A 44,428-nucleotide genomic window follows, 5' to 3' on the forward strand; every position below is an offset into this window, starting at 1 on the left:
GTTGCACCAGACGCCGCGGGTGTGCTGGTTGAAGCCCATGGTCCAGAACGAAACCACTTTCGTCTTCGGATCGGCATAGAGCTCGGCCAGCGCCTCCAGCCGGTTCAGCGGCACGCCGGACATCTCGGCGGCCTTCTCCAGCGTGTAGTCGGAGACGAACTTGGCATAATCGTCGAAGCTGATGTCGGTGGCATCGTTGGCCTTAGCGGCACCCGTCGCCTTCTTCTGCAGCGGATGCTCCGGGCGCAGGCCGTAGCCGATGTCGGTCTGGCCCTTCTTGAACACCGTATGCGCCTGGACGAACTCCTTGTTGACGCGGCCGGTCTTGATGATGTGGTTGGCGATCGCGTTGAGGAGATAGAGATCGGTCTGCGGCTTGAACACCATGCCGATGTCGGCGAGGTCGAACGAGCGGTGCTCGAAGGTCGAGAGCACGGCGACCTTGACATGCGGCGCCGACAGCCGCCGATCGGTGACGCGGCTCCACAGGATCGGATGCATCTCCGCCATGTTGGAGCCCCACAGCACGAACGCGTCGGTGGCCTCGATGTCGTCGTAGCAGCCGGGCGGCTCGTCGATGCCGAAGGTGCGCATCATGCCGGCGACGGCCGAGGCCATGCAGTGCCGCGCATTGGGATCGATGTTATTGGAGCGGAAGCCGGCCTTGAACAGTTTCGAGGCCGCATAGCCTTCCCAGATCGTCCACTGTCCGGAGCCGAACATGCCGACGCCGGAAGGCCCGCGCTTCTTCAGCGCGTCCTTGTACTTCGCAGCCATGACGTCGAAGGCTTCGTCCCAGGAGACGGGGGTGAACTCGCCGTTCTTGTCGTACTTGCCGTTCGTCTTGCGCAGCATCGGATGCGTCAGGCGGTCATGGCCGTACATGATCTTCGAGAGGAAGTAGCCCTTGACGCAGTTCAGGCCGCGATTGACCTCGGCCTTGATGTCGCCATGGGTGGCGACGACGCGGTTGTCCTTGGTCGCGACCATCACGCTGCAGCCGGTGCCGCAGAAGCGGCAGGCGGCCTTGTCCCATTTCAACTCGGAGGCTTCGCGCTCGGTGACGAGGTTTGCGGCGAGCGAGGCGCTCGGCATGCCGGCGGCGGCCGCGGCAATCGCGGCGGCCTCCAGCTTCAGCATCTGGCGGCGATCGATCTTCATGTCGGTCATTGGAGTCTCGTGTGATTAGCCGGCGTCGATGGCGTGGAAGACGAGGCAGGCGGAGTGCACGTGCGGCAGCAGTCCGATCCGGTTCATGGTGGCGCCGAGCGCGCCGGCATCGGGCGCATCGACGACGACGATCAGCTTGCCGCGTTCGTCGCGGCCGTGGATCTCGCAGCCGGACAGCGCGAGGATGTCGGCTTCGACGCGATCGAGCTGCTCGGGGCGGGTCTGCACGATGATGCTGGCGATCTCGCCCTTGGCCGGCGCGACGACGGGATCGGCGGTGAGGACACGGCCGGTGATCAGCGCGCGGCGGTCGAGGGAGGTGCGGTGGGAGAGCATGGGCGTGGTCGTTCCAATCAATGCGCAGCAGGCGGGCCGGGCGGCCCGACCATCATCTGGTAGACCCACACCGTGAGCCCGTAGGAGCCGACGGTGGCGACCGCGAGCGCGGGCATCAGCACGGCGGTGAGAAACAGGAAGGCAAAAATTTCCATGCGTCTGCGACGCGCATGCGCGTTCGCATCGCTGCCAACGAGCGACATGAGAGAATTCTCTGCTAGGGGAGGTTCAGGAGGGATTGCGGCATCCGGGCCGCGCCTAATCCTATGTTTAAGAAAGCTCCCGGAACCGGCGTTGACCTGGATCAAGCGGGCGGAACCTCGCGCACACCGGCGCACCGCCAGAGCGGAGTCGCGCCGGTCCCACCGAGATCTTGGTTGATGGGCCGTGAAGACGCGTGATCGCATCTTTGCTTGCGAGAAATTCTCGCTGCTTTGCGTGGGGGCCTCGATACGATCATCCCCTCTGGTCGTGAGCCGAGAGGACCGGCATCACTATTTTCCAGGGGTGCTCGACACGCGTTTCGCCCGCCACCATCATCCTGTGCATCGCATCAACGTGGATGCACAAGGGTGATCGGAGAGGGCAATGAAGCGGCGCGATTTTCTGAAACTGTCATTGGCATCGGCTGCGGTGATGGCCTCAGCGGCGCCGCTGCGCGCCGAGGACAAGCCGAAGGAGATCCGGATCGGCACCCAGAAGGGCGGCTTCTTCCCGGCGGTGAAGGCGCGCCGCACCATCGAGGATACGTTCAAGCCTGTCGGCATCGACATCGTCTGGGTCGACTTCCAGTTCGGCCCGCCGCTGCTGGAGGCCATCAATGTCGGCAGCGTCGATTTCGGCTATGTCGGCGACGCGCCGCCGATCTTCGCGCAGGCCGCCAGTGCCAAGATCCGCTACGCGGCGGCCGTCAAGCAGAACGGCAGCAGCCAGGCGATCATCGTGCCCAAGGACTCGCCGATCAAGTCGCTCGTCGATCTCAAGGGCAAGCGCGTCGCCTTCGGCAAGGGCTCGAGCGCGCACAATCTCCTGGTCGCCGCGCTGGAGAAGGCGGGCCTGTCCTGGACCGACATCACGCCGGCGCCGCTCGCGCCCGCCGATGCCACCGCCGCCTTCGTCAAGGGCTCGGTCGACGCCTGGTCGATCTGGGATCCGTATCTCGCGCTCGCCGAGCTCAAGGAGAATGCGCGGGTGATCGCGTGGGACAAAGACGTGCACAAGCCGAACTCGTTCTACATCGTCGGCTCCGACTTCGTCGAAAAGTACCCGGCCGTGGTGGCCAGGCTGAACGCCGCCTTCGCCGCAGAAGGCGTGTGGGCCAACAGCCATCACGAGGAGGTCGCCAAGGCCCAGGCCGAGGCCACCGGCGTCGATCTTGAGGCGGTCAAGCGCTTCGTCGACCGCTCGGTCTATAGCGTCGTGCCGATCGACGACGAGGTCATCAAGAGCCAGCAGGCCGTCGCCGACCGCTTCGCCCGGGTTGGGCTCATCCCGAAACAAGTCAACGTCGCCGACATCGTCTGGAAGTGGACGCCGTCCACCTGACGCTCGCCTGCGACACGATCCGAAAGAGAACGACATGAGCAATGCTTCGAAGCCCAATGTGCTGTGGTTCCTGCCGACCCATGGCGACGGCCGCTATCTCGGCACCTCGCAAGGCGGCCGCGAGGTCAACTTCAACTATCTGCGCCAGGTCGCGCAGGCCGCCGACCAGCTCGGCTATTTCGGCGTGCTGATCCCGACGGGGCGCAGCTGCGAGGATTCCTGGATCGTGGCGTCGGCCGTGGCGCCTTTCACCGAGAAGCTGCGCTATCTCGTGGCGGTGCGTCCGGGTCTGCAATCGCCGGCCGTGGCCGCGCGCATGACCGCGACGCTCGACCGTGTCACCAACGGACGCCTGCTGGTCAACGTCGTCACCGGCGGCGATCCGGTCGAAAACAAGGGCGACGGCGTCTTCCTGTCGCATGAGGAGCGCTACGAGGTCACCCGCGAGTTTCTCACCGTCTACAACGCGCTGCTCGAAGGCGAAGCCGTCAACTTCGCCGGCAAGCACATCAAGGTCGAGGATGGCCGGCTGCTGTTCCCACCGGTACAGTCGCCACGCCCGCCGCTGTTCTTCGGTGGCTCGTCGGATGCCGGCATCGACGTCGCCGTCGATACGGTCGAGAAGTATCTTACCTGGGGCGAGCCGCCGGCAGATGTCGCGGCGAAGATCGCCAAGGTGAGAGCCGTCGCCGACAGCCGTGGCCGCAAGCTGTCGTTCGGCATCCGCCTGCACGTGATCGTGCGCGAGACCAACGCGGAGGCGTGGGCCGCCGCCGACGACCTCATCAAGCACGTCACCGACGACACCATCGCCTCGGCACAGAAGATTTTTGCGCGGATGGATTCGGTCGGCCAGCAGCGGATGTCGCAGCTCCACGGCGGCCGCCGCGACAAGCTCGAGATCAGCCCCAATTTGTGGGCCGGCGTCGGGCTGGTCCGCGGTGGCGCCGGCACGGCGCTGGTCGGTGATCCCGACACGGTCGCGGCGCGCATCCGCGAGTATCAGGATATCGGCATCGATACCTTCATCCTGTCCGGCTACCCGCACCTCGAAGAAGCCTACCGCTTCGCCGAGCTGGTGTTTCCCAAGCTTGGGCTGAACGTGTCGGAGCAGGCCGGCAACGTGACTAGACTGCGCACCAACACCGGCCCATTCGGTGAGACGATCGCCAACGAGCATCGTCCGTTGCAGAGAGCCTCGCAGTCATGAGCCTGATCGAAAGCCTTCCCAAGGTCCGCAAACTCGCGGTGCCGCGCGCGGATGCGCTGATCCCCTGGCTGGTGCCCCTCGCGATCATCCTGATCTGGCAGGCGGCCTCGGTCGCCGGTCTCGTGTCGCCGCGGGTGCTGCCCGCGCCGACCGACGTCGCGCGCGCCGGGTGGAAGCTGCTGTGGTCGGGTGAGCTCGGCCGTAACATCTGGGTCAGCTTCTGGCGCGCGTCCATCGGCTTCTTGATTGGTGGCGGCATCGGCTTCGCCTTCGGGCTCGCCAATGGCCTGTCGCAGCTGTCGGCGAAGCTGACGGACACCACGCTGCAGATGGTGCGCAACGTGCCACATCTGGCGCTGATCCCGCTGGTCATCCTGTGGTTCGGCATCGACGAGAGCGCAAAACTGTTCCTGGTGGCCCTCGGCGTGTTCTTCCCCGTCTACCTCAACACGCTGCACGGGATTCGCACCGTCGATCCGCAACTCATTGAAATGGGCCGCGTCTACGGCATGACCGACAGCGAGCTGTTTCGCCGCGTGATCTTCCCCGGCGCGTTGCCGTCGATCTTCGTCGGTCTGCGCTTCGCGCTCGGCATCATGTGGCTCACCTTGATTGTCGCCGAGACGATCGCGGCCTCTTCGGGCCTCGGCTACATGGCGATGCAGGCGCGCGAGTTCATGCAGATCGACGTCGTCGTGCTCTCCATCCTGATCTACGCCCTGCTGGGCAAGGTCGCCGACAGCGCTTCGCGGGTGCTGGAACGGATGACGCTGTCCTGGCATCCGGCCTTCAGCAAACATTGAGGTTCGTAAATGCAGCAAGCGCTCCGAATTCCCGCGTCCGGCGCCGAGGCGATCGACGGCACTGACGTGATCGGGCAGGCTGAGGCCTTCCGCCGCGCGAGGAAGCCAGGCGTGACCCTGGCCAAACCCGAGACGCGCGGCCTGCCGCTGGTGATCCGCGACCTTCGCAAGGCGTTCGGCGACAACGAGGTGCTGCGCGGCATCGATCTCGAGATTCCGGCCGGTCAGTTCGTGGCGATCGTCGGTCAGAGTGGCTGCGGCAAGAGCACGCTGCTCCGCCTGATCGCAGGTCTGGACAAGCCGACGTCGGGCAGCATCAGCTTCGGTGAAGCCGCGGCGCGGCCCGAGGACGTCCGCGTCATGTTCCAGGAACCGCGGCTGCTGCCGTGGGCGCGGGTGCTCGGCAATGTCGAGGTCGGCCTCGGCCGCGAGCGCAAGGCCGCCGGCGCGCATGAGCGCGCCCGGCGGGCGCTGGAGGAAGTGGGTCTCGCCGACAAGCGCGACCAATGGCCGGCGGTGCTGTCCGGCGGCCAGAAGCAGCGCGTCGCGCTGGCGCGCGCGCTCGTCAGCGGTCCGCGCCTGCTGGCGTTCGACGAGCCGCTCGGCGCCCTCGATGCGTTGACGCGGATCGCGATGCAGCGGCTGCTGGAGCGGGTCTGGGCCGATCAAACCTTCACCGCAATCCTGGTCACCCATGACGTGGCGGAAGCCGTGGCCCTGGCCGACCGGGTTCTGGTCATCGAGAATGGCCGGATCGCCGAGGACATCAGGGTCGATCTGCCGCGCCCGCGCCAGCGCGGCTCTGCGGAGCTTGCGGCGCTGGAAGGCTCGATCCTGGGCCAGTTGCTCGGACCGGGCACGACGGGTTAGGAGATAATATCGCAATGAACTCCATCGTCCGCCTCATGCCCGACGTCACCGCGCTTCAGCCCGATTTCCGCTCCGCGATGCGCCAACTGGTCGGGGGCGTGAGCGTGATCACCGTGGGGCGGGGCGATGAGGTCACCGGCATGACGGTGAGTTCGCTGTCATCGCTCTCGATCGAGCCGGCGTCCGTGATCGTGAGCCTCAATCGGAACGCCTCGTCCTGGCCGATCCTGCAGCGGGAGCGTGTTTTCGGCGCCAATCTGCTCGCCGCGGACCAGATCGGCGTGGCCGAACGGTTCTCGGGTAAAGGCGGCCTCAGAGGCGCCGAGCGGTTCGCCGGCGCCGAGTGGCGCAAGCACGTGACCGGCGTGCCGCTCCTGGTCGGGGCGCTCGCCGCGCTGGACTGCGAGGTCGAGGAGATCATCGAGCGGCATTCCCATGGCATCGTGATCGGCCGCGTGGTGCATGTCGAGGTGGCGCCGCAAGCGGCAGCCCTGGCGTATTGGCATGGCGGCTATGTGCACGTCGACCGCGACGCGGACATCGCCCGACTTGCCCCCCTCGGCGGGGCCGATCCGCAGGACGTGCCGTAGGGGGTGAGCGGCGGCTGGTCGCAGGGTGGCGTCCCGAAGCCGAACCCCGTAAAAGCACCGCGGCCTTGTGGCGGTGTTTGCGGCGGAGCTGATGAAACGGATCGGAACCTGGGCGCTCTACGTGATCGGCACCGTCGCGATCCTGTATCTCGCGCTCTATGCCTATGCCGTGCTGACGCAACGCGAGTTCACGCCCGGCGATCCCATTCACATCTTCCGCAATCCCGAGGCGCCGAACTATTCGTGAGGTGGTGCCCCGGCGACGACGCGCCGGCGTGTTCTCGCGAACCCACGGATCCGGGGACTGCTGACAGTCCTGTAGCTGCATCCAATCGTCGGTCAGAAACTGCACGCGGCAGCGGCGCCACACTTTGATGCGCCCGCCGTCCGGCGACGTCTCGGCATTGGACAACGAGAGGGTGGGCGGCCGCCAGCGATAGCTGCGTTCATTGTCCCAGCCGTCGCAGCCCTCCCTGCCACAGGCGATCGTTCGCGAGATCAGCTTGCCCTTGCCTGCGAAGCACCAGCTCCGGGCGCCCCATTCCTGACCCGACGACGGATTGACGAGCGGCGCGTGCGACGTCTGCTCCCAGCAGCCGGACAGCACGCCGCGCGTTGCGGCATCAGCCGGCGAAACGGCAAGCGGCGCGCCGAGGGCCAGCGCGCCGCCGAGAACGATCCGGATGGGCAGATTATACGGCGCTCGGCATACGCGGCGTGTCGCCGGAGCCTGGCGGCGGGATCGGCACGCCGCCGTCGGCATATTCGTTGAGCTTGTTGCGCAACGTGCGGATCGAGATGCCCAAGATATTGGCCGCATGTGTCCGGTTGCCCAGGCAGTGCTTCAGGGTCTCCAGGATCAGGTCACGTTCGACATCGGCGACCGTGCGGCCGACCAAAGCGCGTGTGACCTGTTCCGCGGCCATCGTAGCATGCGCGACGGCAGGCTGGGTCTTGCCGATGTCGAGACGGGTGCCGTCCGGCGTGAGGATGGCATCCGGCCCGATCTCGTCGCCCTGCGCCATCAGCACCGCGCGATGCATCGTGTTCTCCAGCTCGCGCACGTTCCCCGGCCAGCGATTGGTGGTGAGGATGCGCTTGGCGTCCGCCGAGATCGGCCGCAGCGGCACGGCATTGGCCTCGGAGTATTTTCGCGCGAAATGCTGCGCCAGCTCGAGAATGTCGGCGGGGCGCTCGCGCAGCGGCGGGATCTTCAGGTTGACGACGTTGAGGCGGAACAGCAGGTCCTCGCGGAACGTGCCCTCGCGAACGGCGTCGGCAAGGTTGCGGTTGGAGGTCGCGATGATGCGGATATCGACCGGCACCGGGCGGGTGCCGCCAACGCGGTCGATCACGCGCTCCTGAATGGCGCGCAGCAGCTTGGACTGCAGCCGCACGTCCATTTCCGAGATTTCGTCGAGCAGCAGGGTGCCGCCATTGGCCTCCTCGAACTTGCCGATGCGGCGGGCGACCGCGCCGGTGAAGGCGCCTTTCTCGTGGCCGAACAGCTCGGATTCCAGCAGATGCTCGGGGATCGCGGCGCAGTTGATCGAGATGAAGGGACGCTTGGCGCGGGCCGAGCGGGTGTGGACGTAGCGCGCCAGCACCTCCTTGCCGGTGCCGGACTCGCCGGTGATCATCACCGAGGCGTCGGAGCCGGCGATCTGCTGGGCAAGCTTGATCACCTTCGCCATCGCCTCGTCGCGATAGACGAGGTCGCGTGAATCGTTGGCGACGGCGGCGAGCACCGCCGCGATCAGCTCGGGATCCGGCGGCAGCGGAATGTATTCCTTGGCGCCGGCATGGATGGCGGCGACCGCGGCGCGTGCATCGCTGGTGATGCCGCAGGCGACGATCGGCACGTGGATGTGCTCGGCGTCGAGCCGCATCACCAGGTCGCGGATGTCGAGCGCGACGTCGACCAGCAGCAGGTCGGCGCCCTTGCCGCCGCGCAGCACGCGCATCGCCTGCTCATTGTCCTCGGCATGGGTGACGGTGGCGCCGTTCTCCATGGCGATCTTGGTGGCCGTCGTCAACTGGCCCTTCAGCGTTCCGACGATGAGAAGCCGCATGTTGGTCTCCTATTCGGTCGCGCCGCTCTCGATCGGCACGCAGGTCATGCCTGTCAGTTGCGGTCGGACTTGATGATTTCGGTCATCGTCACGCCGAGCTTGTCTTCGACCAGAACCACCTCGCCGCGTGCCACGAGCCGGTTGTTGACGTAGATGTCGATCGCCTCGCCGACCTTGCGGTCGAGCTCGAGCACAGTGCCGGGCCCGAGCTTCAGGAGCTCGCCAACATCCATCTTCGAGCGGCCGAGCACGGCCGAGACCTGAACCGGGACGTCGAACACCGCCTCGAGGTCGGCCGCGATGCGCGCGGCATGCTCTTCTTCGTTGTAGCCGACGTCTCCGCCCAACGGAGGCGCGTCCGCGGAATTGAGGTCGGGAAGCGGGATCTCGTTGTCGCTCATGACTTAAACTCCTTCGGCCGCCGCAGCGGCCTAGTTCTTCCTGGACGCCATGTAGCGTCCGACCAGCTCGTTGATCTTGGCGTCGATCGCAGCGCGCTCCAGCACCACGCCGCCATCGGCCCATTCGATGCGGCAGTCGCCGGTCGCGATCTCCGGCTCGGCGAGGATCACGAGGCGCCCCTCGAAGCCGCTCTGCTTGGCGAGCTTCTCGATCTTCTCGCGGGCGAGCTCGTACAGCGTCTCGTTGATGCGCAGCACGAGGTGCGGCGTGGCGACCAGATGCGCGAAGCAGTCGTGCACGAGGCCGATGATCTCGCCGAGCGGCTCCGCCTCGATCAGCGCCGCGCACAGCTTGCGAGCGACGGCGACCGCGACATCGACGGCCTCGGTTTCCATCCGCTGCTCGATGCCTTCGAAGCGGGCGGAGATGCCCTGCAACTGGATGTTGATCTGTTCCAGCGCCGACGCGACGCGGCGGTCGGCTTCGACCTTGGCTTCGCGCTGCGCCGCCTCATAGCCGTTGCGGTAGGCGGCGGCTTCGGCGGCCGCGACCTTCTGTGCGATCTCGGCGGACGTGGCCGCACGCTCCCGCGTCGTCTTCTCCGGTGCGGCGAAGTCGGTATCGAACAGGAATTTCGCGGGCTGAGCCATCAATACACCAGTTCGTCGTCGGCGCGGTTCTTGCTGAGCATGATCTCGCCCTTGGCGGCGAGATCCTTGGCGAGATTGACGAGCAGGGCCTGCGCCTCGTCGACGTCGCGCAGCCGCACCGGTCCCATGGCGGCCATGTCGTCCTGCAGCATCTTGGCGGCGCGCGACGACATGTTGCCGAAGAAGAAGTTGCGGACCTCCTCGTTGGCGCTCTTGAGCGCCACGCCGAGCTTGTCCTTGTCGACATTGCGCAGCAGCGTCTGCGCCGAGGCGGAATCGAGCTTGATCAGATCGTCGAAGGTGAACATCAGCGCCTTGATGCGCTCGGCTGACTCCCGGTTATCTTCCTCCAGCGAGGTGATGAAGCGGGTCTCGGTCTGGCGGTCGAAATTGTTGAAGATCTCGGCCATGACCTCGTGGGCGTCGCGGCGGCGGGTCTGCGACAGGTTTGACATGAATTCGGTGCGCAAGGTCTGCTCCACCCGCTCGATGACCTCCTTCTGCACCGCTTCCATGCGCAGCATGCGGCCGATCACGTCGAGCGCCATGTCCTCGGGCAGGATCGCGAGCACGCGCGCGGCATGCTCCGGCTTCAGCTTGGACAGCACGACCGCGATGGTCTGCGGATATTCGTTCTTGAGGTAGTTGGCGAGCACCTCTTCCTGGACGTTGGAGAGCTTCTCCCACATGTTGCGGCCGGCGGGGCCGCGGATCTCGTCCATGATGCCGTTGACGCGCTCCGGCGGCAGATATTGCTGCAGCAGCCGCTCGGTGGCGTCGAAATTGCCCATCAGCGCGCCGGAAGCAGACATGCGCGAGACGAATTCGAGCATCAGGTCCTCGACGACGTCGGCTTCGATGGTTCCCAGCGTCGACATCGCGAGCGACAGTTCACGCACCTCGTCGTCATCGAGCTGCTGCCAGATCTTGCCGCCATACTGCTCGCCGAGCGCGAGCATCATCACGGCAGCACGCCGCGGGCCGCTCAAGGGCTCGGTCTTCGGGCGCTGCGCCTGGCGGCTCGCCAGCGTCGCGATCACCGTGGAAATGTCGTTGTTGTTGGCGTTGGCGTTCTGGGTCTGCGGCAGCGACATGGCGTCTACGTTCTTTTCAGTTCAGGCGGTTCACGTCGGTCGGATCAGTTCTGCTGCGGCTCGGCGAGCCACTGGCGGATGATGGCGGCGGCTTCGCCCGGGTTGCGGTCGGCCAGCTCGCCCACCCGGTGGACGGACTGGGCGTGGACCTGGCCCTGGACCTGGGCGACGTCGATCAGGCTGGCGGTCTGCTGGGCGTGAGCGGCTGCCTGGACGGTTTCGTCGGTGAGCGCCGGCAGGCCGCCGCCCAGGGCGGCGACCTCTTCGGTGGCAATGATCTTCTTCACCAGCGGCCGCACCACCATGAACACGACGACAATGCCGAGCAGCATCATCACCGCGAGCTCGATGACGTACATGACGTCATCCTTGGTGAAGTGGAGCATGCCGAGAAAGCCGGTGGGCTCGTTGATCTGCGGCACCGTGGGAGCGTCGGCGAATTTCAGGTTGACCACCTCGACCTGGTCGCCGCGCTTCTGGTCGAAGCCGATTGCGGAGCGGACCAGCGCGGCGATGCGGTCGAGCTCGTCCTTGCTGCGCTCCTGATAGACCAGCTCGCCCTTTTCGTTCTTGGAGTAGGCGCCGTCGACCAGCACCGCGACCGAGATGCGGTTGACCCGTCCTGCCTCGGTGACCTCCGTCTTGGTGGTCCGGGAGATCTCGTAATTGTTGGTCTCTTCGGTCTTCTTGCTCTGGTCCCGCGGCTGCTGCGGCGGCTGGTTCTGCTGGTTGCCCGGCAGCTCGTTGTTGACCGTAACCTGGCCGTTGCTCTCGTTGGTCGCCGACTGCTCCTCGCGGGTCTGGCTCGAGCGCAGCACGCGGCCTTCCGGATCGTAGCGGTCGGAGGTCTGAGTGATGCGGTTGAAGTCGAAGTCGGCGGAGAGCTGGACGCGGGCGCGGCCCGCACCGACGACCGAAGAGACGATGTCCTCGATCTGCTTGCGCATCCGCTTCTCGAAGGCGTTGCGGCGCTCGTCGCCGACCTGCTGGTCGATGTCGGTCTGGGTGCCGTCGGCGAGCAGCTGTCCGGCCTCGTCGACGATCGACACCCGCTGCGGCTTCAGGCCGTTGACGGCGGACGCGACGAGGTGGCGGATGGCGCGGATCTGCGCCGGCTCGAGGGTGCCGCGCACGCGCACGACGATCGAGGCGGACGGCTCCGGGGTCTCGCGCGAGAACAGCGGCCGCTCCGGCAGGACGAGATGGACGCGTGCCGCCTGGACGCGGTCGATGGCGCGGATGGTGCGGGCGAGCTCGCCCTCGAGCGCGCGGAGATGGTTGATGTTCTGGACGAAGCTCGTGGTGCCCAGCGCGTCCGACTTGTCGAAGATCTCGTAGCCGACGCCACCGCCCTTGGGCAGGCCGCCCTCGGCGAGCTTCATGCGCAGCCGGGTGACCTTGTCCTTCGGCACCAGGATCACGCTGCCTTCGTTGCGGATCTCGAAGGCGATGCCCTGCCGCTCCAGATCCTTGATGATGCTGGAGGAGTCTTCCATGGTCAGGTCGGTGAAGAGGGTGGTCATCTGCGGCGCCGTCACGCGCATGATGACGAAACCGAAGAAGCCGATCAGAGCAGCGGTGACTGCGATCATGGCGGTGAGCCGCGCGGCGCCCAAACCCTTCAGGAAGTCCAAGAGACCTTGCAAGCAACTGCCCCATAGTTCGGCATTTCGACGGGTGGCTGCTGAAAGGTGATTTGAGCTTCGCGGGCCTTTACGGCCGGTTGCATAGATCGCGAAATTCAATCCTTAACCTTCACCAACACCCGCATTCCAGGTGGCGATCCGATGTCAGCCGCTGCCCCCGCCATTCGCGGGACGGGTTGCGGAGGTTGAAACGAACCACTGGGCAATTATTGCCTATGGGAAGGTTTCGATATGGTTAACGGTGGTTAAAGGGTCCTAACAAAGTGTAGACATGCAAAAAATCGGCTTGGCAGGGCCAAGCCGATTTTCGAAGAAGTCCAGTCGCGTCGGTAGCGATCTATTGGCGATATTGCTGAATTCGGGTGGTGCGCAGGCCGGCCAGACCGTGCTGGTCGATCGAGAACTGCCACGACAGGAATTCGTCGACGGTCAGGGTGTAGCGGCTGCACGCTTCCTCGAGGGATAGCAAGCCGCCGCGAACGGCGGCAACGACTTCCGCCTTCCGGCGAATGACCCACCTCTTGGTGCCTGGGGCAGGCAAATCCGCGATGGTGAGCGGGCTGCCGTCAGGCCCGATGACGTATTTCACCCTCGGGCGATGGGGTTCTGTCATGGCGTACTCACAAACTCTTAACCACTGAACTCACGGTAAGACCCTACGCCGCCTCGCTTAAAATTTGCCTAAGCCAAGGGCGCGAATCCGGCGCTGTGCGCGAACGCCGCCACTTCCGGTGGCGAGACGCCCCGGGAGCGGAATCGTGGTAAATGATTGGTTAAGAATTTCCGGCGCTTACGCTGACATGTCGCCGCGGCAGCAGAGCTTGATGTTCAAGCTCTGCTGCAGGCGCATCCGCGGTCTCAGGAGCCGGTTGCGGGCCTTGTTGCGGGCCTTGGGGGCTAGCCGACGATCTGCCGGATCTGATTGACCGTGTAGGTCTGGCCGCCGATCGTCAGCAATGGCGGCTGCTGGGTCAGGTCGACCGAGGACACCGCGCCCTGGACCTGGGTCTTGATCGCAACCGGATTGCCGTTGGTGGCGTCGGTCGCCACCGTCGTGATCTTGTACTGTCCATCCGGCCATTGCGTGCCGTCATTGCCCTGACCATTCCAGCTGTAGGTCTGGTTGTCACCAGCGTTGGCCGTATATTTGCCGGTGAAGACGGTCTGCCCGGCCTTGTTGATGATGTTGACCGTCAGATTGCAGTTCTTGGGGATGGTGAGGCCCCAGCTCGCCTTTCCACTGGACAGGCTGGTGGTGTCGCCGGCGACGACCGCGGTCTTGCCGACGAAGGCCAGCGCCTGGGTCGCCTGTGCCGTCTGCTGCATCGTGAGCAGCGATGCGAGCTGATCGTTGGTCTTGAGCTGCTGCTCGACGCCGGCGAACTGCACGAGCTGCTGGGTGAACTGATTGGTGTCCAGCGGATCCAGCGGATTCTGGTTCTGCAGCTGCGTCGTCAGCAGCGTCAGGAAGGTCTGGAAGTTGCCTGCAATCGTCGAGCCCGCGCTCGAGCCGAGGTTGCTGTTTCCGGATGACGAATTGGTGTTGGTCGTGCCCGAGACTGGCGGGCTTGACGTGATTGCGTCGCCGATTGCCATGGAAGCCTCCTGTTAAACCCTGATATCCACGCCGCCTTGCGCGCCGAACATCCGTCCATAGGACCGGCCGGCGAGCTGGACCGGGACGTTTTCGTCCTCGGTCACGATCAGGCGTTGTGCGTTGCCATTCTGTTGATAATCGCCGCCGTTCTGGCCGGACGAGTTCTGGTCGCGGAGCGAGAACTGCAATCCGCTGTTGTTGCTCTTGAGGCCGGCGTCCTGCAGCGCCTGCTGCAGCTGCGGCGCCGTCTGCTGCAGCATCGCCAGCGTCTCCGGCTTCTCGACCCGCAGATGCGAGGTCACCTGGCCGTTGCGGTCGACGTCGATCCGGACGTCGATGCGGCCGAGCTCGGCCGGATCCAGCCTGATCTCGAAGCGGCTTTTGCCGTTGAGCGCGGAGGCTGCGATCTCGACGGCAAGCCCGTGCAGCGGCACAGCGGCCGCCGTGGCGGCTGTCGCGGTCAGGTTGGCCGAGGTGATCTGGCTGGTCGATACGGCCGGCGTCGACAGCTGGGGCTGCACGGCGGCCGTGGCCTGTGCGTTCGGGTCGGGCGCCGGCGCGTTGGTCGGGCTGGTCGTCGGCGCGGCGTTGCGATCACGTGAGGCTGGTGCCTGCACGTTGCCATTCGCCTTCCCGTCGCCGGCCTCGACGGAGTCCGGCTTGGCTGCAACAGCTGGCTGTTGGGCGAGGGCGCCATGGTCCGGCTGCTGAGTGGCCTGGACGTTGCCATTGCCCGGTTCGGTGACCTTGCCGGCGGCGCCGTCGGCGAGCCCCGTCTTGGTCTGGGTGCCCGGCTTGCCCGTCGTCTTGGTGCCGCCGGGAACGGCCGCATCGAGCGCGGCGGTGAAGGTCTGATCGGCAGATGCGGCAGCGTCGCCGGAGGCCGCCGCTGCCGTCTCGGGCGCCGCCGCGGCGGATCCGGCTCCGTCGGCATCCTTGGCCGCGCCGGTGGATTTGGCTGCGGCCGCCAGCAGACCCGCCGCGGCATCGACCGAGCCCTGCGGGCCAACACCGGATGCTCCGACGGGCGCGGTGGCGCCGGGTGCGTTGGATGGGCCGTCGCCGTCCGCCGTGCCATCGCCGGTAGCAGGGTTGGCGAGGATGGTCTCCGGCTGGATGGCGACGGCGACCGGCGTCGGCACGGTCAGGGTCTGCTCGGCTACCGCGGTCGTCACGGCGCTCGCATCCGCGCTGGTCTGATCGCCGTCCTTCTTGTCGCCGGTCTTGCCGTCGCTGGTCTTGCCGTCGGCGGTCCCGGCCGCATCCGTCTTGGTCGGCTTGTCGGCGGTCGCGCCGGCCGTGGTATCCGAACCGCTGCCGTCGGCGCGCGCGGTGCTGCCGTCGGCCTTGTCCGCCGGCTTGTCCTGCGACCTGGCTTGGGTGGTGCGATCGGCGTCGCCGGCCCGCGCCGGCTCACGGCTCGGGGTGGAGGCGCTGCCGGCGCGCGGTGACGGCGACGTGGAGGTGGGCGGCGACGCTGTCGACGGATCCGGAGTCGCGGCGTCGACCAGCGCCGAGAAGCTGTCGGACGGCTGCGGAGCATCCTGACGGGACTGTCTCGGCGCCGTGGTCTTGAGAGCCGTGCCGGCCTGGATGTCTGACGTGACGCTGAACACCTTGGAACCTCTCGCGATGAACTCGACGAAGCAGTTCAGCAAGGAGCGGGCCAAGCCGGCGCCACTGAAAATAGTCAATAAATTCAATTTCTTATGGAATCGATCGCGGCGCGGATCCCCCGCTGCGTCCTCGCCATTTCTGCCCGGCCGGCAAGATTTGCCGCCGGCATCTGCGACCGGCGCAATTGCTTCGCAGGAAGTGCGCCTATATTAGAGACAGATGCTTTCGTGTTGTTTCCGATCAGGACATCCTGTCGGAGATCGCCGGAAGCAAGCCATCCGCAAAGACGGCGCATGCGAGGCGTTCCCGCGCCGGGAACCCGTTGCCTGACGCCGCGATCGCAGTGACCGGATCATGCTCAACAGTCTCGATCTCGAAGGCCGTCCCGAAGACACCAGGGTCGTCGTCGCCATGTCCGGCGGCGTGGACTCGTCGGTGACGGCCGCGCTGTTGAAGTCGGAAGGCTACGACGTCGTCGGCATCACCCTGCAGCTCTACGATCACGGCGCGGCGACGCACCGCAAGGGCGCGTGCTGCGCCGGCCAGGACATCCACGATGCCCGCAACGTCGCCGAGCGCCTCGGCATCCCGCATTACGTGCTGGACTACGAAGACCGCTTCCGCGAGTCCGTGATCGACAATTTCGCCGCCAGCTACGCTTCGGGCGAGACGCCGGTGCCGTGCATCGAGTGCAACCGGGCGATCAAGTTCGGCGATCTCCTGAAGACCGCGCGCGAGCTCGGCGCCTCCGTGCTCGCCACCGGCCACTACGTCGCCTCGCGGCGGCTGGCGGACGGATCGCGCGCGCTCACTTGCGCGGCGGACAGCGATCGCGACCAGAGCTACTTCCTGTTCGCGACCACGCGCGAGCAGCTCGATTATCTGCGCTTTCCGCTCGGCGACATGACCAAGCCGGAGGTGCGCGAGCTCGCGCGCCGCTTCGGCCTGGAGGTCGCCGACAAGCACGACAGCCAGGACATCTGCTTCGTGCCCACCGGCCGCTATACCGACATCATCGGCAAGCTGCGCCCAAACGCGATGGAGCCGGGCGAGATCGTCGATCTCCAGGGCCGCGTGCTCGGCGTGCATCAGGGCATCGCGAACTACACGATCGGTCAGCGCAAGGGCCTCGGCATCGCTGCCGGCGCGCCGCTCTACGTCGTCAAGCTGGACGTCGCCACCCGCCGTGTCGTGGTCGGCCCGCGCGAGGCGCTGCGGACGCATCGCATCACGCTGCGCGAGGTCAACTGGATCGGTGACGGCGCGCTCGACGCGGCCGCGCGCGAGGGCCTCGAATTGTTCGTGCGGGTGCGCTCGACGCGGCCGCCGCAGCCGGCTTGGCTGCGCGGTGCGGACGGCCATTACGAGGTCGAGCTCGTCGCCGGCGAAGAGGGCGTCTCGCCGGGCCAGGCCTGCGTGTTCTACGATGCCGCGTCCGGCCGCGCCCGCGTGCTCGGCGGCGGCTTCATCCAGAGCGCTGTTGCGGAAAGCAGCAGCTTGGGCGGCAACGTGATCAGGCCGCAGCGCGTGGCCGAGCCGGTCCGCGGCTGATCGGCATCCATCATTCGGGGCAGGGGCATGGGGGACATCGACCGCGCGGGGGTCGAAAAGGCCTATGAGCGCTGGGCGCCGATCTACGATCTGGTGTTCGGCAAGGTCTTCGATCAGGGCCGCCAATCGACCATCGCGGAAGCCGATCGCATCGGCGGCCGCATTCTCGACGTCGGCGTCGGCACCGGCCTGTCTTTGTCGGACTATGCCCGGACCACGAAGATTTGCGGCGTCGATATCTCCGAGCCGATGCTGCGGCGGGCGCAGGCCCGCGTGCGCGAGCTGAAGCTCTTCAACGTCGAGACGCTTGCGGTGATGGACGCGAAGCATCTCGCTTTTCCCGACAATTTCTTCGACGCGGTGGTCGCGCAATACGTCATCACCGCGGTGCCGGATCCCGAAGCGACGCTCGATGATTTCATCCGCGTGTTGAAGCCCGGCGGCGAGCTGATCCTGGTCAACCACATCGGCGCCGAGAGCGGCCCGCGCCGCCTCTTCGAGCTCGCCTTCGCGCCGATCGCGCGCCGGCTTGGCTGGCGGCCGGAGTTCCCCTGGGCCCGCCTCGTGAACTGGGCCGCGAAGCATGGCGGCGTCACGCTGGCCGAGCGCCGGCCGATGCCGCCGCTCGGACACTTCTCGCTCATTCGCTACCGCAAGGGCTGATCGCCAGATACTCTGGCCGTGCGCTTTGCCACGCCATCCGCGCGGAACGCGAGCGCGGGGTTTGCGTTGCCCCGCCATGAGCATCAGGCAATCCTTGTTCCTCTCGTTCGCACTGGCCTCGGCCGCGGCTGCGGCCCACGCCCAGGCGCCCCCGACGCCGGCCACGCCGCCGCAGGCGACGGCACCGGCCCCCGACGCGAATGCCGCCTGCGCGCCGAACGTCCGCGCGACGGCGACGCCCGACGGCATCACCACCGGCCGCGCCGGCGAGCCGCTCGGCGACAAGCTGGCGAAGACCAACGGCGTGTTGTGTCCGCCGAGCGGGGTCGATCCGGAGATGCACGCGCCAACCCCCGAGGGCGGCACGACGCCGGTGATCCCGCCGCCCGGCAGCCCCGGCGGCAATCCGAACGTGCAGCCGAAATGAGCCTCTTGTGATCTGCATTGCCGAGCTGCCGCTCTCTCCCGCGCGCGTCGGCCCGTGCCCCTCGGCGAGTGGCGGATACATCCGCAAGGCCTTGGAGAGTCGCCGAGAAATCCGCTGGTGCGAAAACCGTTGCGGCCCGCGAGCTTTGCTTGACAGGGACGGAGACGCCTCCTTATATGCCGCCCGTTCACAAGGCCCCGGCGCCCGCTTCGACGGGTCTTGCCTTGATCGAACACCGTGGCGGGGTAGCTCAGCTGGTTAGAGCACGGGAATCATAATCCTGGGGTCGGGGGTTCGAGTCCCTCCCCCGCTACCAACTTTCCCTGCACTCGCTTCATTCGGTTCGGATACGCCTCTCCGCCAAGCGGTGAGGCTGTGGCTGTTTCCACCGGGTCCGGTTTGCTTTCCTCAGCGTCGCCCGCGATCACGGCTTTGCCGGCCGCACTTTCCAGGGCCGATCGGTTTCGGGGCGTCTCAGCGTCTGTCACGCGGAGTGGGTGTGCGGCGGAGAAGAACTATATCGACGCTCCGTGTCCGTACTCTGCTGATTTGCCGTTCCCAACAGAGGGGCAGGACCGATCGCTAAAGAAGCCTACGAGCCGGGATCGTCGATCAGGGGCTTTGGCCGGGCAAACAGCTCCAACCGCTCCTTGTGGTCGATGACGATCTCTCGTCCGCGGACGCGAACCCCATGGCTCGTAAGTTGGGCAAGACTGCGTGACAGGTTTTCGCGCGTCGTGCCGATGTGGGAGGCCAGCGTGCCGCGGTCGAATGGGATGACGATATTCGCATGCCCCGGTTCGCGCTGGGCTTCGGCGAGGATCCAGTTGGCGAGGCGCTCGATGCTCGACCGGGCCAGGGTGCCCTTCAGTTTCTTGACAGAAGCGCGATAGGCATACGCCAGCTCCTGAGCAACAATCCGTGCGAATGCGATGTCTTCGTCGAAGAGTGCCCTTACATCGCGGGCGGGGATCAGCAGCACCCGCGACTCCGTCAGCGTGCGGGCTGAATTGAGATACGCCTGATCGACCACGACTGCAGCAAGTATGAAGGTCGACACGGGACGAAGCAGCGAGATGCCCCACTCGGCCTCGTCCTGCTCGGTGTAGATTTCCACCAACCCGCCAATCAGCACATGCAGGAAGTCGGCCTGATCTCCCTCGCGAGCCAACCGCACCCCGGCCGGAAATTGCTGCAGCAGAGCCGCGCCGAGCAACTGCCTCAGGTTCTCCTCGCTGAGGTCCGCAAACAGCGGCAGCGTCTTCAACTGGGCGAGTTCGTCGGGGCGCAAGCGAAGCTCCAGGAGTCACTCACCCGCTATCGCGCCGAACCGTGACAAAAGTCAATTGCATACGTGCAGTCTGACAATCCGATCTGAGACATTTGGCAGATTGTGGCCGACCGGACCGTCCGGTTGATGCATCGCAAAACTTTTCCCTGGTGCCCCGAATAACTGCTGTGGCGTCGAAGCCATACGTCGAGGCCACCATGGACGCCGTAGATTTCAGCCCTGAGCACCGAACGCGAGCACTCTGGCTCTCAACAATCTCGTTCACGATCTGCTTTGCGGTGTGGACGATCTTCTCGATCATCGGCATCCGGATCAAGCAAGAGCTGGATCTGAACGAAACCGAGTTCGGTCTCCTGATCGGCACCCCGATCCTGAGCGGCTCGCTGATCCGGCTGATGCTCGGCATCTGGACCGATCAGTATGGCGGGCGCCGCGTCTACACCGTCGTGATGCTCGCCGCGGCGGTCGCGACCTATCTCCTGACCTGGGCGCATACCTATCCGCAATTTCTCGTCGCCGCGCTCTTCGTCGGAATCGCCGGTGGTTCGTTCGCGGTCGGCGTCGCCTATGTGTCGCGGTTCTATCCGACGGCCAAGCAGGGCACTGCGCTTGGAATCTTCGGCGCCGGCAATGTGGGCGCCGCCGTCACCAAGTTCGTCGCGCCGTTCGTGCTGGTCGCCTATGGCTGGCAGACCGTGGCCCAGATATGGGCGCTCGCGATCGGCGTCATGGCGATCGTCTTCTGGCTGTTCTCCGAGGAGGACCCGGTGGTCCGCTCGCGAAGGCATCGCAAGCAGAAGGCCGGCAGCGCCTGGCTCGAGCTCGCGCCGCTCAAGAACATCCAGGTCTGGCGCTTCGCGCTGTACTACTTCTTCGTTTTCGGCGCCTTCGTCGCGCTGTCGCTGTGGCTGCCGCAATACCTGATCAAGGTCTACGGTGTCGGAATCCAGTCGGCCGGCATGATGGCCGCCATGTTCTCGTTTCCGGCCAGCGTGTTTCGCGCCTATGGCGGACACTTGTCCGATCGCTTCGGTGCCCGTCGCGTGATGTACTGGACATTTCTGGTCGGTGTCGCCGCGACCTTCCTGTTGTCCTACCCGCCGACGGACTACGTCGTGACGACCGTCAACGGAAAGGTCGGCTTTCATCTGGAGATGGGGCTCGTCCCGTTCGTCGTCATCGTCTTCGTGCTCGGCTTCTTCATGGCGCTCGGCAAGGCCGCCGTCTACAAGCACATCCCCGTCTACTATCCGAACAATGTCGGAGCCGTCGGCGGCCTGGTCGGCATGATCGGCGGGCTCGGCGGATTCGTGCTCCCGATCGCGTTCGGCGCGCTGGTCGATCTCACCGGTCTGCGAACCAGCTGCTTCATGCTGCTCTTCCTGCTCGTCGCGGTCGCGCTGGTCTGGATGCATCTCTCGATCCGGCAGATGGAGCGCGGCGTTGCCGGCGAGGCGCTGAAGAGGCTGCCGGAGCTGCCGGAAATGGAGGAGATCCACCGGCCCGAGCACATCGGAGCCCTGGCCGGCGCGGTTCTCACCGACTGGCGGCCTGAGGACGACACGTTCTGGAGGGAGCAGGGCCGAGCCATCGCGCGACGCAATCTCTGGATCTCCATTCCGGCGCTGCTGTTATCCTTCGCGGTCTGGCAGGTCTGGTCTGTCGTGGTTGCGAAGCTGCCTTCGGTCGGCTTCAAGTTCACGACCGACGAGCTGTTCTGGCTGGCGTCGCTGCCTGGGATCTCCGGTGCAGTTCTGCGCATCTTCTACTCCTTCATGGTGCCGATCTTCGGCGGCCGGCTGTGGACCACGCTGGCCACGTGGTCGCTGCTGATACCCGCGATCGGAATCGGCTATGCGGTGCAGAATCCCGCAACGCCCTATCCGGTGTTCCTGATATTGGCTCTGTTGTGCGGCTTTGGCGGCGGCAATTTCGCCTCGTCGATGGCCAACATCTCCTTCTTCTTTCCCCGCGCCGAGAAGGGCAACGCGCTCGCGCTCAATGCCGGCCTCGGCAATCTCGGCGTCAGCGTGGTCCAGTTCGTAGTGCCGATCGTCATCACGGTCGGCGTGTTCGGCTGGTTCGGCGGAGATCCGGCGATGGCGACGAGCGGGTCGCAGCCGATGCCGATCTGGCTTCAGAACGCCGGCTTCGTCTGGGTGCCGTTCATCGTCGCCAGTGCTTTCGCCGCCTGGTTCGGGATGAACGACATCGCCTCCGCGAAAGCGTCCTTCGCTGATCAGGCCGTCATCTTCCAGCGGCGGCACAACTGGATCATGTGCTGGCTCTACACCGGCACGTTCGGCTCGTTCATCGGCTATTCCGCGGGCTTCCCGCTGCTGGCGAAGACCCAGTTCCCGGCCGTCGACGCGTTGCAGTTCGCATTCCTCGGGCCGCTGGTGGGTGCCTTGTCGCGGTCCGCGACGGGCTGGATGGCCGACAAATGGGGCGGCGGGCGCGTGACCGTCGGGGTGTTCCTGCTGATGATGGCCGGCGTGCTTGGGGTGCTCTATTTCCTCGGCATCAAGGATCAGCCCGGTGCATTCTGGGGCTTCTTCGCGATGTTCCTGCTGCTGTTCTTCGCGACCGGCGTCGGCAATGCATCGACCTTCCAGATGATCCCCAACATCATGCGCCAGGAAATGACCCGGCTCATGCCGACCGCGGACGCGGAGACGCGGCTGCGCCAGGCCGAGAAGGAATCCGCCGCCATCACCGGCTTCACCTCCGCGATTGCCGCCTTCGGCGCATTCTTCATTCCCAAATCCTACGGCACCTCGATCGACCTCACCGGCGGCGTGCAGGCCGCCCTATGGGGCTTCTTCGGCTTCTACGTCACCTGCGTGCTGATCACCTGGGCCGTCTACACCCGCAAGGGCGGCGTCCTGCACGACGTCGAACGGCGCCGGGCGATCGCGGCCGCTGCCCAACCCGCTGAATGAGGACGTAAACGATGAGCCATTTTCTCGATAGGCTGACCTTCTTCACCCGGGCCAAGGAGGAGTTCGCAGGCGGACACGGCGTGACGACGACCGAGGACCGTTCCTGGGAGGAGGGCTATCGCAAGCGCTGGCAGCACGACAAGATCGTGCGCTCGACGCATGGCGTGAACTGCACCGGCTCCTGCTCGTGGAAGGTCTACGTCAAGGGCGGCATCGTCACCTGGGAGACCCAGCAGACCGACTACCCCCGGACGCGCCCTGATCTTCCCAATCATGAGCCGCGCGGCTGCGCCCGCGGCGCGAGCTATAGCTGGTACCTCTATTCCGGAAACCGGGTGAAATATCCGCTGGTGCGCTCGCGGCTGCTCAGGCTGTGGCGCGAGGCGCGAGCGCGGATGACGCCGGTCGCAGCCTGGAAGTCGATCGTCGAGAATCCGGGCAAGCGCTCGGACTATGTGCAGAAGCGCGGACTGGGCGGCTTCGTGCGGGCGAGTTGGGCCGAGGTCAATGAGCTGATCGCGGCAGCCAATGCCTATACGGTCAGAACCCATGGTCCGGACCGCGTGTTCGGATTTTCGCCGATCCCGGCGATGTCCATGGTGAGCTACGCGGCCGGCGCGCGCTATCTGTCGCTGCTCGGCGGCGTCTGCATGTCGTTCTACGATTGGTATTGCGACCTGCCGCCGGCCTCGCCACAGACCTGGGGCGAGCAGACCGACGTACCTGAAAGCGCGGACTGGTACAATTCAGGCTTCCTGATGCTGTGGGGCTCCAACGTGCCACAGACGCGTACGCCGGATGCGCACTTCTATACGGAGGTACGCTACAAGGGGACCAAGAGCGTCGTTGTCTGCCCGGATTATTCCGAGGCTGCGAAATTCGCCGATCTCTGGCTGTCGCCGAAGCAGGGCACCGACGCGGCGCTCGCGATGGCGATGGGTCACGTGATCCTCAAGGAGTTTCACATCGACCGGCAGACGCCGTACTTCAACGACTATGTGCGCCAGTATACGGATATGCCATTTCTGGTGCGGCTGGTGAAATCCGAGGGACGGCTCGTTCCTGAGCGGTTCGTGCGCGCCTCGGATTTCGCCACATCTCTCGACGAGGCCAACAATCCCGAATGGAAGACCGTCGCCTATGATGAGATCAGCGGGGCCATTGTCGTGCCCAAGGGATCGGTCGGCTTCCGCTGGGGCGAAAGAGGCAAGTGGAGCCTGGAAGAGAAGAGCTCGGCGAACAGCGACACCCGACTGCGGCTGTCTCTGGCCGGCATCGAGGACGACATCGCACCGGTGGGATTCCCCTATTTCGGCAACCGTCAGCACGATCACTTCAGCGGCACCAATCATCCGGATGTGCTGACCCGCAACGTGCCGGTGAAGCGACTTCGTCTTGCCGATGGCGAGGCGGTCGTGGCCACTGTGTTCGATTTGTTCGCCGCCAATTACGGCGTCGATCGCGGCTTCGGCGGCGACCACCTCGGCAGGAGCTACGACGATCTGGAACCGTACACTCCGGCATGGGCCGAGGCGATCTGCGGCGTGCCGCGCGGCCAGATCATCGCGGTTGCCCGCGAGTTTGCCTCGAACGCGTCCAAGACCCGGGGGCGCTCGATGGTCATCGTCGGGGCCGGTCTGAACCACTGGTACCACATGGACATGAACTATCGCGGCATCATCAACATGCTGGTGATGTGCGGCTGTGTCGGCCAGTCCGGCGGTGGCTGGTCGCATTATGTGGGTCAGGAAAAGCTGCGGCCGCAGTCGGGCTGGACGCCGCTCGCCTTTGCGCTCGATTGGGGGCGCCCGCCGAGGCAGATGAATTCGACTTCGGCGTTTTACGCTCACACCGACCAATGGCGCTACGAGACGGTCAATGTCAGCGAGATTCTCTCACCGACCGCACCGGCCGGTTCTTGGGGCGGAGCGCTGATCGACTACAATGTCCGCGCGGAGCGCATGGGATGGTTGCCGTCCGCGCCGCAACTGCAGGCCAATCCGATCGAGGTATCGAAGCGCTCCGCCGCCGCGGGCCTGGAGCCGAAGGACTACGTCGCGAAGGCCTTGAAGTCGGGCGAGCTGAAGCTCTCCTGCGAGGATCCCGATCATCCGAAGAACTGGCCCCGCAACCTGTTCGTCTGGCGCTCCAACTTGCTCGGCGCCTCAGGCAAGGGCCACGAATACTTCCTCAAGCATCTGCTCGGCACCAAGCATGGCGTGATCGGCAAGGATCTTGGCGACCAGGGCCACAATAGACCGGTCGAGGTCACTTGGCACGAAGAGGCCCCGGAAGGAAAGCTCGATCTGCTGGTCACGCTCGACTTCCGGATGTCGACCACGTGCATGTATTCGGACGTCGTGCTGCCGACCGCCACTTGGTACGAGAAGAACGACCTCAATACGTCCGACATGCATCCCTTCATCCATCCGCTCTCGGCGGCGATCGATCCGGTGTGGGAATCGCGCAGCGATTGGGACATCTACAAGGGGATCGCCGAGGCCTTCTCCAGGGTCGCGCCCGAAGTGCTCGGGGTCGAGAAGGACGTCGTGCTGACCCCGATCATGCATGACAGTCCGGGCGAAATCGCGCAGGCGTTCGACGTCAAGGACTGGAAGCAGGGCGAGATCGATCCGACCCCCGGCAAGACCATGCCAGCGGTCACGGTGGTCGAACGTGACTATCCGAATCTCTACAAGCGCTTCACCTCGCTTGGACCGTTGATGAACAAGCTCGGCAATGGCGGCAAGGGGATGGCCTGGAACACCGACCATGAGGTCGAGCTCCTGAAGCGCCTCAACGGCGTCGTCGCTGACGACGGGCCGACCCGGGGGCTGGCTCGCATCGACAGTGCGGTCGACGCTTGCGAGGTGATCCTCAGCCTGGCGCCGGAAACCAATGGCGAGGTCGCGGTCAAGGCGTGGTCGTCCCTGGAGCAGTTCACCGGCCGCGACCATGCTCATCTCGCCATTCCGAAGGAAGACGAGAAGATCCGATTCCGCGACGTCGTCGCGCAGCCGCGCAAGATCATCTCGTCGCCGATCTGGTCGGGGCTCGAGTCGGAGAAGGTCTGCTACAACGCCGGCTACACCAATGTCCACGAGCTGATCCCGTGGCGGACGCTGACCGGCAGGCAGCAGCTCTATCAGGATCACCTATGGATGAGGGCCTTCGGCGAGGGCTTCTGCGTCTACCGGCCGCCGATCGATACCAAGACCGTCAAGCCGGTGATCGATCGCAAGCCGAATGGCAATGCGTCCGTCATCCTGAACTTCATCACGCCCCATCAGAAGTGGGGCATCCACTCCACCTATACCGACAATCTCCTGATGCTGACCCTGTCGCGCGGCGGTCCCATCGTGTGGATCAGCGAGATCGACGCAAAGGCTGCCGGTATCGCCGACAATGACTGGATCGAGGCCTACAACACCAATGGCGCGCTGGTTGCGCGCGCCGTGGTCTCGCAGCGGGTCAAGCAGGGCATGTGCATGATGTATCATGCTCAGGAAAAGATCGTGAACGTGCCGGGCTCCGAGCAGACGGGGCTGCGCGGCGGCATCCACAATTCGGTCACGCGTGTCGTTCCGAAGCCGACGCACATGATCGGGGGCTACGCTCAGCAGGCCTATGGCTTCAACTACTACGGCACGGTCGGCGCCAACCGCGACGAGTTCGTCATCGTCCGGAAGATGTCGAAGATTGATTGGCTGGACCAGTCGACTGCTGACCGGTCGGCCACGACCCCCTCGGAGGCTGCAGAATGAAGATCCGTGCTCAGATCGCAATGGTGCTCAATCTCGACAAGTGCATCGGCTGCCACACCTGCAGCGTGACCTGCAAGAACGTCTGGACCAGCCGCGAGGGGATGGAATACGCGTGGTTCAACAACGTCGAGACCAAACCGGGCGTTGGCTATCCCAAGGATTGGGAGAACCAGTCCCGCTGGAAGGGAGGCTGGTCGCGCAATCGCGACGGGTCTATCCAGCCCCGGATCGGCGGCAAGTGGCGGGTTCTGGCGAATATCTTCGCCAATCCAGACCTCCCCGAGATCGATGACTACTACGAGCCGTTCACCTTCGACTATCAGCACCTGCAAAGTGCGCCCGAGGCATCTGCGATGCCGACGGCACGGCCGCGCTCGTTGGTGTCTGGGGAGCGGATGGAAAAGATCGAGTGGGGACCCAACTGGGAAGAGATCCTGGGCGGCGAATTCGCCAAGCGCTCTCAGGACATCAATTTCGACGGCGTGCAGAAGGAGATCTACGGCCAGTTCGAGAACACCTTCATGATGTATCTGCCGCGGCTGTGCGAGCATTGCCTCAATCCGGCATGCGTCGCATCCTGCCCGTCCGGCGCGATCTACAAGCGCGAGGAGGACGGCATCGTCCTCATCGATCAGGACAAGTGCCGCGGCTGGAGAATGTGCGTCTCCGGCTGTCCATACAAGAAGATCTATTATAACTGGTCCTCGGGAAAATCCGAGAAGTGCATCTTCTGCTATCCTCGGATCGAGGCGGGGCAGCCGACCGTGTGCTCCGAGACCTGTGTCGGACGCATTCGCTATCTCGGTGTCGTGCTGTATGACGCGGACCGCATCGCAGAGGCCGCGGCCAAGCCCGACGAGGGCGATCTCTACCAGGCCCAGCTCGACATCTTTCTCGATCCGAACGATCCGAACGTGCTTGCGGAAGCCGAGCGCCAGGGCATCCCTCATGCATGGCTGGAGGCGGCGATACGGTCGCCGATCTGGAAGATGGCGATGGAATGGAAGGTCGCCTTCCCCTTGCACCCGGAATATCGGACCCTGCCGATGGTCTGGTATGTGCCGCCGCTGTCGCCGATCACGTCGGCGGCCTCGTCCGGCAAGATCGGGCACGATGGCGAGATGCCCGACGTCAAATCCTTGCGCATTCCGATGCGGTACCTCGCCAATCTGCTGACTGCGGGCGACGAGAAGCCGGTGACGCTGGCGCTCGAGCGAATGCTGGCCATGCGTGCCTATATGCGGGCCAAGACCATCGACGGTGTGGTCGACGAGGCGATCGCGAGGCGCGTCGGCCTGAGCGGCCCGCAGATCGACGACATGTACCACATCATGGCGATCGCCAACTACGAGGACCGCTTCGTGATCCCGACCGCGCACCGCGAGCTCGGTGCCGACGCGTTTGATATCCGCGGCTCCTGCGGCTTCTCGTTCGGCAACGGCTGCTCCGGGGGCGAAAGCGAAGTCAACCTGTTCGGATCGCCGCGTAAGGCCAAGAACCCGATGGAGGTCGCCTGATGAAGACGTTCAAGGTGTTGTCGGCATTGCTGAACTATCCGAGCGGGGAATTGATCGCGGCCATCCCGGAGCTCGCGCGGGTGCTCGACCAGGAAGGCCTCGTCCAGCCTGGCATTCGCCGGGAGCTCGATGTGCTGCTGCAGGAGATCGCGACGGGCGACGTCTACGACCTGCAGGAGCGCTACGGCCTGCTGTTCGATCGCAGCAAGACCCTGGCGCTGCATCTGTTCGAGCACGTCCATGGCGAAGGCCGCGACCGCGGCCAGGCCATGGTCGACCTGCGGGCTATGTATGACCGTGCGAACCTCGTCATCGCCGGCAACGAGCTGCCGGATTATCTGCCGCTGTTCCTCGAATTCCTCGCCACCCGGGAGCTTGCGGACGCGCGCGAGTTGCTCGGCCAGACCAGTCACATCATCGCCGCGCTCGCGGAACGATTGGGGCGTCGGCAGTCGAGCTATAGGGCGGTGTTCGATGCGTTGCTCCAGATCGCCGCGGAGCAGCCCCGCGCGGAGATCGTCGATGAGCTGCTGAAGGCGGCGGACGTGGATCCGATGGACCTGCACGCGCTCGACGCGGCCTGGGAGGATGAAGAGGTCAGGTTCGGCCCGGGAGGGGGCGACCCGGCAGCCTGTGGGCACGACAATCTGATCGCAAAACTGCGCCACGCCAAACGTGCGGTCAACGCGCCGCCGTCACAGTTGCAATGAGGGGATTGGCCATGCAAACGCTCAATGCCATCGTCTTCGGCTGGTATCCCTATCTCTGCCTGACAGTCTTTCTGGTCGGCAGTCTGATTCGATTCGACCGCGAGCAATACACGTGGCGCTCAGGCTCAAGTCAGCTGCTTCGGCGGCGCCAATTGATCTGGGGCTCGAACCTTTTCCATGTTGGGATCCTCTTCATTTTTGCGGGTCATTTCGTCGGGCTGCTGACGCCGATCTGGGTGTTTGACATGCTCGGCGTGTCCCACGGCTTCAAGCAAATGCTCGCGATCGTCGCCGGTGGCGGCGCCGGACTGATGTGCCTGGTCGGCATTTCGCTCCTCGCGCATCGCAGGCTTTTCGATCCCAGGATTCGCGCGACGTCGTCTTTTGCTGACACGGGTATCCTTCTGGTGCTGTTCGCCCAGCTGCTGCTTGGCTTGGCGACCATCCCCGTGTCGCTCGGTCATCTCGATGGTCATGAAATGGTCAAGTTCATGGCCTGGGCGCAGGGCATTCTCACGTTGCAGCCCGGAATCGCCGCCAACATTGTCGACGTCCATCCGATCTTCAAGGCGCATCTGGTCCTGGGAATGACCATCTTCCTGCTCTTCCCCTTCACCCGCCTGGTCCACATCTGGAGTGCGCCGGTGTGGTATCTCGGCCGCCGCGGCTATCAGGTGGTGCGCAGCCGCGACGGACGCCGTCATCTTGTGCAACCAATTCAGCCTGCGGAGTAGCCGATGGACTGTTCATTGGGCGCGTCGCTTCCAAAGCCGAAGATGGTCAGTGTGAACGGGGTCGTGATCGAACGCGACGTCATTGCCCGGGAAGTTCAGAACCATCCGTCGGACAAGCCGATCCTTGCCTGGCAAGCGGCGGCGCGCGCGCTTGCGGTGCGCGAATTGCTGAGACAGGAGGTCAGGCGGCTCGGCATAACTGCCGCTCCTCTGCGCGATGCCGAAGGTCGCAGCGAAACCGAGGAAGAAGCGGCGATGCGGGCGCTGATCGCACGCGAGGTTCTGATACACGAGCCGGACAAATCGACGTGCCGTCGCTTCTACGATCAGAACAGGCAGCGGTTTCTGGTCGGTGAACTCTACGAAGCCTCTCACATCCTGCTGATCGCGCCGAGCAGCGATTCGCTGGCTCGATCGGCTGCGCGAGACGAGGGGCGGACGATTGTGGAGGCCGTGCGGAGAAGCCCGGAACTGTTCGAGACCATCGCGCGCGAACGCTCCGATTGCAGGGTCTCGGCGGAGAATGGTGGCAGGCTCGGGCAGCTGTCGCGTGGGCAGACGACCGCAGAGTTCGACGCCGCGCTGGCCCGGATGTCGGTTGGAGAGGTCGGTCTGATTGAGACACGCTTTGGTATCCATGTCGTGCGCCTCGACCGACGGGCCCTTGGACAAGTCCTGCCGTTCGACATGGCAAGGGCGCGCATTTCGCAATATCTCACCGAGCGTGTGCGGCATCGGGCGCTCGCGCAATATGTAGCCAATCTGGCAGGCCGCGCGGAGATCGTTGGCGTGACGTTGCCGGCGCCGCAATCGGTACTGCCGCAGTAGAGGGGGCGATCATGCTGCTCGGGGATCTCATTCACGATCTCAGTGACGACGCGAAGTCGAGTGCGGTGTTGCAGGGGTGTGGCGACCTCACGCTCCTGGTGCGCATCAGCTCTGTCGCGGATCGCCTCGGCGAGGATGTCGGTGAGTATGCGTCGGCTGCTGTCCGGCGCTTTGCAAATCTCGCAGAGAACGAGGATTGGCTCGGGTTGATGAGCGCTATCGACAGCGCCGCCGACCCCGCGATCGTCTGTCTGACGTCCATGATCAATTGGTCGCTGCAGAGGGATGAAATCGATCATTCCTAGAACGGATCCAGCGCAGGCTATCTGTGCTGGAGGGGCGGGCTAAAGATGTCGAAGCATCAAATTGATGTTGGGATTCGCATGCACGATGAGATGGTAGAGAAAGTCGGCGTTGCGGCCGCGCCGCTCGTGGCGCTCGTATACGACGACGGGAAATATCCCTACGAGACGTTCGATCACCTCGTGGATCACTCGCGTCGAGCGCGATTGAAGGTCGCCGGCGCACTGCAGCGAAGGCTGTTCCTCGACGAAAATCGCAGGTGCGACGTCCTGCTCGAGGAGATCGACACGGCAAATCAGACCCCGATCTTCGAGGATCGTGGATCGGGAGCGAGAGGTTGCCGGCTGGATGAATCGGCGCTGGCAGAGGTGACAGTTCGAGTCCTCGCCAGCCTGGATGCGCGTCCAAACATCCTGGTGTTGAACAAATTTGGTAAGGCAGAGTGCGGGGGAGGCGGAACGCTTGATCTGATTGCCCGCGCGTTGGACCTTGCGATACCGACGCTTGTCGCCGTGCCGCGCAGCAATATCGATGCCTGGAGAGATTTCGCCGGAGATATGGGGGTTGAGCTCGAAGCCCGCGGAGACGTGGAGCGGTGGCTGGAAAGTGTTCGGCAGGATCGAACCATAGACTCAGCCAGCCAGCTGCGCTGATTGCGATTGCGAGCAATCGAGGGGTCGGGGGACACAGAACTGCCAAGCCAGACCCCCGAAGATGTCTGCCGGCTGACATGGATGTTCCTCGACGCGACAGGGAGTCTGTCGGTCGAGCTGGAGTGGTCATCACGACGCTGATGACGCGGAATGTTGCGCTCCGACAAAGAATGGCTGGTCGGGCCAGTTTAGCATCTTTCCGATCGCCGGGGATCGTACGCAAGCTCATTGTTCGCGTCCCCTTGCTGCGTTCCTCCGGGCGCCACGGCAACTGCCGAATGACGCATCGTCGTCGCGAGTGCTGCGTCCGCGATCAAGAACTGGAGCCGCTCATGATTGGGGCGAAAATCTCGCGCTGGACGATGAGCTATTTCGCGGCAGCGCTGGGGTGGCTGCTCGTTGCCTTGGCAATGCTGGTCGGCGGACTCGGTTACCCCGCCGCAGAGCTCGGCGCTCCCGATACGCTTATCGTTGTGCATGCGGTCTGTATCGGTTGGCTCAGTCTCTCGGTATGCGGCGCCTTGTTCCAGTTCGTTCCCGTTCTCGTCGCAAGGCCGCTCCCCTTCGACAAATGGGCCTTGCCGGCCTTGTTCCTCATCAACGTCGGTCTGGTCTGCTTGATATTGGGGTTCCTCTCACTGGCCGGACGAATTGCTCCAGCCGTTTGGCTTCTGCCGGCCGGCAGCGTGGTGCTCGGCGCGGGTCTGGCGATGGTCGCGCTCGATCTGGGCCTGACTCTCTTCAGCCAGCCGAAGGGATCTGCTCTATTTGTCATCGCCGGACTTGGCGCGTTATGCGCAACTGTCGCGCTCGGCGCCGCGTTCGCGTTTGCCCTCGCCGGATCGGCGGGCGCCTTCGGCGACGCGCTCCTGGCCGCGGCGATTCCGATCCACGCGATTGCCGGGCTGGGAGGCTGGCTGACCCTGACCGCCATGGGGGTGAGCTATCGCCTGCTGGCCATGTTCATGCTCTCGGCGGACCTCGGCGAGCGACAGAGCACATCCGCGCTGAAATTCGGTGCGCTCGCGCTATCGGTGGCAGTCGTGGGCGGATTGTTCGCAATCGGCCTCGGGGCCGAGCTCGGAGCCGTGCTCATCCTCGCCGCCGTTCTTGGGGTGATCTCGCTTGCGCTCTATGGACGGGACATCGCGGCGATCTATCGCTCCCGCAAACGGCGCCAGCTCGAGCTGAACATGCGGATGGCAACCCTGTCTTTCGCCAATCTGGCGGCGACGGTGACGCTCGGCACCGTCATCATCGTCACCGGAAAGGTCGGCGTTCATGTCGGCGCGTTCGCGTTCTTGGCCGTGTTCGGCTGGCTGTCTGGTCTCATATTCGCGAAGCTCTACAAGATTGTCGCCTTTCTGACCTGGCTCGAAACCTACGGTCCCGTGATGGGGCGCGCCCCGACGCCACGGGTTCAGGACCTGGCGGTGGAACGTCGGTCCGAGAAGTGGTTCATCATCTATTTTCTAGGCGTCTGGGCGGCGACCATCATGTTGATGATGGGCGAGGGCCAGGCGTTTCGCGGCGCCGCGGCGGTCATGGCCGTGGGCAGTATTGGAATCATACACGAGCTTGTGCGAGTCCGACGTCTTTCCGATGTTGCGGGCTCCCGGAGGCTTCCGGCCGGAGCCATCGCGCCAAGCCTGTTGTTCGCCAGAAACTAGGAGGAGAGCCATGACCGCGTACATTGACGTCGACGTCCGACCGATTCTCAGGGCCGGAGGCGAACCGTTCTCCATCATCATGGACGCGGTCGACCGGCTGGCGCCAGGCCAGGGTGTGCGGCTGATCGCGAGCTTCAGGCCGGTTCCGCTGCTCTCCGTCATGGCAGGAAAGGGCTTCGCCCACACCGATCGACCGCTCGACGATGGCGACTGGGAAGTGCTGTTTTCGCCGTTGGCTGCCGAGGACGCCGGTCAGGAAGACGCTGGTGCCAGCCTCGCATTCGAGCGATGGCCAGATCCCGTAGTCACGCTCGACAACCGAGAGCTCGACCCACCCGAGCCGATGGTGCGCATCCTTGCGGCCGCGGAGGAGTTGGGCCCTGGAGAGACCTTGTCGGCACTTCTGGGCCGCGAGCCGGTCTTCCTGTTCCCTGAACTTGAGAAGCGTGGCTTTCACTGGCTCGGCGGGTTTACGCCGGATGGATCGACCTACGAACTGTCGGTGAGGGCTCCGCTATGAGCCGCGATGTCATCGACCGCATCCGCGACGCAATGCGCGTGGTCATCGATCCGGAGCTGGGGGAAAACGTGGTCGATCTCGGCTTCATCTATGAGATCACGGCGACGGATGGCATCGTGCATGTCACGATGACGGCCACAACGCCCGGGTGCCCCGCAACGGGTTTTCTCAAGGAAGGGGTCGCAAGCAGCATTGCGGAGATTGCGGGCGTCGAAGCCGTGGACGTGACGATGACATTCGATCCGCCTTGGACGCCGTCCAGAATTGATCCGGCCGTTCGTGCTGCGCTGGGTTTCGACAACGTCAACTGACCGAACGAAAGCGAAAAGCTGGCAGCGGCTCGGCCGGAGAGGCGGCGTCGTTACGCCCGCTCGTCGAAGAACACGTCAACCGCCGTGGACGCCTTCGGCCCATCGCCCGAGTGCGTCTGTCGTGTTCTGTCTTCAAATCCTATCGTCTGTCTTGCTTCGTCATCTCAACAAGATTGCCTGCTTCGGTCGTCCGCTCCGGAAGCCACTCCCGCGCGTTGGCGTGGAGCCCGGGGACGCCGAGCAGGTTGATCGCGCGACAGGCGATCTGCTCGATGACGTCATCGAGCGACTGGGGCTTCAGGTAGAACGCCGGCATTGGCGGCGCGATGATCGCGCCGATCTCGGTGGCCTGCGTCATCGCTCGGAGATGACCGAGATGCAGCGGGCTCTCCCGCACCAGGAGTATCAGCCGGCGGCGCTCCTTGAGTTGAACGTCGGCGGCGCGGACCAGCAGGTTGTCGAGCTGGCCCCAGGCGATCGCCGAGAGGGTGCGGATCGAGCAGGGCGCCACGATCATGCCGGCTGCAGAAAACGAGCCGCTGGCGATGCTCGCGCCGATGTCGGCGACATCATGAGCATGCGCCGCCAGATCACGCAGCCGCGCGAGGCCGCCCTGGCCGACCTCCTCGTGCAAGGTGCGCACGGCAGCGTCCGACACCACGAGATGGACCGCGCATTGCGGCTGCTCCGCGAGCCGTTCGACGATGCGCGCACCGATCGCGGCGCCCGAGGCGCCGCTGATGCCGACGATGACGTGATGCCGCCCGTTCATGTCGAGGCCGTTCGGTCGGCTATGGCGTCGCCGAGGCCGAGGCTCGGCCACATCGCGTCGATGCGCGCGGCTATAGCAGGGTCCATCGCCAGCACCTCGCCCCAGGCGCGTTCGGTCTCGACCCCGAGCTTGGTTGTGGCGTCGATGCCGAGCTTCCCGCCGAGGCCGGATTTTGGCGAGGCGAAGTCGAGATAGTCGATCGGCGTGTTGGCAAGCGGCACGAGATCGCGCGAGGAGTCGCAGCGCGTCGCGACGGCCCACATCACCGCGCGCCAGTCGCGGACGTCGATGTCGTGGTCGACCACGATGAGGAGCTTGGTATAGCTGAACTGCGGCAGCATCGACCACAGGCCGAGCATGATGCGGCGGGCCTGGCCCGGATAGCGTTTCTCGATCGCTACTACGGCGATCCTGTAGGAGCAGGCCTCCGGCGGCAGATAGCAGTCGACGACCTCCGGGAATTGTCGTCGGATCAAGGGGACGAACAGCGTGTTCAGCGCCTCGCCAATTCGAGACGGCTCGTCCGGCGCGCGTCCCGTGAACGTCGACAGATAGAGCGGACTTCGACGCGTAGTGATCGCGGTGACCTGAAGCACCGGAAAGCTCTCGACGGCGTTGTAGTAGCCGGTGTGATCGCCATAGGGCCCCTCCGGCGCGGTCTCCGTGGCCGACACGATGCCCTCGATCACGATCTCGGCGGCCGCCGGCACCGTCAGGGGCACGGTGAGGCATTCGACCAGCTCGGGACGGTCGCCGCGCAGGATGCCGGCGAAGCGCAGCTCGGAGATGGTCTCGGGCAACGGCAACACGGCGCTGAGGATGGTGGCGGGATCGGCCCCGATCACGACCGCAATCGGCATGTCGCGCCCCTGCGCCTGCCACTGCTGGTGGTGGCGGGCGCCGCCGCGATGGGCGAGCCAGCGCATGATGGCGCGATCGCGGCCGAGCACCTGCATGCGGTAGACGCCGACATTTTCCTGCTCGCCAGCGGACGCGTCCGGCGGCACGGTGATGACGAGCGGCCACGTCAACAGCGGCGCCGGCTCGCCCGGCCAGCATATCTGGGCCGGCAAGGTGGTCAGGTCGATGTCATCGCCCATCGTGACACATTCATGCACCGGCGCGGCTGATCGCAGCCTCGGCCGGGTCGACAGCGCTGCGCGTGCCAGCGGCAGCTTCTGCAGCGCTTCCCTGATGTCGCGCGGCGGCTGCGGGGCGCGCAACTCCGCCATCATCTCGCCGAGCTCCGCCAATCGTTCCGGCTGCACGCCCATGCCCCAGGCCACCCGCTCCACGGTGCCGAAAAGATTGGTGACGAGCGGCATTGCCGAGAGCGAGCCGCATGCCTTGATCGGCCGTTCGAACAGCAGCACGGGCCCTTCGGCGGAGATGACGCGGCGATGGATCTCGGTGATCTCGTGGACGACCGAGACGCTGTCGCGAATGCGTCGCAGCTGTCCCCGCTCGTCGAGAAAGCGCAGGAAATCCGACAGCTCGCGGAAGCGAGGGACATCACGTCGCAACGATAGGCTCCGTTCAAAAAACGCCTCGTAGCTGGAACAATCAGTGTGATCTTTGTTCCGGGTCAAATACTTCCCCCGCCGATCCGGCCAGAGCTTGTGCCATGAGCTCTCTTCAGGACGCGTCTTCGACCTCACTGCCCCTGTTGCCGCCACTGCTCAGGCAGGTGCTGCGTCCGTTGCCATTGCTGCCCCTGCAGATCGCGCTCGGCGCTTTCCTGCGTGGGCTCTTGCGCCGGCATCCGCATCTGCTCGACCGGCTCGGGTCGCATCGCGGAAAGCGCTTTGGCATCAAGCCGACCGATCTGCCGTTCGCATTCGTGATTCAGGCGGGCCCACAGCAGCCGCAACTCGCGGCGGTGCGCGAGTTGCCCACCGGCCTCGATGCGTCCATCTCCGCGTCGATCGTGAGCCTGTTGGCGCTGGTCGAGGGCCGGCTCGACGGCGATGCGCTGATGTTTTCGCGTCAGCTCGTCATCGAAGGCGATATCGAGGCGGTGCTGGCGCTCCGCAATGCGATCGACGATGCCGGTCTGGACCTGGTCGGCGAGATCGCAGCGCTTTCGGGGCCGTTCGGCGTGCCCGCGCAACGCCTGCTCGCGGCCGCGCGTGACTCGCTGCTGAGATCAACGACGAACGAAAGCGGGATGCGACGATGGAGCTGATCTGTCCGGCAGGGACGCCGGCGGCGCTGAAGAGCGCGGTCGAAGCCGGTGCCGATGCCGTCTATTGCGGCTTCGCCGACGAGACCAATGCCCGCAACTTTCCCGGGCTGAATTTCAGCCGCGAGCAGATGCGCGAAGGAGTAACGTTCGCGCATCGGCGCGGCGCCAAGGTGCTGGTTGCGATCAACACCTTCCCGCGCGCCGGCGCCGTCGAGCTGTGGCGTCGCGCGGTCGACGATGCCGTCGAGGCCGGAGCCGACGCGCTGATCCTTGCCGATGTCGGGCTGATGCACTATGCCGCGCGGCGCCATCCCGAACAGCGACTGCATGTCTCGGTGCAGGCGGCGGCGGCGAATGTCGACGCGATTGCGTTCTATGTCGAGAATTTCGGCGCCCGCCGCGTGGTGCTGCCGCGCGTGCTGAGCGTGCCCGAGATCGCCGATATCACCCGTGAGACGGCATGCGAGACCGAGGTGTTCGTGTTTGGCGGACTATGCGTTATGGCCGAGGGGCGTTGCTCGCTGTCCTCCTACGCCACCGGCAAGTCGCCGAACATGCAGGGGGTATGCTCGCCGGCCAGTCATGTCGTCTATCAGGAGACGATACTGGGCACGACCTCGCGGCTTGGCGCTTTCACAATCAACCGTTTCGGACGCAACGAACCTGCCGGCTATCCAACGCTGTGCAAGGGGCGTTTCTCGACCGCACAGGGCTCTGGCTACATCTTTGAGGATCCGGTCAGCCTCGATGCCACGACCCTGCTCGCAGGCTTGCGCGAAGCCGGCGTCACCGCGCTCAAGATCGAGGGCCGCCAGCGCGGCCGCGCCTATGTCGACGGGGTCGTGCGGCATTTCCGCAGCGTGCTGGCAGCGCTCGATGCCGGCCGGTCCGCCGACGCGTCCGACCTCACGGCGTTCACCGAAGGGCAGGCCACCACGCAGGGCGCCTACCGCAAGACCTGGCGCTAGGACGACATGACAATGGCGGAACAAGGCGCAGGCCGAATGCAGCTCACTCTGGGGCCCGTGCTCTACAATTGGCAGCCCGAGCGCTGGCGTGATTTTTACTTTCGCATGGCCGACGAGGCCCCGCTCGACCGCGTTGTGGTCGGCGAGGTCGTCTGCTCGAAGCGCGCGCCGTTCTTCGAACCCCATTTGCCTGAAGTCATCGAGCGGCTTATGGCTGCCGGCAAGCAGGTGCTGCTGGGTTCGCTGGTCCTGGTGTCGTTGCGACGCGAGCGCCGGCAGACGGCAAGCCTCGCCGAGTTTGGCCACGGTCTGGTGGAGGTCAACGACCTCACCTGCCTCAAATCGATCGCCGGTCGGCCGCATGCCATTGGGCCGTTCGTCAACATCTACAACGAGGCCAGCGCCGCGTTTCATGCCGTCCAGGGCGCTACCCGGATCTGCCTCCCGCCGGAACTGCCGCTGTCCTCGGTTGCCGCGATCGCCGGCGCCGTGCCGCAGGTGGCGATCGAAGTGTTCGCCTTCGGCCGTGTGCCGCTCGCGATCTCCGCGCGCTGCTATCACGCCCGCCTGCACAAGCTCGCCAAGGACAATTGCCGCTTCGTGTGCGAGCAGGATCCGGACGGCCTCGTCGTGACGACGCTGGACAATGAAGCGTTCCTCACCATGAATGGCGTGCAGACGTTGTCGCATGGTTGCTGCAACCTGCTCGGCGATCTCGATCGTCTGACGCAGAGCGGCGTGAGATCGCTGCGGCTGTCACCTCAGGCCTGCGACATGGTCGCGGTGTCCGAGCAATTCCAGGCGGTCCTGGCGGGCCGCGTGGAAGCTGAGGCCGCCAGGGACCGCTTGCGCGAGATCTATCCGGACGTTCCATTCGCCAACGGCTTCTTGCACGGCACCCCCGGTGCCTCCTACGTCTCGGGGTAGGTACTGCCGTGTCCTTCTGTCGAGGTAAACTCGGATGTGCTCAGTGTGCATGTTGACTGACCACGGATGGACGACGTTGAGAGACGGCGCGCAGCCCGTTCGTGCCGGCATGCTGCAGATTGCTGACCGCGCCCAGGCGGAAGCCCAGGAAGCCGGGGAAATCGTGGTCTGTCCCCGATTTCCCCTCCAAACGGCTGGCGTCCTACGCGCCGACCGCAGAGCCCAGCTGACAACTGACGCCTCATCCCGATTTGTCGCTGAACGCGGCGGGAAGCGTAGCGAGGAACGCCATGACGCGCTGCGTGCGCAGCGGTGGCCGGCGGTCCGAGGTGCGTAGCATCCATAGGGGCTCCGCCGGCGCGCGCCACGGCTCAAGCACTTCGACGAGCCGACCTGTGCGCAAGTCGTCGTGGACGAGCCATGCCGGGCCCCAGCCAATGCCGAACCCATTCGCGATCAAAGCGACCGAAGCGTGCGCGTCGTCGCAAATGTGCTTGGGCTTGGGCGCGACGCGAACGAGTTTTTTGCCGCGCTGGTCGGTGAAGCGCCAGGTCAGGATCTGCCCGCTCGCGGGATTGCGGAAGCCGACGTGGTCATGTTCGGACAGCTCGTATGGAGTCGCCGGCGCGCCGCGCGCGTTCAGATAGGCGGGCGAGGCGCAAGCGATCCAGGAGAACGTGCAAAGCCGCCGCGCCAGATGACCGGGCGCGCGATCGAGGGGTCCTGAGCGGATGGCGATGTCGACGCCTTCCGCCGCGAGATCAAGAATCTCGTTGCGGAATTTGATCTCGATCTCGATTTCCGGGCGCTCCCGCAGGAACGCAGGCAGTCGCGGCAGGATGCAGGCACGCGCGAACGAGGCGGGGGCGGTCACTCGCACCCGTCCGCCATCGTTACCCGCGGCTTCGCCGAGCGCGGATTGGACGCGATCGAGACTTTCGGCCAGCGCGCGTCCCGCCGCCATCAGCCGCTCGCCCTCTTCCGTCAGCGCCAGCGAATGGGTGGTGCGATGCAAAAGCCGTATTCCGCGAGCCTGTTCGAGGCGGGCGACCGCCTTGGACATCGCCGAGGTGGTCGTCCCCGCCCGCCGCGCGGCTTCGGCGAAGGAGCCCGCCTCGACGACGCGGACGAAGGCGAGGAGGCGCGAGAGGTCGGGAGGCAAGGCCGTTGTGGACATTCTGTCCACATAGTCATGGCGGCGGGGTCGCTACAAGAGGCCGTTCCGATGGGCCAAATGGGGAGCGTCAGCGCGCATGCTGCGCCGCTAGAAACCGCGAGAAGTCCCATGAACCCCATCGAAATCACGCTGCAAGCCCTCGACGCCGCCGAGCGCGCGATTCCCCCCGGCCAGCCGGTCTACATGCTCAATCTGCTGCGCTACCGCGCGTATGCGCGTTACGAGGACGGCTTCGACGCCGCGCCCTGTTCGGGCCGCGAAGCCTTTAACGAACGCTATAGACCGGCCTTCCGGCGTCTCGCAGCCGGTAAGCCGCTGGTGCGGATGTTTTCCGGGCCGGTCCTGGCGAGCCTGGTCGGCCCGCAAGGCAAACGCTGGGACGAAGCGGCGATCAATGAATACGGTGATTTCGCCGCCTTCCGCTCGATCGTCGACACCGAGACCTACCAGCGCGAAGTCGCTCCGCATCGGCACGCGGCGCTCGAGGATTTCCGGTTGTTCGCGCTCGCCAAGGCGATGTGAACGCATTGAGGCGGCGGCCTTATGCATTCGCCTTAACCCAACGTGACGCTACGACGAGCCCGGGAATCCGTTCCACCGATCGCAAGAATTGGTGTCGCGGGCCCCGGGATTTGGACTTGTTCATTGGCATTTGGGCTGCCCGCCGACAAGAAAACAGGGCTTCCGAAATAGTGGGTCTAGCGATGTAGCGGACCCCCGCTACCACGCGTGACCCACTATTATAGCGGGCCTCTGGGAACACATCTCCCCCGAGCAACGCGGCCAGCTTTCCCTTGACTTCAGTCTCAAAGCCCTCCCGGGGTCCCTTCGGGTGAACCGCGACGCCATGCACGAGGGCCCGGAAATCGTCGATCAGGGTGCCTCGGTCGTCGTCGGCACTGGCGTGGCCCGCCATCCTTTCCGCCAGCGCGTCGACGGTCGCGACATGGCGATCCAAGGCTGCCGGATGCAGGGCCACAGGGATGGTGGCTACCTCAAGCGCGGCCCGTTCCGCCTCGACACGCTGTCGTCCCTCGTTCAGCTCTGCAATGCGTTGTCGGGCATCTTCCTCTGAACTGATATACCTGATCACAAGATCGATGTTGCGCTGCCGCTCGCCCTCGATCCGATCGCGCTTCGCCTCCAGTCGCGTACGCGTTGCGGCCGCGTCTCCGGCAAGCCGCTCTCTTTCACGATTGTAGTTGCGCACGTAGATTTCGATCAGCCGAGGATCCTTCAACTCCTCGGCCATGTCGCTTAGGACCAGATTCTCGACGTCCCGAACGTACAAGATCCTGCGGTTCGAACAGCTGCCGCTTTCGCGCACGGCCGAACAGCGGACCCGGGTCTCAGCAATCGCGCGATTTCCGGGTACGGAACCTCCTCCGTGCGCAACAGCGTAGCGCTCCATGCGCGGCGTCCACACGCATTGCGTAGCGTCGCGCCCAATCCTCAAGCTCAAGGGTCACGCACAATGTTGCTGCGCTGATTGTGGTCCTTGATGTGCGCCAACTCATGCGTTGCGTACGGTGTACGAGATAAGTGACCTGGCTTTTTGGAACGCGAACAATTCAAACTTGCCACTGACCGCAGTGCCTTCGATGGACGTTAGCACCAATCGATGTCGATCTATTCGGTAGAGCACAGGCGTAGGAGATATTGTTCGCTATCGGCGATAGTGGGCATCGTTCTCAAATTGTAAGGCTTGGCCGCGTATCTAAAATTTAGAATGAGGCATATTCGACTTGATGAAACTGATTGAGGTCAAGTCAAGCATTCAAGACCGGTAAGCGGGCGCTGTGCCATTTCGAAAGAATGCGATCAGGCACCTCGGAGGCCGTTCCTGATCGGTCGACGGAGGAGGCGCTTCGCGTCGATTGGGACGATCCCGATCGAAATGAAAGCCAGTGGCACCGTTGATCCAGATCAATAGCAGTCGGCTGTAACGGCGCGATCTTTTTACAAGAGAGGTGCGCCATGTCCGTGCAGTCGCCTTTGACTGACTCACCGAGACCTTCGAGCCCAGACGAACGCACTCGCCAGGTCGATTCAGCAGCCTGGGCGGTGTTCTTCATCTGGGTCGGTGTCGTCATGCTCGCCGACCTGCCCTGGGCTTGGTTCCTTGTAGGAGTCGGCGTCCTCGTTGTAGGCGCGCAGATCGTGCGACAGCAACGGGGCCTGAAGATCGAGATGTTTGGTGTAATTGTGGGGCTCATCATGCTCGCTGCCGGCATCTGGGATCTTGTTGCTCTGCCCTTGCCGCTTATGCCCATTATCTTGATCGTGCTCGGCGGCTATCTGCTTTGGAAGACGCTTTCGCGAAGGACTGAGTCTTCGTAGGCGCGTGGTAGTGCGCGGCGCAGGGAGGCCGGGATGACTTGGATGACCAAATTGGTCGTGCTGGGGTTGGCCGCAGTTGGCGGCGTGGTCGCGCTCCGGTGTCTTCCGGTCGAGCCGCGGCATCGCTTGACGCGCACAGCAGGTGATTGGGTGAACAAGAAGATGCTCGCCCACATGGGGCGGATAATGGCGAGCCTTCCGGAAGGCGCCCCACCCAAGCTGGTTATGTCTGTCCTGCCCAAGCTCCAGGCGCAGAATGAAGAGATACTCGAGCTGCTACGCGTGCAGAACGAGCTTCTTCGGCGAGGGCAGAACATCAGCGAGTTAAGTTTGGACGCCTGACGCTCCCTAAGCACCCGGAATGACAATATCCGCCGGTCCCACCATTCGCGCTCACGTTGGTCGCGCAGGATTTTGGATCATGCTGGTCGTAGCCGCTGCCTTCGCCAGTGCGGCGAATGCGCGGCAGGCGCACCGGATGCCGATCTCCGGCCGGGGTGACGGTTACGACGGATATTGGAATGGTCTCATCATCACTGACGCCGGCACGTGCGATCGCACCTGCAGTCTTCCCGTCCATATCGCAGGTGGACATGTGCTGTCCGGAGGAATGGCCGAGGTTGCTGGCAGTGTCCCTCGCAGCGGTGATCCCAGTCTCGCTGATCCATCATTCGGTTCAGACGATGAGTGTCCTTTCGCTTACTTCATCTTTGGGTTCAGTCGAGAGTCCGCTAAACCCTTGCGGGCGCAAGTTCCAGGCACATTGGGCCGGTCGTGACGATCGGCGTCTCGTACGCGACTATCTATGATACAGGCCGACCAGAGTCGCCTCGGCAAGGGTGAACTTGCGCGCCTCGCGTTCGACGTCGCGGCACGAAGCATTCGCCCGTATATTCAGATGATCCGCCGAGAGCGCAAGGAGCCGGAAATGATAGTGGTGGACCCCATGTCCCGGCGGAGGACACGGTCCTCCATAGCCAATCTTCCGGAAATCGTTGGCGGCCTGCTTCAGCCCGGGCTTCTGTGATGCGCCATCCACAAGGCCGGTTTGCGTGGGTGGAATGTCGTAGACCGCCCAATGATGCCAGGTGCCGCTTGGGGCATCGGGATCGTCACAGAGCAGGACATAACTGCGGGTTCCCTCGGGTGCGTTGGCCCACTGCAGGTGCGGGGACAGGTTTTCGCCGTCGCAGGTGAAGCGTCGCGGAATAGTCGAGCGGTCGACAAAAGCCCCAGACAGGAGTTCCATGGTTCTCTCCTAGCTTGAGGAGGAGACAGGCGCTGGTGTGCGCAGATATCGCTCGAACCACTGGCTGGCATGGTCGATGACGGTGTTCATTGCGCCCGGCTCTGGAAACAGGTGCGTCGCCCCAGGAATGATTTCCAGTTCCGTTGGCCCGCCAAGCCGGGTGAGCGCCTCCTCGTTCAGCTCGATCACGCCGGAGTCGGCGCCGCCCACGATCAGCAGGGTTGGCGCATGGACATGGGACAAGGCCTCGCCAGCCAAATCCGGACGGCCGCCGCGGGAGACCACGGCGGCAATTCGATGAGGCAATTGAGCCGCGGCGACAAGGGCGGCCGCGGCTCCGGTGCTGGCGCCGAACAATCCAACCGGGAGGCCGGCAATCGCTGGTTTAAGGCCTTGAAGCCAGTCGACGGCTGCGACCAGCCGCTTTCCAAGCATTCCGATATTGAAAACGTTCGAGCGGTCATGCTCTTCTTGCGACGTGAGAAGATCGAATAGCAGCGTCGCAAAGCCCCGCTCATTCAGCCCCTGCGCGACCGCGATGTTCCGGATACTGAATCGGCTTGAGCCGCTGCCGTGTGCAAAGACGACCAGGCCACGTGCATTTTCCGGCAGGGTCAGCGTTCCTGCCAGCCCGAATGGCGGAATGCGAACGTCGAACGCTTGATCGATCTTCATGACGCATCCGCTCTGGGTCAGCCCTGGAGGTTTCTGAGTTGGGCCGGAAGATGGGCCATCAATTTCTCGAATTCGCCGGGATCCAGCTTTTCCCATAGCACTTCGTAGATTCCACGCGCGGCCGTGAGAGGATCGATGGGAAATTGCGGCGGAAGCTCTCTGCCAACATGCGCTACAAATTCGTCGATGTGCCGCTCCTTGGTCGGAGTCGCGGCCATATGCCAGCCCTCGTAGTAGATGCCGCGCACGATGATCGGTAGCTGCGCGCCGAGCTTAGCTGCGACCTCCGGCGGCAGACGGTCGCGCAGCGCGTGCAGGACGGCTCGCAACGCATTGTAGGCATGGTGGCGGCTTTCCAGGGCCAACTGCTCATCGATCGCTTTGAGCCAAACATTGGTTTCCTGAACCGAATGATCCAATGCAGTCACACCCGTTGTTGTGCTCATGGTGTCGCTCCCAGGACAGAGACAGGTGGTCAATTAGTCGCAGCCTGTCTTCGACCTGCTTTGACCTGCCGCAAAGTTCCCCGAAGGAGGGCAACAAAATGAACGCCGCCGGGCGTTCCGGACCGGCGGCTAGTTGTGGTCTTCCAGGAGGTTGTCCATCCGGTCTGAACCGAGGAAGCTGAGGTTGCGAAGCTTCAGTGTTC

General features: G+C 64.6%; 45 protein-coding genes and 1 tRNA gene (1 of these 46 only partly in view). 27 read left to right on the top strand and 19 right to left on the bottom strand.

Annotated features, from left to right (window positions below):
- The 3 genes in view from napA to napE are tightly spaced (at most 17 nt apart) and all read right to left on the bottom strand, a layout consistent with a single transcriptional unit that may run on beyond the window.
- Positions 1-1,170, bottom strand: the beginning of a protein-coding gene (gene napA / locus QW881_RS25050; protein WP_315757310.1) for a nitrate reductase catalytic subunit NapA. 1,335 nt of this gene lie to the left of the window's left edge; the window shows 1,170 of its 2,505 coding nt (coding positions 1-1,170); its start codon is at positions 1,168-1,170; the stop codon falls past the left edge of the window.
- A 15-nt stretch (positions 1,171-1,185) separates the two neighbouring features.
- The gene (locus tag QW881_RS25055) at positions 1,186-1,506 is read right to left on the bottom strand and encodes a chaperone NapD (protein WP_315733883.1); all 321 of its coding nucleotides are present in this window, start codon (positions 1,504-1,506) and stop codon (positions 1,186-1,188) included.
- Between the two features lie 17 nt (positions 1,507-1,523).
- Complete coding sequence (gene napE, locus QW881_RS25060) at positions 1,524-1,709, bottom strand: periplasmic nitrate reductase, NapE protein (protein WP_315733882.1); 186 nt, start codon at positions 1,707-1,709, stop codon at positions 1,524-1,526.
- Between the two features lie 385 nt (positions 1,710-2,094).
- On the opposite strand from napE, the gene QW881_RS25065 reads away from it, so the two are divergent.
- From QW881_RS25065 to QW881_RS25090, 6 genes are all read left to right on the top strand, one after another.
- The gene (locus tag QW881_RS25065) at positions 2,095-3,051 is read left to right on the top strand and encodes an aliphatic sulfonate ABC transporter substrate-binding protein (protein ID WP_315733880.1); all 957 of its coding nucleotides are present in this window, start codon (positions 2,095-2,097) and stop codon (positions 3,049-3,051) included.
- Positions 3,052-3,085: 34 nt separating this feature from the next.
- Entirely contained in the window at positions 3,086-4,261 is a 1,176-nt protein-coding gene (ssuD, locus tag QW881_RS25070) for an FMNH2-dependent alkanesulfonate monooxygenase (protein ID WP_315757309.1), read from the top strand.
- Positions 4,258-5,064: an ABC transporter permease subunit gene (locus QW881_RS25075; RefSeq protein WP_315757308.1), complete on the top strand. Its 807-nt coding sequence runs from the start codon at positions 4,258-4,260 to the stop codon at positions 5,062-5,064. The genes ssuD and QW881_RS25075 overlap by 4 nt, the downstream gene beginning before the upstream one ends.
- A 9-nt stretch (positions 5,065-5,073) precedes the next feature.
- A complete protein-coding gene (locus tag QW881_RS25080; protein WP_315757307.1) occupies positions 5,074-5,934 on the top strand; it encodes an ATP-binding cassette domain-containing protein in 861 nt (286 codons plus the stop codon).
- Positions 5,935-5,948: 14 nt separating this feature from the next.
- Positions 5,949-6,524: a flavin reductase family protein gene (locus tag QW881_RS25085; RefSeq protein ID WP_315757306.1), complete on the top strand. Its 576-nt coding sequence runs from the start codon at positions 5,949-5,951 to the stop codon at positions 6,522-6,524.
- 91 nt (positions 6,525-6,615) lie between these two features.
- A complete protein-coding gene (locus QW881_RS25090; protein ID WP_315733870.1) occupies positions 6,616-6,771 on the top strand; it encodes a hypothetical protein in 156 nt (51 codons plus the stop codon).
- Between the two features lie 445 nt (positions 6,772-7,216).
- Here the strand turns inward: QW881_RS25090 and QW881_RS25095 are convergent, their stop codons facing one another.
- From QW881_RS25095 to QW881_RS25130, 8 genes are all read right to left on the bottom strand, one after another.
- On the bottom strand, positions 7,217-8,596 hold the full coding sequence (locus QW881_RS25095) for a sigma-54 dependent transcriptional regulator (RefSeq protein ID WP_315757305.1): 1,380 nt from the start codon (positions 8,594-8,596) through the stop codon (positions 7,217-7,219).
- A 53-nt stretch (positions 8,597-8,649) separates the two neighbouring features.
- Positions 8,650-8,997, bottom strand: a complete 348-nt coding sequence (fliN, locus tag QW881_RS25100; RefSeq protein WP_315733864.1) for a flagellar motor switch protein FliN — start codon at positions 8,995-8,997, stop codon at positions 8,650-8,652.
- A 30-nt stretch (positions 8,998-9,027) separates the two neighbouring features.
- On the bottom strand, positions 9,028-9,648 hold the full coding sequence (locus tag QW881_RS25105; protein ID WP_315757304.1) for a FliH/SctL family protein: 621 nt from the start codon (positions 9,646-9,648) through the stop codon (positions 9,028-9,030).
- Positions 9,648-10,742: a flagellar motor switch protein FliG gene (gene fliG, locus QW881_RS25110; RefSeq protein ID WP_315733860.1), complete on the bottom strand. Its 1,095-nt coding sequence runs from the start codon at positions 10,740-10,742 to the stop codon at positions 9,648-9,650. Before fliG ends, QW881_RS25105 begins: the two co-directional genes overlap by 1 nt.
- Before the next feature lie 44 nt (positions 10,743-10,786).
- Entirely contained in the window at positions 10,787-12,388 is a 1,602-nt protein-coding gene (gene fliF, locus QW881_RS25115; RefSeq protein ID WP_315757303.1) for a flagellar basal-body MS-ring/collar protein FliF, read from the bottom strand.
- 337 nt (positions 12,389-12,725) lie between these two features.
- Positions 12,726-13,001 (bottom strand): DUF1153 domain-containing protein, encoded by a 276-nt coding sequence (locus tag QW881_RS25120; protein WP_002714638.1) that lies wholly within the window; start codon positions 12,999-13,001, stop codon positions 12,726-12,728.
- A 284-nt stretch (positions 13,002-13,285) separates the two neighbouring features.
- On the bottom strand, positions 13,286-13,984 hold the full coding sequence (locus QW881_RS25125) for a flagellar hook assembly protein FlgD (RefSeq protein WP_315733856.1): 699 nt from the start codon (positions 13,982-13,984) through the stop codon (positions 13,286-13,288).
- A gap of 12 nt (positions 13,985-13,996) precedes the next feature.
- Positions 13,997-15,601: a flagellar hook-length control protein FliK gene (locus QW881_RS25130; RefSeq protein WP_409999007.1), complete on the bottom strand. Its 1,605-nt coding sequence runs from the start codon at positions 15,599-15,601 to the stop codon at positions 13,997-13,999.
- 355 nt (positions 15,602-15,956) lie between these two features.
- Between QW881_RS25130 and mnmA the strand changes: the two genes are divergently transcribed.
- From mnmA to QW881_RS25150, 4 genes are all read left to right on the top strand, one after another.
- On the top strand, positions 15,957-17,153 hold the full coding sequence (gene mnmA, locus QW881_RS25135; RefSeq protein ID WP_315757301.1) for a tRNA 2-thiouridine(34) synthase MnmA: 1,197 nt from the start codon (positions 15,957-15,959) through the stop codon (positions 17,151-17,153).
- 27 nt (positions 17,154-17,180) lie between these two features.
- A complete protein-coding gene (locus tag QW881_RS25140; protein ID WP_315733850.1) occupies positions 17,181-17,816 on the top strand; it encodes a class I SAM-dependent methyltransferase in 636 nt (211 codons plus the stop codon).
- A 76-nt stretch (positions 17,817-17,892) separates the two neighbouring features.
- The gene (locus QW881_RS25145; RefSeq protein ID WP_315757300.1) at positions 17,893-18,243 is read left to right on the top strand and encodes a hypothetical protein; all 351 of its coding nucleotides are present in this window, start codon (positions 17,893-17,895) and stop codon (positions 18,241-18,243) included.
- A 239-nt stretch (positions 18,244-18,482) separates the two neighbouring features.
- Positions 18,483-18,559: transfer RNA gene (locus QW881_RS25150), tRNA-Met, on the top strand.
- Between the two features lie 276 nt (positions 18,560-18,835).
- Here QW881_RS25150 and QW881_RS25155 read toward each other — a convergent pair.
- Complete coding sequence (locus QW881_RS25155) at positions 18,836-19,534, bottom strand: helix-turn-helix domain-containing protein (RefSeq protein ID WP_315757299.1); 699 nt, start codon at positions 19,532-19,534, stop codon at positions 18,836-18,838.
- Between the two features lie 197 nt (positions 19,535-19,731).
- On the opposite strand from QW881_RS25155, the gene QW881_RS25160 reads away from it, so the two are divergent.
- From QW881_RS25160 to QW881_RS25210, 11 genes are all read left to right on the top strand, one after another.
- Positions 19,732-22,476: an MFS transporter gene (locus QW881_RS25160; RefSeq protein WP_315757298.1), complete on the top strand. Its 2,745-nt coding sequence runs from the start codon at positions 19,732-19,734 to the stop codon at positions 22,474-22,476.
- A gap of 11 nt (positions 22,477-22,487) precedes the next feature.
- Positions 22,488-26,240: a nitrate reductase subunit alpha gene (locus tag QW881_RS25165; RefSeq protein WP_315757297.1), complete on the top strand. Its 3,753-nt coding sequence runs from the start codon at positions 22,488-22,490 to the stop codon at positions 26,238-26,240.
- Positions 26,237-27,757: a nitrate reductase subunit beta gene (gene narH, locus QW881_RS25170; RefSeq protein WP_315757296.1), complete on the top strand. Its 1,521-nt coding sequence runs from the start codon at positions 26,237-26,239 to the stop codon at positions 27,755-27,757. The genes QW881_RS25165 and narH overlap by 4 nt, the downstream gene beginning before the upstream one ends.
- Complete coding sequence (gene narJ / locus QW881_RS25175) at positions 27,757-28,467, top strand: nitrate reductase molybdenum cofactor assembly chaperone (RefSeq protein WP_315757295.1); 711 nt, start codon at positions 27,757-27,759, stop codon at positions 28,465-28,467. Before narH ends, narJ begins: the two co-directional genes overlap by 1 nt.
- A gap of 11 nt (positions 28,468-28,478) precedes the next feature.
- On the top strand, positions 28,479-29,201 hold the full coding sequence (gene narI, locus QW881_RS25180; protein WP_315757294.1) for a respiratory nitrate reductase subunit gamma: 723 nt from the start codon (positions 28,479-28,481) through the stop codon (positions 29,199-29,201).
- A gap of 3 nt (positions 29,202-29,204) precedes the next feature.
- Entirely contained in the window at positions 29,205-30,029 is an 825-nt protein-coding gene (locus QW881_RS25185) for a peptidylprolyl isomerase (RefSeq protein ID WP_315757293.1), read from the top strand.
- Between the two features lie 11 nt (positions 30,030-30,040).
- Entirely contained in the window at positions 30,041-30,334 is a 294-nt protein-coding gene (locus tag QW881_RS25190) for a hypothetical protein (protein ID WP_315757292.1), read from the top strand.
- Positions 30,335-30,379: 45 nt separating this feature from the next.
- Positions 30,380-30,985, top strand: a complete 606-nt coding sequence (locus QW881_RS25195) for a DUF2478 domain-containing protein (RefSeq protein WP_315757291.1) — start codon at positions 30,380-30,382, stop codon at positions 30,983-30,985.
- A 278-nt stretch (positions 30,986-31,263) separates the two neighbouring features.
- Positions 31,264-32,655, top strand: a complete 1,392-nt coding sequence (locus QW881_RS25200) for a hypothetical protein (RefSeq protein ID WP_315757290.1) — start codon at positions 31,264-31,266, stop codon at positions 32,653-32,655.
- A gap of 10 nt (positions 32,656-32,665) precedes the next feature.
- On the top strand, positions 32,666-33,175 hold the full coding sequence (locus tag QW881_RS25205) for a DUF2249 domain-containing protein (RefSeq protein ID WP_315757289.1): 510 nt from the start codon (positions 32,666-32,668) through the stop codon (positions 33,173-33,175).
- Positions 33,172-33,486, top strand: a complete 315-nt coding sequence (locus QW881_RS25210; RefSeq protein WP_315757288.1) for a metal-sulfur cluster assembly factor — start codon at positions 33,172-33,174, stop codon at positions 33,484-33,486. Before QW881_RS25205 ends, QW881_RS25210 begins: the two co-directional genes overlap by 4 nt.
- A gap of 139 nt (positions 33,487-33,625) precedes the next feature.
- Here the strand turns inward: QW881_RS25210 and QW881_RS25215 are convergent, their stop codons facing one another.
- Together QW881_RS25215 and QW881_RS25220 are read right to left on the bottom strand one after the other, a co-directional pair.
- A complete protein-coding gene (locus QW881_RS25215; protein WP_315757287.1) occupies positions 33,626-34,258 on the bottom strand; it encodes a UbiX family flavin prenyltransferase in 633 nt (210 codons plus the stop codon).
- Positions 34,255-35,781, bottom strand: a complete 1,527-nt coding sequence (locus tag QW881_RS25220) for a UbiD family decarboxylase (protein WP_315757286.1) — start codon at positions 35,779-35,781, stop codon at positions 34,255-34,257. The genes QW881_RS25215 and QW881_RS25220 overlap by 4 nt, the downstream gene beginning before the upstream one ends.
- A 143-nt stretch (positions 35,782-35,924) precedes the next feature.
- Between QW881_RS25220 and QW881_RS25225 the strand changes: the two genes are divergently transcribed.
- The 3 genes from QW881_RS25225 to QW881_RS25235 are packed head-to-tail and all read left to right on the top strand — an operon-like array spanning position 35,925 to position 38,338.
- Positions 35,925-36,443: an SCP2 domain-containing protein gene (locus QW881_RS25225; RefSeq protein ID WP_315757285.1), complete on the top strand. Its 519-nt coding sequence runs from the start codon at positions 35,925-35,927 to the stop codon at positions 36,441-36,443.
- Complete coding sequence (locus QW881_RS25230) at positions 36,434-37,411, top strand: peptidase U32 family protein (protein WP_315757284.1); 978 nt, start codon at positions 36,434-36,436, stop codon at positions 37,409-37,411. Before QW881_RS25225 ends, QW881_RS25230 begins: the two co-directional genes overlap by 10 nt.
- Positions 37,412-37,447: 36 nt before the next feature.
- Complete coding sequence (locus QW881_RS25235) at positions 37,448-38,338, top strand: U32 family peptidase (RefSeq protein ID WP_315757283.1); 891 nt, start codon at positions 37,448-37,450, stop codon at positions 38,336-38,338.
- Between the two features lie 241 nt (positions 38,339-38,579).
- Here QW881_RS25235 and QW881_RS25240 read toward each other — a convergent pair whose 3' ends face one another.
- Complete coding sequence (locus QW881_RS25240) at positions 38,580-39,515, bottom strand: LysR family transcriptional regulator (RefSeq protein WP_315757282.1); 936 nt, start codon at positions 39,513-39,515, stop codon at positions 38,580-38,582.
- A gap of 108 nt (positions 39,516-39,623) precedes the next feature.
- On the opposite strand from QW881_RS25240, the gene QW881_RS25245 reads away from it, so the two are divergent.
- Positions 39,624-40,037: a hypothetical protein gene (locus QW881_RS25245; RefSeq protein WP_315757281.1), complete on the top strand. Its 414-nt coding sequence runs from the start codon at positions 39,624-39,626 to the stop codon at positions 40,035-40,037.
- A gap of 19 nt (positions 40,038-40,056) precedes the next feature.
- Here the strand turns inward: QW881_RS25245 and QW881_RS25250 are convergent, their stop codons facing one another.
- The gene (locus tag QW881_RS25250) at positions 40,057-40,926 is read right to left on the bottom strand and encodes a hypothetical protein (protein ID WP_315757280.1); all 870 of its coding nucleotides are present in this window, start codon (positions 40,924-40,926) and stop codon (positions 40,057-40,059) included.
- A gap of 566 nt (positions 40,927-41,492) precedes the next feature.
- On the opposite strand from QW881_RS25250, the gene QW881_RS25255 reads away from it, so the two are divergent.
- The gene (locus QW881_RS25255) at positions 41,493-41,855 is read left to right on the top strand and encodes a hypothetical protein (RefSeq protein WP_315757279.1); all 363 of its coding nucleotides are present in this window, start codon (positions 41,493-41,495) and stop codon (positions 41,853-41,855) included.
- 42 nt (positions 41,856-41,897) lie between these two features.
- A complete protein-coding gene (locus QW881_RS25260; protein ID WP_315757278.1) occupies positions 41,898-42,197 on the top strand; it encodes a hypothetical protein in 300 nt (99 codons plus the stop codon).
- 457 nt (positions 42,198-42,654) lie between these two features.
- Here QW881_RS25260 and QW881_RS25265 read toward each other — a convergent pair whose 3' ends face one another.
- From QW881_RS25265 to QW881_RS25275, 3 genes are read right to left on the bottom strand one after another with little or no spacing between them, the layout of a single operon-like run.
- Positions 42,655-43,104: a YbhB/YbcL family Raf kinase inhibitor-like protein gene (locus tag QW881_RS25265; protein ID WP_315757277.1), complete on the bottom strand. Its 450-nt coding sequence runs from the start codon at positions 43,102-43,104 to the stop codon at positions 42,655-42,657.
- A gap of 9 nt (positions 43,105-43,113) precedes the next feature.
- A complete protein-coding gene (locus tag QW881_RS25270; protein ID WP_315757276.1) occupies positions 43,114-43,779 on the bottom strand; it encodes a dienelactone hydrolase family protein in 666 nt (221 codons plus the stop codon).
- A gap of 17 nt (positions 43,780-43,796) precedes the next feature.
- Positions 43,797-44,225 (bottom strand): DUF2267 domain-containing protein, encoded by a 429-nt coding sequence (locus tag QW881_RS25275; RefSeq protein WP_315733835.1) that lies wholly within the window; start codon positions 44,223-44,225, stop codon positions 43,797-43,799.
- Between the last annotated feature and the right edge of the window lie 203 nt (positions 44,226-44,428).

This window comes from Bradyrhizobium sp. SZCCHNS3016 (assembly GCF_032484535.1).
Classification (GTDB): domain Bacteria; phylum Pseudomonadota; class Alphaproteobacteria; order Rhizobiales; family Xanthobacteraceae; genus Bradyrhizobium.

Bases quoted from the DNA above. Each gene is read 5' to 3' on its own strand.
- ssuD (WP_315757309.1), top strand. From the start codon at position 3,086: ATGAGCAATGCTTCGAAGCCCAATGTGCTGTGGTTCCTGCCGACCCAT.
- QW881_RS25210 (WP_315757288.1), top strand. From the start codon at position 33,172: ATGAGCCGCGATGTCATCGACCGCATCCGCGACGCAATGCGCGTGGTC.
- QW881_RS25245 (WP_315757281.1), top strand. From the start codon at position 39,624: ATGAACCCCATCGAAATCACGCTGCAAGCCCTCGACGCCGCCGAGCGC.
- QW881_RS25120 (WP_002714638.1), bottom strand. From the start codon at position 13,001: ATGACAGAACCCCATCGCCCGAGGGTGAAATACGTCATCGGGCCTGAC.
- QW881_RS25190 (WP_315757292.1), top strand. From the start codon at position 30,041: ATGCTGCTCGGGGATCTCATTCACGATCTCAGTGACGACGCGAAGTCG.
- narJ (WP_315757295.1), top strand. From the start codon at position 27,757: ATGAAGACGTTCAAGGTGTTGTCGGCATTGCTGAACTATCCGAGCGGG.
- QW881_RS25240 (WP_315757282.1), bottom strand. From the start codon at position 39,515: ATGTCCACAACGGCCTTGCCTCCCGACCTCTCGCGCCTCCTCGCCTTC.
- QW881_RS25145 (WP_315757300.1), top strand. From the start codon at position 17,893: ATGAGCATCAGGCAATCCTTGTTCCTCTCGTTCGCACTGGCCTCGGCC.
- QW881_RS25275 (WP_315733835.1), bottom strand. From the start codon at position 44,225: ATGAGCACAACAACGGGTGTGACTGCATTGGATCATTCGGTTCAGGAA.
- QW881_RS25255 (WP_315757279.1), top strand. From the start codon at position 41,493: ATGTCCGTGCAGTCGCCTTTGACTGACTCACCGAGACCTTCGAGCCCA.
- QW881_RS25250 (WP_315757280.1), bottom strand. From the start codon at position 40,926: ATGGAGCGCTACGCTGTTGCGCACGGAGGAGGTTCCGTACCCGGAAAT.
- QW881_RS25165 (WP_315757297.1), top strand. From the start codon at position 22,488: ATGAGCCATTTTCTCGATAGGCTGACCTTCTTCACCCGGGCCAAGGAG.
- QW881_RS25185 (WP_315757293.1), top strand. From the start codon at position 29,205: ATGGACTGTTCATTGGGCGCGTCGCTTCCAAAGCCGAAGATGGTCAGT.
- QW881_RS25215 (WP_315757287.1), bottom strand. From the start codon at position 34,258: ATGAACGGGCGGCATCACGTCATCGTCGGCATCAGCGGCGCCTCGGGC.
- QW881_RS25140 (WP_315733850.1), top strand. From the start codon at position 17,181: ATGGGGGACATCGACCGCGCGGGGGTCGAAAAGGCCTATGAGCGCTGG.
- QW881_RS25200 (WP_315757290.1), top strand. From the start codon at position 31,264: ATGACGCATCGTCGTCGCGAGTGCTGCGTCCGCGATCAAGAACTGGAG.
- QW881_RS25065 (WP_315733880.1), top strand. From the start codon at position 2,095: ATGAAGCGGCGCGATTTTCTGAAACTGTCATTGGCATCGGCTGCGGTG.
- napE (WP_315733882.1), bottom strand. From the start codon at position 1,709: ATGTCGCTCGTTGGCAGCGATGCGAACGCGCATGCGCGTCGCAGACGC.
- QW881_RS25235 (WP_315757283.1), top strand. From the start codon at position 37,448: ATGCAGCTCACTCTGGGGCCCGTGCTCTACAATTGGCAGCCCGAGCGC.
- fliG (WP_315733860.1), bottom strand. From the start codon at position 10,742: ATGTCGCTGCCGCAGACCCAGAACGCCAACGCCAACAACAACGACATT.
- QW881_RS25265 (WP_315757277.1), bottom strand. From the start codon at position 43,104: ATGGAACTCCTGTCTGGGGCTTTTGTCGACCGCTCGACTATTCCGCGA.
- mnmA (WP_315757301.1), top strand. From the start codon at position 15,957: ATGCTCAACAGTCTCGATCTCGAAGGCCGTCCCGAAGACACCAGGGTC.
- QW881_RS25090 (WP_315733870.1), top strand. From the start codon at position 6,616: ATGAAACGGATCGGAACCTGGGCGCTCTACGTGATCGGCACCGTCGCG.
- QW881_RS25195 (WP_315757291.1), top strand. From the start codon at position 30,380: ATGTCGAAGCATCAAATTGATGTTGGGATTCGCATGCACGATGAGATG.
- QW881_RS25075 (WP_315757308.1), top strand. From the start codon at position 4,258: ATGAGCCTGATCGAAAGCCTTCCCAAGGTCCGCAAACTCGCGGTGCCG.
- QW881_RS25270 (WP_315757276.1), bottom strand. From the start codon at position 43,779: ATGAAGATCGATCAAGCGTTCGACGTTCGCATTCCGCCATTCGGGCTG.
- QW881_RS25160 (WP_315757298.1), top strand. From the start codon at position 19,732: ATGGACGCCGTAGATTTCAGCCCTGAGCACCGAACGCGAGCACTCTGG.
- fliN (WP_315733864.1), bottom strand. From the start codon at position 8,997: ATGAGCGACAACGAGATCCCGCTTCCCGACCTCAATTCCGCGGACGCG.
- QW881_RS25230 (WP_315757284.1), top strand. From the start codon at position 36,434: ATGGAGCTGATCTGTCCGGCAGGGACGCCGGCGGCGCTGAAGAGCGCG.
- QW881_RS25055 (WP_315733883.1), bottom strand. From the start codon at position 1,506: ATGCTCTCCCACCGCACCTCCCTCGACCGCCGCGCGCTGATCACCGGC.
- QW881_RS25125 (WP_315733856.1), bottom strand. From the start codon at position 13,984: ATGGCAATCGGCGACGCAATCACGTCAAGCCCGCCAGTCTCGGGCACG.
- QW881_RS25085 (WP_315757306.1), top strand. From the start codon at position 5,949: ATGAACTCCATCGTCCGCCTCATGCCCGACGTCACCGCGCTTCAGCCC.
- QW881_RS25095 (WP_315757305.1), bottom strand. From the start codon at position 8,596: ATGCGGCTTCTCATCGTCGGAACGCTGAAGGGCCAGTTGACGACGGCC.
- narH (WP_315757296.1), top strand. From the start codon at position 26,237: ATGAAGATCCGTGCTCAGATCGCAATGGTGCTCAATCTCGACAAGTGC.
- QW881_RS25205 (WP_315757289.1), top strand. From the start codon at position 32,666: ATGACCGCGTACATTGACGTCGACGTCCGACCGATTCTCAGGGCCGGA.
- QW881_RS25080 (WP_315757307.1), top strand. From the start codon at position 5,074: ATGCAGCAAGCGCTCCGAATTCCCGCGTCCGGCGCCGAGGCGATCGAC.
- QW881_RS25260 (WP_315757278.1), top strand. From the start codon at position 41,898: ATGACCAAATTGGTCGTGCTGGGGTTGGCCGCAGTTGGCGGCGTGGTC.
- QW881_RS25105 (WP_315757304.1), bottom strand. From the start codon at position 9,648: ATGGCTCAGCCCGCGAAATTCCTGTTCGATACCGACTTCGCCGCACCG.
- narI (WP_315757294.1), top strand. From the start codon at position 28,479: ATGCAAACGCTCAATGCCATCGTCTTCGGCTGGTATCCCTATCTCTGC.